We start from the raw sequence: 51,062 nt of genomic DNA, 5'->3' as shown, positions 1-51,062 counted from the left end.
CCCGCCACCGACCGCCGGACTGGCGTCCGAGAACCCGGCCAGGCCATACAACTCCCAGGCCACCCGCCGCGACTGCAGGAAGTTGAGCTTAAGCCGTCCTTCGAGCGGAGCATCGCCCCCATCGACCCGGGTTGTGGCCCCCCGTGCAAACAGTGAGGCAAACAGACGGTCACTGAGCTGGACGCCAGCGCCAGCGGTGTAGGAAAGGTAGTTCTTGCCCTGGTAGTCGCTGGTGCTATCCTGCAGGATGTAAACGCCATCAACAAACAGCTGAAAATCGCCCAGCCACTTGGAGAGCGACAGACCCGGCCCAAACTCGAAGGTGCCGGTGCCCAGTCCGCTATCATCATCGCCGGTGGGCAGCTTCAGGTACAGGTTGGGACGAACTCGCGGCAGCCAGCCTTCCTCGTCCTGCTGCACGGTCCAGCCGGCACTCAGGTTGATATCACCCAGGCCGGCCTCGCTACTGGTGCTGCTGCTGGATGAAAGGCTGACGGTGGCGTTGGTCCGCCGCCCCTGACCGCCTGACCGGGTGACCACCACGTCGCTGGATGAACGGCTGCTAAAATAGACCAGCGGCACCTCCAGGGTCAGGTCAACATTCTGGAGGGGATTTACGACCAGCAGGACCGGCACCGTAACCACGGTTGCATCGGCATTGCTGCCATAATCGCCATAAGTCACCTCGAAGCCGCTACCGATAGCCGTGCTGACCCCCTGCTGCAGGCGGTGCTCGCTATCGTCGCCCCAGACAGCCGATGTCGTCAGCAATACAACCAGCGTGCTCACCAGCCTGAACCACATCACCTCACTCCACCACCCGCGTTGCACCATCTGCATGCCTGTCACCATTCCCTCTACGTTCTTTGCCCGGACCTAACGACCCCGGCGAATACCGGAACCACCTTGCTGGTGCTGCTGTTGCCCTGTGCGAAGGCGCTGGCCACCTGACCACAGCGGTCGGCCCGTGTCGGAACGCACTGTCAACTGACCGCCATCAGGCAGACTGATCCACTGGCTGATCAGGTAGCTCTGGCCATCCTTGCCCTGGGCGCGGGATCCTCGTACCGACACCGTATCTCCCACCTTCCAGCCGAGATCATCATCCTGCAAGTACCAGCGGGGCCCCAGCACCACGATAAAACGATCAGTGACCGTTGTCAGCTCGATGGTCACCGGGTCGCTGTCGGCAGCGGGCAGAGCCGCAACACGGCCGGTTACCGTCACCACCGTGTTGCGGTCGTACCCTTGGCTGAGATTCAATCCCGCGCGCGCCGCCGGGGCATCATCGCCAAACAACCAGCCGGCATGGCCTGAAACCGGTGTCAGGAGCAGCACAGACACCATCAGATGCAGGGATATGCTATGCAGAAAACGCACGTACAGCATCTCTTCCTCTTGCCTGTAAAAAGTTAACGCAACTACTGCTTGGCAGGGCTGCCAAAGCCGGTGCCATCTTGCGGACGCAGGCCGGTACCGGTGCCGTCACCGGGGCCCAGTTGACGCATCTGGCCTTGACCGGCACCCTGGCGGGTTGCAGCACCTGCACCACTACCATCGCGCAACTGCTCACGCTTCTGGACCTGCTCACGCTTCTGCTGCTTGATGCGGTTTTGATCGCCGCTGCCGTCTCTCAGCTGACTGCCCTGGCCGCCGCCGCTCATCCGGGCGCCGCCGCCCATGCCACCACCGCCGCCACCGCGGGCAAAAGACTCGCCACCAAAGGCCACCATTGTCGCCACCACTGCCGCAAGTATCATCATCCGTTGTGCGCTCATCTCCGTACACCTCCTGTGTGAGATCGGGAATCCGTCCCGTTGCCACAACTATCTACAGAATACGTGCCATCACGATAATGCACCAATGTTACTGAATTTTAAGCAAAACATCGCCCTTACAGGTGCAATACCTGCATCGACCGGCTGCAACTATTGCACTAACCACCCAGCAAACCATATTCCTTTAAACGATACTGCAGGGTACGCTTCGAGATACCCAGCTTTTCAGCAGCCAGGCGCCGATTGTTGCCGCAACCTGCCAGGGCATCAAGGATAGCGCTCCGCTCGATGTCCCGCAAACTCCCGTCAAGCGTTTCAATCTCTGCAGCACGTTGCGGAAAACGTAACTGCTCCGGCAGATCTTGGACCGTGATGGTGCCCCGCCCCAAAATAACGGCCCGCTCCAGCACATTCTGCAACTCACGAATATTGCCGGGCCACCGGTAGCGGCTCAACGTTTCCAGCAACTCCGAATCCAGAGTCGGTACGGCACACCCGATCTGGTGGGCGATCCGCTCCACCAGAAACTCGCTCAGCGCTCTCAGAGCATCCCTTCGGTCGCGCAACGCCGGCAAGGCAATTGGAAAGACATTGAGCCGATAATAAAGATCCTCACGAAAGCGTCGTTCCCTGACCTCCTGCAGCAGATCGCGGTTGGTGGCGGCAATAATCCGCAGATCAACCCGAATTTCACGCTGTCCTCCCACCCGCACGAAGCTACGCTCCTGCAGCACCCGCAACAATTTTGCTTGGAGCGTAAGGGGCAGCTCGCCGATCTCATCCAGAAAAAGTGTGCCGCCCGAAGCCAGTTCGAATCTACCCATACGGGTCTGCACCGCACCGGTGAAGGCTCCTTTCTCATGGCCAAACAGCTCGCTTTCCAGCAGATTTTCCGGGATGGCTGCGCAGTTAAGCGCTACAAACGGCCCTTCGCCACGCTGGCTGGCACAATGGATGTAGCGGGCGGCCAACTCCTTGCCGGTGCCCGACTCTCCGCTCAACAACACGGTAGCCTGGGTAGTGGCCACCTCCCGCAACATGCGCTGAACCGTTCCCATGGCCTGGCCGGCAAACAACACCTCATCGGGCGGCAAACCAGCCGTCTCACGTTCCTTCAACGCAGTCAGGCTCCGCACACGACTTTCGTTGTCCAGTGTACGCCGCACCAGTGTCCGCAGTGTTTCTGGGTCCTTGAGCGGCTTGGTGAGAAAATCGGCTACCCCTTCCTTGATGGCCGCCACCGCCTCTTCCACCGTACCGAAGGCGGTCAGCAGGATAAAGGGCGGCGCCAGCCCCTCGGCGGTGGCCGTCCGGTACAGTTCGAGCCCCCCCAGGCCAGGCAGCCGCAGATCGGAAAGCACCAGGTCGAACGAGTGACGCCGCAACGCCATCAGGGCCGCCTTACCATCCTCCTTTGCAACGGTATCGTAGCCCTGGTCCTCCAGAATGGTCATCAACAATGAACGGAAGGTGGCATCGTCCTCCACCACCAGTATCCTGGCCGTTTGTTTCATACCTGCTCCTTGACAGTGGCTTGTGGTAGCCGCACCGTGATCTGCGCCCCGCCGTCCGGCCCATTTTCTGCAACGATCGTTCCGCCACAGCCCTCCGCTATCCGGCGGCAGACCGCCAGCCCCAGCCCTCCTCCGCTGGCCTTGGTGGTAACAAAGGGCTCAAAGACGCGCGGCAACAATTCCTGTGCAAAACCTGCACCGTTGTCCGCCACGGTCATAACAACCTCATTATCCTGCAGTGTTGTGGCAACCCGCAACCGCCCCCCCTGGGGCATGGCCTGCACGGCATTGGTGAACAGATTACGCAACAGCTGGCCCAAACGATCCGCACTACAAGCCACCTTGAGTCCGCGTTCCCCAGTGCGTTCAAAAACGACACCCAGCCTCATGGCCTCAGCGCCGAGCAATCCCCAGGCCTCTTCCACGGCAGTATCGATCGGGACGGTACCGGGTGGCGGTCCATCGGGACGGGCATACAGTAACAGATCATTCACCAATGCCTCCAGACGAACGGTTTCCCGCAGGATGGCATCGGTACATTGGCGGGAGCGCTGGTCGCCCGCCGCCCGTTCCGCCAGCAACTGGGCAAAGCCCTTGATACCGGCCAGTGGAGTCCGCACCTCATGGGCCAGCACCGCACCCAGCTCTCCCAGACGTGCCAACTGTTCGTTGCGAACCAAGGCCTCGCGCCGCTGGGCATCCCGACGCACCAGCCGCAACGACAGCAGCCCCAACGACCAGGCCGCTGTGGTCAAAATCAGCAGCAAGACGAATCCAGTCCGAGCACGACGGATGATCTGATTGGCCTGCCAGCTATGCAGGGCCAGCCGCAGGGCCAACGTTTCGCTAGGCAAGTGCAGCGGAAGATGGAGCTCATAGACCTCCTCGCCGGTCCCCAACCTGACCCGGTGCTCAACCGGCCCGGACTGGTCGAACACGGGACGATACCGCTGATCCTCCACCTGTTCGCCGATCAGGTCGGGGTTACTGTGAAAACGGATAGTTCCTTGCCGGTCCACCAGCGCAAAAAACGCCAGATCTGGCGTTTTGAAAGCAGCCAGGGTTGCGAATGAGGGATCGCGGCTGGCAACGCCTTCGATGGCCTGGCCCAGGGACAAGGCGGTGCCCCGTTGCAGGGTCTGGGCGATCGGCAGTGCGCTGCGGTAACTGGAAACGGCATACCAGACCAACAGGATCGTCACCACCAGACCGGCAACCACCAAGGCTATCTGAAAACGGGACTGCTGCATGGCCGATATACTAACGCCGGCCCTGGCCCGGCAGTCAAGCATGATTTGCATTCAACGGTTTACCTGCTACACTTGGCTGCCAAGGAAGCTCAGCCATGACACTATCGGCCTTGTCATACAACGATCTGCCCCTGGTTCTGGCTCGTCTGCAGACGCTGGGAGAACTGCACGCCCCCCTGCGCGGCAGCGATGGGGCTGTCCGTTTCGGACCGTTGCCGCCGGGAGCCCAGCCCGATCTGACAGCCCAGCGCAGCCTGCTGCCGCCCAAGAAGTACCTGCTGGCCCCCAGCGAAACCATCCTGACCTACCACCCGGCAACCGGCTACCAGGCACCACCACAACCGGAAACGCCACTGATCCTGCTGGGACTGCACCCCTGCGACCTGGCGGCCATCGCCTATCTGGACCGACTGTTCATGGCAGCCGACAGCCCGGACCCGCTCTACACCGCCCGGCGTGAACGGCTGATCCTGATCGGCGCCTCCTGTACCCCCGATCAGTATTGCTCCTGCCACCAGATGCCGTCGCCGCTGCCGGCAGCCTGCGACCTGTTTCTGCACCAGCAGGCCGATGGGCTGCTGCTACACGTTGAGAGTCCGAAGGGCCAACTGCTGCGAGAAGCGCTGCAGGATCTGCTGCAATCGACACCGGCACAGCAACCGCCGGCATCGACCCGCGATCATTTCGGCAGCGCTAGCGTAGCAACGTCACACGAAGAACTGGACCCGAACCTGCCGGACTGGCAGCAGCTGGCCGACCACTGTCTGGGCTGTGGGGCATGCTCCATTTGCTGCCCCACCTGTTCCTGCTTCGAGGTGCTGGAGTTCGGCGGCCTGGACGGCTGTTCGGCCGAACGGCTGCGCCGCTGGGACAACTGCCTATTCAAGAGCCATTCCGAAGTGGCCGGCGGCCACAGCTTCCAGAAGGACCGCGCCCAACGCTTCCGTTACCGCTACCGCCACAAGTACCGCGGCTATGGCCAACTGCGGGGCCTGCCCACCTGTGTCGGCTGCGGTCGCTGCCGGGTGCAGTGCCCCACCGGGCTCGATCTGCGTCCACTGGCAGAACGGCTGGAAAGGAGCACGCCATGAACACCTCCCTGCCACAAGCGGCCCGCATCGGCGCCATCCGCCATCTGACCGATGATACCGCCCTGTTTACCTTGCAGCTTGACGAACGACCGGCAGAGCACCAGAGCTCGCCAGCCCATTTTCAACCAGGCCAGTTCCTGCAGCTCTCCGTCGCGGGCGCCGGCGAGGCGCCGATCTCCTACTGCGGTTTTCCCTCCAGCGACGGCAGCATCGAACTCTGTATCCGCAAGGCTGGACGGGTCACCGCAGCACTGCATGCAGCGGCATTGGGTGATCAGGTGGCGGTGCGGGGACCATTCGGGCACGGCTTTCCGCTGTCCCACTATGCCGGGCAGGATCTGCTGCTGATGGCCGGCGGCCTGGGGATGGCGCCGCTGCGCTCACTGCTGCTGGCCCTGCTGCACCAGCGGGAACGCTACGGCCGACTGACCCTGCTGTATGGCGCCAAGGCCCCTGAGGCGCTACTATTCCGCCATGAGTTGGCCGACCTGGCCAGCCGCAAGGATCTGCAGCTGCGGCTGGCAGTGGACCGAGCCGGCGAGTGTCCGCCCGGCTTACCTGACTGCCGGGTGGCACTGTTGCCAGCGCTGCTGGAAGGGCTGACCGTTGACCCCCAGCGAACGGTCGTTGCACTGTGCGGTCCACCGGCCGCCTACCGTTTTCTGGTGCCGCCGCTGCTGGAACGGGGTATCCCGCCACAGCAGATCCATCTCTCGCTTGAACGCCGCATGCACTGCGGCATGGGTCACTGCGGCCACTGCGCAGTCGGCACCCTGCTCTGTTGCACCGATGGGCCGGTCTTCGCCTACAGCGCCTTGCAGACCATCGAGGGGGCCCTGTGAACCGTCCCCGCTTGGCCATAGTCGGCCTGACCGCCTGTTCGGGCTGCCAGCTCTCGCTCGTAAACTGCGAGGCCGAATTACCGCTGCTGCTGGAACAGGTGCAGTTCGAGCTGTTTCCCATGGCCTGTTCGCCGGTGCAGATGGCAGAGCAGTACGATGTTGCCCTGGTGGAGGGCTGCTGCACCACCGCCCATGAAGTGGAACTGCTGCGTGAGCTGCGTAACCGCAGCCGCCTGCTGGTCGCCCTGGGCACCTGCGCGCTGTGGGGCGGCGTGGCCACCCTGCGCTCCGACACGCCCCGTCAACAGCTGCTGAGCCAGGTCTACGGACCACACCCTCCACTGGATGACGGACTGCCGCGACCGTTATCGGCCTACGTTACGGTGGATACCGCTCTGCCTGGTTGTCCGCCGGAAAAGAAGGAACTGCTGGCATTGTTGAGCGATCTGGTACGGGGCAACCTGCCGCCCGCTGGCGTCAGCCCGGTCTGCACCGACTGCCGGATGCGGGAAAACCTCTGCCTGTTGCAGGAGCGGAATCAGCTCTGCCTCGGCCCCCTGACCCTGGGCGGCTGCGACGCCCGCTGCCCCAGCCTGGGCGTGCCCTGCGAAGGCTGCCGCGGACCAGCCCCGGAGGTCAATCTGACTGAGGCGTTGGCGGTTTATCAGCAAAAGGGGTTTGATCAACAGACGGTGACGGCACGGCTGCAGCGTTTCTGCCCGGAGTGGCGCCATGACTAAGCTGCGGACGATCAACCAACTGGCTCGGGTGGAAGGCCACGGCAGGATCAGGCTGGAGCAGCAGGCCGGGCGGGTGGTGGGCGCACGGCTTGAGCTGTATGAATCGATGCGGCTGTTTGAGGCGCTGGTGCTGGGACGGCGGTATGACGAGATTGCAGAGATCGTCTGTCGCATCTGCTCGATCTGCTCCACGGTGCACAAGGTGGCGGCCCTGCAGGCGGTAGAACACGCACTGGAGCTGCAGGTTAGCACGCAGACCGACCTGCTGCGGCAGCTGGCGGTGCAGGGGGGCCAGATCGAAAGCCACGCCCTGCACCTGTTCTGTCTGGCCCTGCCCGATTACCTGGGCTGCAACGGCTTTCCCGAGCTGGCCCAACGGGCCCCGGCCGAGCTTCAGCGCGGACTGGAGATCAAGGCGCTGGGCAACCGGATACAGGAATTGGTGGGCGGACGGGCGATCCATCCCTTCAACCTGCTGCTGGGCGGGCTCGGCAGCGTTCCTGCTGCCGACAGCCTTAAGCAGCTGATCGACCAGCTGCAGGAGCTGCTACCGGCGGCACTGGCCACCATCGAGCTGGCCGCCGGGCTGAATGAGACCTTACCCGCGCTGCATCCGTTGCCCTGCTGTGCCGCCAGCGGAGGACCATCGTTATTCGGTGAGCAGCTGACTACCAGTGACGGCCAGCAGCTGGCAGCCTGTGAGGCTTACGCCTGGCTGGATGAACGCCTGGTTGGGTACAGCCACGCCAAGCTGAGTAGCTTCAGCGAGCATGGCCCCTACCTGGTCGGTCCGTTGGCGCGCCTCAATCTGGATGTTCCGCTGGAACCATCCGCCCAGGCGGCGTTGCAACGCTACGATTCGCGGTTGCTTGGGGCGCCCCTGACCGCCTCCCATCTGGCCCGGGCCATCGAACTGCTGCAGGCCATCGAGCGGGCAATGGTGCTGTGCAGACAACTACTCCAGAACGGGTTGCTGCCGGAGCGGGCAGCTGCAGTGCAGCCCCGCTCCGGCAGCGGAACAGCCCTGATCGAGGCCCCCCGTGGCCTGCTGCTGCATCAGTACAGCTTTAACGACGCCGGATACTGCACCGCCGCCCAGGTGGTGACCCCCACCGCCATCAACCAGGGTGCCATGGCGCTGATGCTGACGGACTTGCTCCAGTGTCTGCCCGATGCAGATCCCGATTCGTTCAAGCTGCAGGCCGAGCGGCTGATACGCTGCTTTGATCCGTGCATCTCCTGCGCGGTACATTAAGAGGAGCGCCGATGATCGGCATACTACGCTTCATAACCATCACCATGCTTGCGACCGGCAGCCTGCTGTTTTCCGCCCCTGCCCCGGTACAAGCAAAACCGATCACGGCTGTGATCCTGCGCGACCTGCAGCCGTCCTCCTTTGTCGATCGCAAAACAGATCGACCAACCGGCTTTGCCGTTGATCTGACCAATGCCGTCGCGGCTGAGGCAGGCCTGCAGGTGCAGTATCTGGTGGTCAACAACTGGCAGGAAGCGGAAGACGCCCTCAAAACCGGACAGGCCGACATCTGTCCCGTGCTGGTGGTCAATCCCAAGCGACAGACGTTTTTCCTTTTTACCGACTATACCGAGACCTCAGGTGTCCGCATCATCATCCGCACCAAGAGCGGCAGCATCGCTGGCCTGCCCGACCTGTACAACCGCCCGGTGGGCACCCTGCGGGCCAGCCAGGCCTACCAACTGCTTAAAAACGAAAACCGCATCACGCTGACCTTTTACGACTCCTACCAGCAGGCGATCATGGAACTGCTGGCCGGGCGGATTGACGCCTTTGTCGGGCCGGACAACATCGTGCTGCAACTCACTCGAGAAGCGGGCATCGAAGACCAAATTAAAATGTTGGAACCGCCACTGATCGAGATCAAACGGGCCATCGCCGTTGCCAAAAATAACCCTGAGCTGTACCGTCAGTTGCGGGGCCCCACAGCCGCCTTTGTGACCAGCCCTGCCTACAAGGCCCTCTACACCAAATGGTACGGCAGCCCTGCGCCGTTCTGGAACACCACCAAGGTCGTACTGCTGCTGACTATCCTCACCCTGTCCGCACTGATCGCCCTGGCGATCTGGCGCTATTTTCTGCTGATCGGCTACAACAGACGGATCAGCGACAGTGAGCGCCGTTTTCGCGGCATCTTCGACCAGACCCTGCAGATGATCGGCCTGCTTGATGCCAAGGGCCGCCTGATCGAGATCAACCAGACCGCCCTGGACCTGGTCGCCACCACCCTGGATCAAGTGCGCGGGCAGTTGTTCTGGGATACCCCCTGGTGGAACCACGATCCTGCCCAGCAGGTCAGGCTTCAGCAGGCGATGGCAGAGGCGATGGAGGGAGAGCTGGTACGCATGGTGGCGAAACATCGCTCCGCACAGGGGGCGATACATTATGTGGACTTCTCAATCAAACCGGTCTTTGACGACAACGGCAAGGTCTGCCTGCTGATCCCCGAAGGGCGCGACATAACGGAACGGATAAAGACGGAACAGGAGCTGCACGACAAGGCCGTACTGCTGGAGCAGGAGATCGGTGAGCGCCAGAAGGCCCAGGAGGCATTGCAGCTGCTCAACAGCACGCTGGAGCAACGCATCAGTGAGGCGGTAACCCAGCTGCGCCAGAAGGACGACCTGCTGATCCAGCAAAACCGCATGGCCGCTCTGGGTGAACTGCTGACCAACATCGCCCACCAGTGGCGCCAGCCCTTGAACAACATCGCGGTCTATATCCAGACCATGCAGTACCTGCAGCGGGCCGGCGAACTCACCGACGAGGAGATGGACCGGGATATCAAGGCGGTGATGGAGATCCTGCAGTATATGTCCCAGACCATCGACGACTTCCGCAGCTTCTTTGTGCGCGACCGCAGCAGCGCCCTGGAGTTTTCCCTGGCGCCCACCATTGCCAAGGCACTGGCGCTGGTGACCCCAGCCCTGACGGCCAACAATATCAAGGTGGCGCTGCTCAAGGATGAACGCCAGGAGCTGCGGGTAACCGGCTATCCCAACGAGTTTATCCAGGTGGTGATGAACATCCTGTACAACGCCCGCGACATCCTGTTAGAACGGGAGGTCGTTAATGCCAGCATCGAGATTATGGTGACCGAGGAAAACGGCAAGAGCGTGACCACGATTCGGGATAACGGCGGCGGGATTGACCAGCAGGCCCTGCCCCATATCTTCGACCCCTATTTCACCACCAAGGGGCCGGACAAGGGCACCGGCATCGGGCTCTACATGTCCAAGAACATCATTGAAAAAAACATGGGCGGGAAACTGACGGCGCGTAACGTGGAAAACGGTGCTGAATTCAGGATAGAAATCTAAACCATGACAGCATGTGTCACAAATCCAGAGTCATGGCATTTTCGTCGCAATCCGGGAATTTTGGGCACTTGATGCAGTCACCCCACACCTTGTGGGGCAGGGTCGATTTATCCACCAGCACAAAACCCAGCTTGCCGAAAAAGTCCGGCTTGTAGGTCAGACAGAAGATCCGCTTCAGGCCCAGTTCACGGGCCTCATCAATGCAGGCGCTCACTAGGGCGCTGCCCACCCCCTTGCGTCCGGCATCCTCCGCAACCGCCACCGAGCGAACCTCCGCCAGATCATCCCAGACGATATGCAGGGCAGCCGCCCCCAGAATCCGTCCGTCGTCAGCCACTTCAACGTAGAAATCACGCAACGACTCGTACAGCTCGGACAGCGAGCGGGACAGCATATCGCCACGGCTGGCGTAGGTGGTCAACAGTTTCTGGATCTCTTTGACATCGGTGATCTGGGCCTTACGGAGCATGGCGGTTCCTTGTCGCAGGGGATGTTGGGCACAGTGTAGCAAATGTAACCGCACTGCTGCATCAACTTTGTTGCCCCCTGCGTTGCCAATGGTGTGATCAGGGCACGGCGTCAAGGAAACACTAACCAGCCAACGCAGGTATCGCGCAAACGTGACAACGCCTAGTCGATGCGGCCGAGCAGCCTGAGCAGGCCGTCCATGATGGTGGCCGGATGGGGTGGACAGCCGGGGATGAACAGATCCACCGGGATGATGCCCTCCAGCCCGTTGTGCACCGCCGGCAGATCACGGAACGGTCCGCCGCCAATGGCGCAGGCGCCACAGGCGATCACCAGCTTGGGAGCCGGCACCGCCTCCCAGGTCGCCAGCAACGCTTCGCGCATGTTGTCGCTGACCGGGCCGGTCACCAGGAGGCCGTCGGCATGGCGGGGCGAGGCCACGAACTGGATGCCGAAGCGCCCCAGATCCCAGGCCAGGGTGTTGAGGACGTTGGTGTCGGCCTCGCAGGCGTTGCAGCCGCCGGCGCTGACCTGGCGAAGCTTGAGAGACCGCCCGAACAGCCTCCGCAGATCCTTTTCCAGCGGTTCGGCACGTGGTGGCGTCTGAGCGGGTTCCAGCACCAGATCGGTTCGGGCACGGCCTGCCAGACGATAGTCACGGCTGAAGGCGACCGCACCCTGGGGGCAGGCCTCGCTGCAGGAGGGGCAAAACAGACACAGCCCCTGATCGATTACCGGCCCGTCGGCAGTGACGCTGATCGCCCCCACCGGACAGGCCTCCAGACAGGCCCGGCATCCGTCAGCGCAGCGGCCCGGCTCCAACACCGGCCGCCCGCGAAACCGCTCTGCCAACGGCGGCGGTGTACGGGGAAACGGCATGGTGCGGTAGCCCTGACGTATCCGTTCTAGAAGCGAGAGCAGCATGACGGAACCTTTCAGCCAACGTTACCGTTTACACACAAGTTTACAGATCGAAGCCGCAGTACGACAGGTTAAAGCTCTTGTTGCAGAGCGGAAAATCCGAGATCTGCTCACCACGCAGCGCCACGGCCAACCCCTGCCAATTGTGGAAGGAGGGATCGGTGATCTTGTAGCGGCTGATGGCGCCCTGAAGGTCAGTGATAGCAACATGGCAGATTTCACCGCGCCAGCCCTCAACCAATGCCACGGCCAGCCGTTCGCCAGCCTGCGGCAGCGCAGGCGTCTCCCGCACCGTCCCCGACGGCACCTGTTCCAGCATGTCCGCCAACCAGGCGGCCGACTGTTCGCACTCCTGGCTCCGCTGTCGGGCGCGGGCCAGCACGTCGCCCTGCTGGCCGGTGGGTGCGTGCAGTGCATGGAGGCCGTAGCAGCCGAAGGGGTGCCGGTTGCGGGCATCGACCGCCACCCCGCAGGCCCGGGCAGCCGGCCCCACCAGCCCGAGCGCAGCGGCCGTCTCAAGGCTGAGCTGGCCGGTGCCCTCGAATCGATTGATGACCGACGCGCTCTGCCATAACAGGTCGGTGGCCCCCTTAAGATCGCGGTAGGCGGCCAGCAATCGCTTCTGGATACCGGCTGCCTGGGCATGGTCCAGATCAAACCTGACACCGCCCGGCAACAGCAGGCCACGACCGAAACGGCTGCCGCACAACTCGGCCGTCAGGTTCAGGAAATCACCCCGTATCCGGCCACAGAACGAGGCGGTGGGCAGGTAGCCCACATCCCCGGCCAGGGCCCCCAGGTCGCCGGCGTGGTTGGCCAGTCGTTCCAGCTCCAGGGCGATACCCCGTAGCAGACTGGCCCGTTCGGATACAACCGTCCCATCCACCGCCTCCCGCAGCAGGCAGTGGGCCCAGAGGTGGCCGATGGTGCTGTCTCCGGCCACCGCCTCCAGCATGGCAAGGGCGCGTCCCGGTGCGGCTGCGGGTAACGCCTGCTCGACACCGCGGTGCTGGTAGCCGAGCGAGATCTCAAGGTGGAAGACCTCTTCGCCGTGGCACTGGAAGCGGAAATGGCCCGGTTCGATGATGCCAGCGTGGACCGGTCCCACCGCCACCTCATGGACCTGATCCCCCTCAACCTGATAAAAATCCATCAGCCCCACCCCGCCTTGGGGGAAGCGAACCGGCTTCAGCCAGGGGTGTCCTTCAGCTGTGATGCCATACTGCTCGCAGATCTCCCGCTCAAACAGCGAGACCTGCGGGCAGAGCACGGCCAGCGAGGTGAAGCTGCCCTCCAGCTCGCAGCAGCACGCCGCCAGCTGCTGCTGGCTGTCCTGGGCCAGTACGGCATACCGGCGCAGCGGGCCGCCGGGTTGACGATGGCCGAAATAGCTGCAGACACGCCAGCCCTCGGCCATAGAGATATACAGTTCCTGGCTGAAACTGTCCGGCGTCAGCAGCGGCAGCTCGGCCAATGGCACAGAGGCTGGGTTTGTAAATATCAGCTTGGCGCCGCTCATGGACAGCCTCCCCGCAGCAGGGCTGCCCCCTGATGCACCAGATCGGCCAGCGGTGGCGGCAGACAGACCCCCAGCACCACCACCAACAGAAGCAATACCAGGGGCGGCAGCACCGTCAGCAGCCGTTCACGCTGACTGGTGCTGGGTAGACGGGAGGGAGGATCGCCCAACACCATCCCCAACACGATCGGGGCCATGCCCAGAAAGACCACCGCCAACGCCAAAAGTAACAGGACTGCCGCCACCCAGCTACCCTGCCTGAAGGCGGCGGTGATGATGGTGAACTCACTCAGAAACAGCAACGAAGGCGGGAAGGCGGTAACTGCCAGAAAACCGCCCAACAGGATGCTGCCGGACCAGGGCACCCGCCGCAGCGCGCCCTGCACTCCCAGGGTGCTCTTGCTGCCATAGACCCGGTGCAAGGTGCCGGAGGAGAGGAACAAGGCCCCTTTGGCCAGACCATTACCGATCAGGTGCAGCAGCATCCCTGCCAGCGCACCTTTGCCGATCGCCAACGCCAGCACCATGAGCCCCATATGCTCGACACTGGAGTAGGCCAGCATCCGCTTAAAATCGGCCTGACGCACCAGAAACACCGCTGCCACCAGCATCGAAAACAGCCCCAGCACCATCATCGGCACGCGATACAAACGGTCATCGCCACCGGCGGCCAGCATCAGCTGATAGACCCGTATCAGCGCCAACAGGGCACAGTTGGTGAGCCCACCCGCCAGCAGCGCCCCCACCAGGCCCGGCGCTTCGCCGTAGGCGTCCGGTTTCCAGGTGTGCAGCGGCGCCAGCCCCAGCTTAACGCCGAACCCCACCAGCAAAAACACGAACCCCAGCCGCAGCCACCCCTGATCGAGCTTTGGGGCCACCTCCAGCAGGCTCTCCAGCTGCAGCGTAGCATCGACCCCGGCCACCAGGGTGGCGTAGGCCAGAAAATAGACCCCCAGCAAGGCCAGGGCGATCCCCACCGAGCCGATCAACAGGTACTTCCAGGTGGCCTCGATGGAGCGGGCGTTCGTGTTGTAATAAATCTGCGGCGCCATACTGACGGTGGCAACGGCCACCGCCACCCAGAGCAGACCCAGGTGCTGACTGATGCAGACCAGCGTCATGGCTGCCAGACAACTGAGCAGCGAGAGGCACAGGAAACGGTTGGGCCGTTCAGGACGATCGTGGCGCAGATAGCTGACAGCATAGACCGAACAACCAAGAAACAGCAGGCTGATAGTCAGAAGGACGATGCTCCCCAGCGGGTCCAGCTGCACCCAGCCGCCATGGGCCGGCCCGGAAGGGTGCCACAGCTCGGCCAGGGTCAGCCCGGTGTGCAGCAGGGCCACCAACGGCAGCAGCAGTGGCCGACGCTGATCGTCGGACAGCAGACCGGCGATCAAGGCCCCCACGAGCGGTATCAGAATCAGGGCGTGCAGCATCGGGCTAACGCTCCCGCAGCGCCGTCAGGCGCGAGGTATCCAGCGAGGAAAATTCCCGGCTGATATGCTTGATCACAATCCCCATCACAAAGGTGCCCACCAGCAGATCCAGCAATACCCCGGCCTCCACCATCACCGGCATCGCCTCAGTCAGCAGCAGGCCGAAGATGAAGATACCGTTCTCCAGCACCAGATACCCCAGCACCTGGGAGATCGCCTTGCGCCGCGTGGTCAGCAGCAGACAACCGGCCAGCAGGGTGGCGATGGAGGCCGGCAGAAAGAGATGCCCGTGATGGGTCGCCGCCAACGGCAGGCGAGCGGCAAACCAGAACGCCAGGGCCGTGCAGATGGCCCCCAGCACCAGGGTGGCGCCAAATCCCAGGTGCGGCTGCAACTCCTGCTTAGCCTCACTACGCTTGATCGCCTGGGCAATCAGCCAGGGCACCAGCCCACCCTTGACCAGCAGGATACCGACCGTAATCAGCGCCAGATGCCAGGAAAACGGGACCAGGATACCGGGCAACAGCCCCAGCATGACCCCTTGTGCCGCCACCAGCCTGACGCTGAGCTGATGGCGTCCGGTACCCAGCAGCACGAAGTTGAGCAGCATCACCACGATCAACAGCTGATCAGTCAGAAAGATTGCGGTCATGCCTCACCTCACCGTCAGCAGCAGGGCAAAGGCGGCCAAGGCAGCGGCCGCAACCAGCAGGCGAGGCACCTGCAACAGGCGCAGGCGCGCCATGACCGATTCAACCAGCCCCACCGCCACCGCCAGCACCAGCATGCCAGCGCTAAAGGAGAGCCAACCAAGCAGCCCCTCGCCGATGCCGAACGGCAACGCCAGATGGAGCACCAGCGCCCCCAACACAAACAGCTTCAGAGCGGCGCTGTAGAGGATCATGCCAAAGGCCGGGCCGCTGTGATCCAGCACCATTGCCTCGTGGATCATGGTCAGTTCCAAGTGGGTGGTGGGATCATCAAAGGGGATGCGGCAGTTCTCCGCCAGCAGCAGGACAAACAGGGCCCCCACCATCAGCAGCAATGCCGCTGCTTCGTAGGGCCACATCTCGCCAGAGGCGTGCGTAAGCAGCCCGTTCAGCGACAGCGAACCGCTCTCCCTGGCGAGGGCCACCAGCACCAGGAACAGCACCGGCTCGGTCAGGCAGCCGAAGGTCACCTCACGGGCGGCCCCCATCCCCTCAAAACTGGAGCCGGTATCCAACGCCGACACAGTGGTAAAAAAGCGGGACAAGCCAAACAGGTAGGCGAACAGCACCAGATCGCCGATAAAGGCCACTGGCGGATTATGTCCGCCAAAGGGGACCAGCAGAGCGGCCAGCAGGGTGGCGGCCAGCGCCACCAGCGGCCCGGCCCTGAACAGCCAGCTGGTGGTGCGGCTGAAGACCGAACCCTTGCGCCAGAGCCGAGCAAGCTCGACATAGGGCTGCAGCAGCGGCGCTCCGCGCCGGCCAGCCATCAGCGCCTTGGTGCGGTTGATCACCCCGATCAACAGCGGCGGCATCAGCAGCGCCAGCAGGATATGGATCAGTGTATCTACCATAGGGCCCAGACCATCAATGCAAACAGTGTGGCGAAGATGTACACAAGGTAGAGGTGCAGCTGTCCGTGCTGCAGTTGCCGCAGGAAGGAGCTGTACTGCTCCAGGTGACGCAAGAACGGCAGGAGCCAGAGATCAAGCACCACCTCCGGCACGTGGCTACTGAAACGTGACCTGGCCGGCGCCAGTTCCTGCCGCGGCAGACCGGGGCGGTGGCCGTAAGGACGCAGCAGTGGCGCCAATAACCCCACCAGTCCATCGGCAAACGATGAAGCGCTGTACTGCATACGCGGTGTGGGTGCCGGGTAACCGCAGCCCCAGGTGTCAGCAGCGGTACAGCGGCTGCTGCGCAGACGGCTGCGGTAGACCAGCGCCAGCAGCAGCACTAAACCCAGCAGCGCCAGCCCCATCAGGGACAGCCAGCTTAACGGCGCCGCGCCAGCCAGACGAAGCGACTCCTGCTGCAGCAGCGGATGCCAGCTGACCGCCGCTTCAAGCAGCGGCGCCAGCGCCACTGGCGCCAGACCGATCAGCAGGCAGAGCAGTGCCAGCAGTCCCATCGGCAGCAGCATCGGCCAGCCCGGCTCGTGGGCGTCGTCCGCCAACGGTTGCCGGGCCGAGCCCAGAAACACCACGCCGAACACCTTCACAAAACAGGCCACCGCCAGTCCCCCCACCACGGCCAGGGCCGGAATGGCCAGTGCAGCCAACACCGCCGCGCTGCCGCTCTCGCCCATCACCTGGCGAAACAGCCCCAGATAGACCATCAGCTCACTGACAAAACCGTTCAGGGGCGGCAGACCGCAGATGGCCGCCGCCCCCACCAGAAAAAACAGGCCGGTGCGGGGCATCACCCGCACAAGCCCACCCATCCGGTTCAGCTCGCGGCTAGCGCTGACGTGGATCACCGCCCCGGCCCCCAGAAAGAGCAGTGCCTTGAAGATGGCGTGGTTGAGTACGTGCAACAGCCCGCCGGCCAGGCCCAACAGGGCGATGCCGGGCCGCCCCAGCGACAGGCCGCACAGCCCCACCCCCAGCCCCATACAGATGATGCCGATGTTCTCGATGCTGTGGTAGGCCAGCAAGCGCTTGAGATCATGCTGCCCGAGGGCGAAGGCCACCCCGGCCAGAGCCGAGACGATACCCAGCGCCAGCAGGGTCAGCCCCCACCAGAGGGGCGGGCTGTCGAACAGGGTCACGGTGCGCACGATACCGTAGATCCCCATCTTGAGGATCACGCCGGACATGATGGCCGAGGCGTGGCTGGGTGCGTTGGCGTGGGCCGACGGCAACCAGACGTGTAGCGGCATCAGGCCGGCCTTGGTTCCGAAGCCGAGCAGCGCCAGCAGGAAGATGGTTGCACTCGCCGGACCCACAGCCGACAGGCTACCGCTGGCAGGCAGTACAAAGCTGCCGGTACGTTGGTAGAGCAGAGCAAACAGGGCGATCAGCACCAGGGTGCCGGTGTGGGTGGCGATCAGATAGAGGGTACCGGCGTCACGCACCTCGCGCTGGCGGTGGTCGGCAATCAACAACAGGTAGCAGGACAGCGCCATCCCCTCCCAGGCGATCAGAAACAGCAGGCTGTCACCGGCCAGCACGATCACAGCCATCGAACCGGCCAACAAGGCGTACATGCTAGACATGATCCGGTCGTAACCACCCCTTGCCGGGCGGTAGCGCAGGGCGTACAGAGCACCGCAGGCGCTGATCAGAAAGATCGGCAGCAGAAACAGGGCTGCCAGCGGGTCCAGCACCAGCTGTGCAGGACCGCTGGGCATAGACCAGGACAGTTCCCAGGCGGTACGGCTGTGAGAAAGGAGGGTCAGGACTGATGCGGGGATGCCGGCCAGGGCGGCCAGCGTGATCATGACAGCCGTCCAGGACTGGCCGGCACGTGCGGAAGGCAGCAGCAGACCCGGCAGACCGGCCAGCAGCAGCACAACCACCGAAACAATAACAATGTTTGAGCTGGCAAAACAAACAGACTCGCAACCGGCCATTCCACACCCCTGACAGATGAAGCCAGCCCACTGTTATCAAGCTTTGCAAAATCAACAAAACTGCTCGTACAGGTCCGTTTGTACGCCAATCCGCTGCAAAACACAACCACAAATGAACATTGTTTTACTGCATAACAGATTTGGGTATTGCCAAACCGTTTTGCAGGGTGTAACACAAAGGCCAGTTGGCACAAAGGAGCACCCACACCATGAAACGGCAGCAAATCTCCCGCTGGATCCCCAAGTCAATCGAGGCATTGAAAACCTATTCCCGCAGCGATTTCACCGCTGACCTGACCGCCGGCCTGACCGTCGGCCTGGTGGCCCTGCCCTTGGCCATGGCCTTCGGCATCTCCTCCGGGGTCACCCCCCAGGCCGGCATCTACACCGCTGTAATCGCCGGCTTCCTGATCTCGGCCTTAGGCGGCTCCCGCACTCAGATCGGCGGCCCCACCGGCGCCTTTGTGGTGGTGATTGCAGCCATCATCGCCGAACACGGCCTCTCCGGCCTGCTGATGGTGACCATGATGGCCGGCATGATCCTGATCTTCCTGGGGCTGACCGGCCTGGGCAACGCGGTCAAGTTCATCCCCCGCCCGGTGGTGATCGGCTTTACCAACGGCATCGCCGTGCTGATCGCCTCCACCCAGATCAAGGACTTCCTGGGTCTGGCCACCAGCGCCCCGGTGCCCAGCGAGTTCATCGAACGGATGCGCTTCATCGGCGAGCATATCGGCAGCCTCAGTCCAGCCACCATCGGCCTGGCCTCCAGTTCACTGCTCTTGATCCTGATCATGCCCCGCATTACCCGCAAGGTGCCCGGCTCCATCGTGGCACTGTTGCTGGCCACCGCTGCTGTGGCCCTGTTTAACGTCCCGGTGGAGACCATCGGCAGCCGATTCGGCGGTATTCCCACCGGCCTGCCGCCGCTGCAGGTACCGCAGCTGCGGGCCGACCTGATCATACCGCTCTTGCCCGCAGCCATGACCGTCGCCCTGCTGGCCGCCCTGGAAAGTCTGCTGTCAGCCGTTGTTGCCGACTCGATGAGCGGCGACCGCCACAACTCCAATGTGGAGCTGGTGGCACAGGGCGTTGCCAACCTGACCGTGCCGCTGTTCGGCGGCATCCCGGTCACCGGGGCCATTGCCCGCACCGCCACCAACATCCGCTCCGGCGCCCGTTCCCCCATGGCCGGCATTATCCACGCGCTGACGCTGCTGGCGATCATCCTGTTTGCCGCGCCGCTGGCCAAGTTCATCCCCTTGGGCGTGCTGGCGGCAGTGCTGTTTGTGGTGGCTTACAACATGGGGGAATGGCGCGAGATTCCGATGATACTCAGGCAAGATCGCAAAGATATCGCCGTCTGGCTATTCACCTTCGCCCTGACCGTGGTGGCCGATCTGACCATTGCCGTGGAGGTTGGTATGGTGCTGGCGGCATTGCTCTATATCTATCAAGTCTCACGCACCACGGTGGTGGCCCGGCTGACCGCCGAGAACATCGAGAAGGCACGGGCCCACATCATCCAGGACCACAACATACCCCACTATGTCAGCATGTTCCATATCCAGGGGCCGCTGTTGTTCGGCGCTGCCGAGAAGATGAACCAGCTGACCGACAAGCTTGACGACCTGCAGCCGATCGTGATCCTGCGGCTGCGTTTCATGACCGCCCTGGACGCCACCGGCCTGCATGCCATCGAACAGTTCCACGAACGGCTGCACGCCTCGGGCCGCGCCCTGCTGTTGTGCGGCAGCCGCGGCCAGCCCAAGCGGCTGATCTACACCTCGCTGCCCAAGGTGATCGGCGCCCGCAATATCCTGCCCAACATCCGTTCGGCCTTGAGCCGGGCCGAAGAGATCTACGAGCGGTTTGGCGGTGTGGGTGATGAGGCCGCCCAGGGGCTGGCTGAAGCACCGGTGTAAACGGACAACGGCCGGGACAGATCGTCCCGGCCGTTGTTTCTAGCTCTCCCTGCGCTGCATCATGCAGCTGCCCACCCAATGGTTGGCGAACTGCAGGGCAATCCGACCGCTGTTATCCCCCTTCTGACGACACCAGAGAATGGCCGCCTGCCGCGCCTCCTCGTTCCAGAGCCCCTGCAGGCCATGCCGGGCTGCCATCCGTTCCACCCACTGACGGGTTACCTCCAGAAACTGATCCTGACTAAAGGGATGAAAGCCGACCCACAGCCCAAACCGACCGGAGAGCGAGATCTTCTCCTCCACCGCCTCGCCGTGATGGATCTCGTTGTTGACCAGCATGGCGCCGCGGTTGTCGCTCTCGTACTCCGGCAGCAGGTGCCGGCGATTGGAGGTGACGTAGATCAGCACGTTCTCCGGCGGGGCGTAGACCGAGCCGTCCAGGGCGCTTTTCAGCATCTTGTAGCTGGATTCGCCGGTCTCGAAGGAGACATCGTCAGAAAACAGGATGAAGCGGTACGGCTGACGTTTGATCAGGTCAACCATGGCCGGCAGGTGCACCAGGTCGTCCTTGTCCACCTGGATCACCCGCAACCCCCGGGGAGCATAGCTGTGCAGCAGGGCCCGCACCAGCGACGACTTGCCGGTGCCGCGGGTGCCCCACAACAGCACGTTGTTGGCCGGCGCACCGGCCAGAAACTGGCGAGTATTCTGTTCCACCACCCGCTTCTGCTCGTCGATCCCCAGCAGGTCATCCAGCTGCATCGATTCGATCTCCGGCACCGGGTCCAGGTAACCGCTGGCAGCCCGGCGACGCCAGTTGGCGGCGTGGGTCACGGACCAGTCCACCTCCGGCACCGGCCGGGGCAGGATCTGCTCCACCGCGTTCAACACCCGGCGCAGCTGCTCAACCATCTCCTTATCAAGGGTCATTAACGGCATCGACGGCTCCCCTCCTGTTTCATGCACTAGCAACCCGCACTGGGGTTGGCTGCAAGACGCGCTGCAGTTCTGCCGGGGTGAGCCCCACCAGATAGCCCCGCTTGCCGCCGTTAAGATAGATCAGCGGCAGCGACAAAATGGACTCTTCCACATAGACCGGCATCTGACGCCGGACGCCAAAGGGCGAGGTGCCGCCCACCAGGTAGCCGGTGTGCTTCTGGGCCACCTCAGGTCGGCAAGGCTCCACCGAACGGACGCCGATCTGACGGGCCAGCTCCTTGGTTGAGACCTGACGATCGCCGTGCATCAGCACAATCAGCGGCTGCTTGGCGTCATTCTCCATCACCAGGGTCTTGATCACGCAGTGCTCATCAACCCCCAGCTCCCGCGACGAGACCGCCGTGCCGCCCTTCTCCTCATAGTTGTACAGATGATCGCTGAAGCCCACCCCGGCTGCCCGCAGGGCTCGCACCGCCGCAGTGACCGGTGTCTTTTCCTTGGCCATAGTCGAAACCTCTCAACAGATGCGGGGAAGTTGCTCCCCCGCCAGCATCTCAATCATCCGCATCCCGCCAACACTGGTCCGCATCCGCACCCGGCCCGGCTCACCCTGCTCCACCCGACCGATAATCGCAGCATCGCGCCCCAACGGCAGCCGCTGCAGCGCCTCCAGCGCCGTCTCTGCAACCTCCGGCGCCACAAAGGCCAGCAACTTGCCTTCGTTGGCCACATACAGCGGATCAAGCCCCAGCATGTCGCACAATCCCCGTACCTGGGATTTGACCGGAATGGCGGCCTCTTCGATGGTCAGCAGCACACCCGATTGGATGGCGATCTCCTTGAGGGTGGTGGCAATACCACCCCGGGTCGGGTCGCGCAACACATGCAGCCCGTCCCCGGCCGTTTTCAGCAGCGCCGCCACCAATCCCCACAACGGGGCCGAATCGCTCTGCAATCCCCCGGCATCCAACCCTTCCCGGGCAGCCAGCACCGCCATGCCGTGATCGCCGGCACTGCCGGACAGGATGATGCAATCACCCGGCCTGGCACTGGCGCCGTGGATCTCCAGGCCATGCTCCAGCAGCCCCACCCCGCTGGTGGTGATGAACAGCCGGTCAGCCTTGCCGCGGGGGACCACCTTGGTGTCACCGGTCACCACCTGCACACAGGCCCGGTCAGCTGCCCGCCGCAGGTCAGCCAGCAGGTCAGCCAACTCCCGGCGACTGAACCCTTCCTCGATGATCAGCCCACAGGAGAGCCACAACGGACGGGCGCCGATCATGGCCAGGTCGTTAACCGTGCCATGCACCGCCAGCGAACCGATGCTGCCACCGGGGAAACGTAACGGGTCCACCACGTAGCCGTCGGTGGTGAAGGCCAGCCGGCTGCTACCAGCCTGCAGCAGGGCGGCATCATTCTGCTGATTAGCCGTCAACCCCGAAATGGTCGGCACCACCAGTTCACCCAACAACTGATGACTTAAGGTGCCCCCACTGCCGTGGCCCAACATGATCAGATCGGTATCCATAGCTCTCGCTCCCTGCTGACGCAGACTAGCACGTAGGTAGCGGGGTGTCATCTCCTGATCGCCCACCCCTGTTTTCTGTTCCCAAGCCACCCTGCTTCATGCTACAAAAACGCTTTATTTTCACATCTCAGAAATCTGTTTGCTGGAGGATTCCATGTCTGATTACCGCCCCTTGACCGCCCTGCCGCCCGTACCCGGTTACACCACCGGCGATGTCCTGGTGCTGTTCGGTGAACTGTTCGGACGGGGCTATGCCAACGGCCTGGTGGAAGAGGCCAAACGGCTGGGTATGACCGTCATCGGCACCACCGTAGGCCGCCGTGACAGCGACGGCACCCTGCGCCCGCTGACCGCCGAGGAACTGACCGAGGCAGAAGCGCTGCTGGGAGCCAGCATCATCAACATCCCGCTGGAGGCCGGTTTTGATATGGAGACCCCGGACGGCCAGCCTTCGATCGCCGAACAGCTGAAAAAGGCCAAGCCGGACGAGTGGCAACAGGTCAGCTTTTCCGCCGAGTTCATAGCCAAGGCCCAGGCTGCCGGCCAGGCACGCTTCACCGCCAACGTGGCCCAACTGGCCACTGAACTTGAACGCCGCATACCGGCCGGGGCCAACCTGCTGTTTGCCCACACCATGGCCGGCGGCATCCCCCGGGCCCGCTTCTTTATGCCCCTGTTGAACCGCGTGTTCAAGGGCACCGGCGACAAGTACCTGCCTTCGGAGCCATTCTGGCAGAGTGGCGTTGGCCAGCTATGCGACGCCAGCTTCAACGAAGTGACCGCCGACACCTTCCGCTACCTGTTGGACGGCACAGCCAGCCTGCGTCAGCGTGTAACCGCAGGCGGCGGCAAGGTGGCCTACACCGCCTACGGCTACCACGGCACCGGCATCCTGCTGAACGGCGAATACCGCTGGCAGTCCTACACCCCCTACCTGCAAGGTTTTGCCAAGATGCGGCTGGAAGATATCGCCGCCGAGGCACGCCAACAGGGGGTCAACGCCACCGTCTTCAACTGCCCCGAGATCCAGACCAACTCCAGCGCCCTGTTCCTGGGGGTTGAGCTGTCGCTGTACCCGCTGCTGCACTCGGTACGCAACGCAGTTGGCGCTGCCGCTGCTCCCCTTGAGCAACGCTGTGCTGAGCTGCTGCAGGAAGACACCACCCTGGCTGGCCTGCTGGCCGAGGCTGACGCCTACCTGACCAACCCGCTGATCAACGATTCACTGGAGTTCAGCGGCTGGCCCCAGCACTCAAGCAAAGAACAGATGGAACTGATGCTGGCCACCTCAAACCGCCTGATGGCCCTGCACCGCGACCAGAAGCAACTGGTCTGCGCCGAGCTGTCCCGACTGGTGTTCCGGGCCACCGGACGCCTGATTGTGCAGGGTTCCTGGAGCAGCCAGGAGGCAGCCGTCTGGCTGAACCACGACCTGATTGCACAGTTGGTGGCCGATCAACGTGGCGCCGACCTGTTGGACTAACCAGAAAAAAGGAATTCCCATGAAGCTGCTCCGTCATTGCCTGATCCTGCTTACCATCTGCCTGCCACTGTTCTCCGGCTGTGCCAGCACACCAACCGCTGACCCCAGCGCCCAGGAGCTGTACGCCCGTGGCGAATCATCCTTCACCAAAAGCCGCTATCAGGAAGCCATCGGTTACTGGAAACAGGTCAAGGAGCAGTTTCCCGAGCCTGAGTTGATGGCCAAGGCCGAGATCGGCATCGCCAACGCCTATTTCCTGGATAACGAGTATATCGAGGCCGGCGCTGCCTACGAGGATTTCCGCCGGCTCCATCCGACCCATGATCTGGCCCAATTCGCGCTCTACCGCCAGGCGTTGTCCAGCTACAACCTGATCACCGGCATTGACACCGACCAGGTACCGGTGAAAAATGCCCTGTCCCTGTTCGAGACCTTTGTCAAACAGCACCCGAAATCCGAGTACGTGCCCAAGGTACAGGAAAAGATCGCCGAATGTCGTGGCATGCTGGCCCAGTACGAGATCTACGTCGGCCGTTTTTACTATCGCACCGACGCCTACCAGGCGGCTATCGGCCGGCTGGAAGGCGCCCTGACCCAATTCCCCGATTACACCGGCCATGACGAAACCCTCTACTACCTGGCCAAGGCCAGCCTCGAGGCTAAGCAAAAGGATAAGGCCCAAACCGCCTTGAGCCGTCTGATCCGCGAGTATCCCAAGAGCAGCTACCTGGGGGATGCCCGCAAGCTGCTGGCTGACAAGCTATGACCACCGCGCTCTGGATAGTGGGGGCCTACCTGCTGGGGTCAATCCCCACCGGCCTGTTGCTGGGCAAACTCTACGGCATCGATGTCCGCAGTGAGGGCAGTGGTAACATCGGCGCCACCAACCTCTACCGCACCGTGGGCCGCAAGGTAGGCATCTGGACCCTGCTGGGCGATTGCCTAAAGGGATTTCTGCCGGTCATGCTGGCCTGGCAGCTTGGGCTGGGCGAGCCGCTGCAGGCTGCGATCGGTCTGGCCGCCTTCTGCGGCCATGTCTTCTCCATCTTCTTGCTGTTCAAGGGGGGTAAGGGCGTTGCCACCGCCCTGGGGGTCTACCTGGCCCTTGCTCCGCTGGCGGTGCTGGGGGCCCTGCTTGTCTTTGTCCTGTTGGTGGCTGTCTGGCGTTACATCTCGCTTGGCTCCATCGTGGCCGCTGCGGTCATGCCGCTGATCATCTTCTTGCGGCCCCATTCCAACGAGCTGCTGCTGGCCACGGTCCTGATCTCGACCCTGGTAATCATCAAACACCACGCCAATATCAGCCGCCTGCTGTCCGGCACCGAATCGAAGTTCAAGGCCTAACGGCTCTTCTCTTTTTCTCCTCTCTCTTCCCATCCACTGACCTGACACAAAAAAAGCGGGGAGGCATTTTGCCTCCCCGCATTGCATTCTAGTTCAGACCAACCGTTACGATCTTAGTGGTCGATAGCCTTTGCCATGCCCAGGCCGGTGTTCTGGCGGACATAGATCTCGTCCCACATCTCCTCTGCCCTGCGGCAGGGGAAGGCCAGGGTGGCCAGGATGGCGGCGATGAAGCCCAGCGGGATGGAGACGATGCCGGGGTTCTTCAGGTTAAACAGCGGCTTGGACAGGCCCAGCATGGACTTGCCACCACGGTTTTTAGCCTCTTCTGCCTTTTTGGCCTCGATGGTCTTGAGGGTCTTTTCCATGGCTGCAGGGGCAACCAGACCAGCGGCGATTTCTGCCTCAAGCTTGGTGTAGGCAGCCTTGGCATTGTCGGCTACCCGGTCGGGGTAGGTCATGTTGGGGGAGACCATGACCAGGCCGATGGAGGCGATGGTGCCGACAACCAGGCCGGCAACCACACCGGCGGTGTTGAATTTCTTCCAGAACAGCGACATGACGACGACCGGCAGGTTGCCGGAGGAGGCAACGGCAAAGGCCAGGGCCACCAGGTGGGCAACGTTTTGCTTCTCGGCAGCGATACCGATCAGGATGCCGACGGCGCCGACGCAGAAGGAGGTGATCCGGGCTGCCATAACCTGCTCATGCTGGTCGGCATGGCCGTCTTTGATGACGTTGACGTAGATGTCGTGGGCGATGGCGGCGGAGGCTGCCAGGACCAGACCGGAGACGACGGCCAGGATGGTGGCGAAGGCCACGGCGCAGAGGAAGGCCAACAGCAGGTCGCCGATGAAGGGTGAGAATTCGGAACCCATGGTTTTGGCCAGCATCATGGCAGCCATGTTGCCGCCGGCGTCTACTTGCTTGATGCCTTGCGGGGAGAGGTGGACGGCAGCGCCGAAGCCCAGCAGGGTGGTCAGGATGTAGAAGGAGCCGATGATGAACATGGCAACGATAACTGATTTACGGGCTTCCTGTGCGGTGGGAACGGTGAAGAAGCGCATCAGGATGTGGGGCATACCGGCGGTGCCGAGTACCAGGGCCATGCCGAGGGAGATCTGGTCGAGGGGGTTGGTCAGGAACAGACCCGGCTCGAGGAAGCGTTGACCGGCGTCGGCGGTGGCGGTGCCGGCGTCTACTTCTTTGAGGTAGATCGGCAGGAGCTTGACGTGGTCAATGATGTTCTGGTTGGTGGCGATGTCGGTGAAGAACTGGAACGGGCTGAAGCCGGATTTGATGGCTACCATAACAGAAAGAATAAAGGCGCCGGTCATCAGCAGGCCGGCCTTGATGATCTGGACCCAGGTGGTGGCGGTCATGCCGCCGAAGACGACGTAGCCGACCATCAGGATACCGACGCCGACAATGGCGATGGTGTAGTTGATGCCCAGCAGCAGTTGCATCAGTTTACCGGCGCCGACCATCTGGGCGGTGAGGTAGAAGGTGGAGACGGATACGGTGGAGATGGCGGCGACGGCACGTACCGGCTTGGGCGAGGTGCGGAAGGAGAGGATGTCGCCCAGGGTGTATTTACCGGCGTTGCGGCAGGGCTCGGCTACGATCAGCAGAACGGTGATGTAGGCCACGAGCCAGCCGACGGAGTACATGAAGCCGTCATAGCCGTAGAGGGAGATCATGCCGGAGATGCCCAGGAAGGAGGCAGCCGACATGTAGTCGCCGGCAATGGCCCAGCCGTTCTGGGTGCCGGTGATGCCACCGCCGGCGGTGTAGAAGTCAGCAGCCGATTTGGTTTGCTTGGCAGACCAGACGACGACGGACATGGTGGCGGCGATGATGATCAGGAAGATCGGTATGGTGACCTTGGGGTTGGCCTTGAGGGTGGCCTTGGACTCTGCGGCAGGCGCAGCAACTTTGGCGGCGTCTACGGCAGGGGCCGCAGCAGCGGCAGGGGCCTGGGCGGCTACCGCAGGGGTGGCTTCGGGGGCTTTGGCAGCCTCGGGGGCGGCGTAGGCGGCGATACTCAGGGAGAGTACGCAACCAAGAGCTACTAACAGTCTCTTCATGATATCACCTCCTATTGAAGTTCGTTGACCAGTTCTCTGGTCAGACGGTCAAAGTCTTTGTTGGCAACATGGGCATAGTACATGGCCAGGCCCCAGGATACGAAAAACTGCGACAACGCAAAGATGTAGCCGAAGTTGATGCGACCCAGAATCTGGATCTTGAACAGGCCCGGTGCGTAGGCCGCTCCAATCGGCAACAGGAAGTAGTAGATCGTTGAGAAGATCCACCAGCCAAACAAAAAGGCCGTCTTCTTGTGGTGCAGTTCGATAAACTTGGGATTTTTAGCTATCGATGCCCAGTCATACGTTTTTTCCGCCATGATTTGTTTCATCCTTTCTTGTTTCTTTCACACGTTAAAAACAACTACACGACAACTTGTTTCACCATCCTCCTTTCGATTAAACTTGTTCGGCGCTGCGGTCGTAGACGCTACCACTGGCAAACCATACGAGGGCTGTTCCAAGGGGGATTTTGAGTCCCTTTTTAGCCCTCAACAACATAATGTTTAATACAACAAAACAATATTTAAATATAAATACAGGCTGTTACGACTAACGCCATGTTTACATCATTACAAATCCGCACATTTCTATAACGATATTTTGGAAATATCAATACATTTAATTTCCGAAAGTAGCAACAACCTAACATCATTGAGAAAAACCATGATATCATATTTCAAACGAACAATTTACAAGCGCGCCTAGGCACAGCCAGTTGCGGCAGCCAGAAAGAACAAGCCAAGACACCATGGCAGGAGAAAACAAGTTGCAAGGGAAAGGTACGGTGAACGGAGGGAGACGCTACAGGGGCAGGGTATAGGGCAGCGGTTGTTCTTCGCCGGATGCCAGCACCTGACAGAACTGCGACACCAGTCGATAGGTGATGCCCCACAGCACTGGCCGCTGAGGGTGCAACTGGATGGCCGGCGCCTCGAGGGTCTGGCCACCAAAACGGACCGCCGCAGTCATCTGGCGCTGCGGCTGCCGCAAGGCCTCCAGCTCAAACCAGAAGGCATCGTGAACTTCATGGGACAGCACCGGCTGAACGGGCTGCAGCAGGTGATAGACAAAACAGGCCACCCGCACCGGCAGGTTGGCGCCCACCACATCGGATAATCGCCCCAGACAGGCGGCCGTTGCCAGGTCGATCCCCACCTCCTCCAGCGTCTCACGCTCGGCAGTCTGGCGCAGGTCGGCATCGCGGCTATCCATCCGGCCGCCCGGCAGGCCGATATTGCCGGACCACGGGTCGCGGGGGTGCCGGGCCCGTTCGATAAAGAGCAGTTCAAGACCGCTGCCGCTTTCACGCAGAATCAGAGCCACGGCGGCCGGTTTCTGATCGCCAGGCGTGACAGATGGCGCGGCGGTGGCCTGATTGAGACGCCGGGAAATATCGGCAAGAGGAGATGAAAGGTACATGCTGTGTACTGTACAACGATTCGGAAAGGCGCGGCAAGAAGTCACATCGCTCACTTGCCGATCCACTCAATTCAGGTATACTACGCACACAGACGGCATCCCTGATGAACTGCAGTGGATTACTTATGATGGCTCTACGCACACAGCTGTTCCTGCTGGTCCTGGTCCCCCTGCTCTGTGCCGGCGGTGCGCTCTGGGGCCTGAACGAGCTGCGCCAGACCTCCAACCTGGTGTCGCGCGGGACAGAGAGCAGCGCACGGCTGGCAGGCGAGCTGAACGACTTTATCCTGTTCCTGCAGGAACCCCCGCCAGGCAAGACAGCCCAATACCAGCTGCAGGCCACCCGCAATCGGGTTGATACACTTTCAAAACCAGCGCCGGTTCTTTTCGGTGATCCCGAAGAACGCCAGGCACTTGAAACGCTGACCGCCGCACCTGAGCTACTCGGCAGACAGGTCGAGCAGATCCGCCGCAGCGGCGTCACCTCCCTCAGCAACCGCCAAGCCACCCTACTCACCCAGGAATTACGGCTGTTGCTCAGGGCCAGCGAAGAACTCTCCGCATACTACAACCGCATGCTGCTCAAAGCCCACCAACGCAGCAGCCAGCTGAACCTACTCTTGCTGGCAACAGCCCTTGCGTGGCCAATCTGCTGTTCACTACTGCTGTATCGCACCCTTGCGCGACCGGTGCGCCAGCTACGGGAGGCGCTCAACTCCCTGGCCAAGGGGCACCTCGGCCTGCGTCTCACGGGAGCGCCACCCGGCGAACTGGGCCAGCTGTACAGCGCCTTCAACAGCATGGCCGAGGCGCGACAACGTGCTGAAGAGCAGGCCCGGGAATCGGAGGTGCGCCTTAAGGAACTGCTTGAAAACCTGCAGATGCTGGCGGTCAGCCTTGACCAGAACGGCGCGGTCAGTTACTGCAACGACTACCTGCTGGAGGTGACCGGGCGCAAGCGTCACGAGGTGATCGGCAAAAACTGGTTTGAGCTGTTCATTCCTGAGCCGGAGACAGTGCGGCAACTCTTCAACCAGACCATGCAAAACGGCCAGATCAGCCACCACTACGAAAACGAAATTCTCACCAGAGATGGCTCACGCCGCCTGGTGGCCTGGAACAACACCGCAAACCGGGACGCCAGCGGCGTCATCACCGGCACCACCAGCATCGGCAGCGACATTACCGACCAGTACAACTCCCGGCTGGAACTGGAACAGAGCCAACGCACCCTGCGCACCCTGCTGGATGCCAACCCCGAATCGCTCTGCCTGCTGGACCGCTCCGGAACAGTACTGTCCGCCAACCGCACCTGCGCCCAACGGTTCAACAAGGGCGTTGATCAACTACTGGGAAGCGACATCTTCTCTTTTGCATCAGCCGAAACCGCACAAATGCGACGTGCAAAGGTTGAAGAGGTCTTCCGCACCGGCCTGCCGCTGGTGTTCAATGACACCCGCGACCTCTGGCAGTTTGAAAATCATGTTAACCCGGTCACTGGCCGCGACGGCAGTGTTGAGTGTGTCGCTGTACTCTCGATCGACATCACTGAAAAACTGCGGGCCGAACATGATCTGAAACGGGCCAATGAGGAGCTGCGCCAGACCAACGATGAGCTGGAAAAACGGGTGGCTGCCCGCACCGAGCAATTAACGGAACTCAACAGCAGCCTGCAGGAGGCAAAGGAGCGAGCCGAGGCGGCCAACGCCACCAAGAGTGAATTTCTGGCCAACATGAGCCACGAGATCCGCACGCCGATGAACGCCATCTTGGGGCTGGCTCACCTTGCCCTGCAGACCGATCTAACCACTAAGCAGCACGAGTATCTGCAGATCATCAACGGCTCTGCCCACCACCTGCTGGGCGTGATCAACGATATCCTTGATTTTTCCAAGCTGGAGGCAGGCAAACTGAAGATCGAACAGACCCCCTTCCTGCTGGGAGAGGTACTGGACCGGGTGATGGGGCTGAGCAAGGTGCAGGCCAAGGAAAAGGGCCTGACCCTCACGGCGGTGATCGCCGAAGGGGTGCCGGACAGTCTGCAGGGCGACCCGCTGAGACTGGAACAGATTCTGATCAACCTGCTGTCCAACGCCATCAAGTTTACCGAACAGGGACAGGTCAGCCTACGGATCAGCCGAGCGCCCCAACAGGACAATCAACGCCAGGCGATCGTGCTGTTTTCGGTACAGGACAGCGGTATCGGCATGGACAAGGCAACGCTGGATCAACTGTACCGCCCCTTTACCCAGGCCGACAGTTCCACCACCCGGCTCCACGGCGGCACCGGCCTGGGGCTTTCGATCTGTAAGCGGCTGGTGGAGATGATGGGGGGCGAGATCACCGTGCAGAGCAGCCCCGGCAAAGGCAGCACCTTCACCTTCAGCATCTGCTTTGCGCTGGGTGCCCGCCAGCCGCGTACCGCCAGCCGTTCGGTACGAACACCGCTGGCCCAGCGACAACAGAGTCTTCGTGGCAGCCGCCTGCTGGTGGTGGAGGATCAACAGATCAACCTGCAGATCGCCCGTGAACTCTTGGAATGTGCCGGCGCCAGCGTAGAAACCGCCAGCAATGGCGAAGAGGCGCTGCGGCTGGTGTCTGATCACGGTGATAATCTGGATGCCATCCTGATGGATATCCAGATGCCGGTGATGGATGGCTATGAGGCCACGCGACGGATCCGTGAGCAGTTTTCCAGCGAACAGCTGCCGATCTTTGCCATGACCGCCCACGTCTTTGACGAAGAGCGGACGCGCTGCCTGGATGCAGGCATGAACGATCACCTCCCCAAACCGCTGGATATCAAGGCACTCTTTACGCTGCTGGAACGGCATATCGCCCCGGCTGTTGCCGGCCAGGCCGGTACGACGCTGCTGGGCAGCCTGGCCGACCAGGAAATAACCGAACTGCCCGACAGCCTGCCCGGACTTAATATCGATACGCTGCTGGAGCGGGTCAACCAGAACCGCCAGTTACTGGTCCGCCTGATCAGACTGTTCGCCCATGAACATCATGCCACCGCCGCAGAGATCAAACAGCTGATCGAGGAGGCGGATCTGGCTGCAGCCGCCCGTCTGGCCCACGGGATCAAGGGGGTGGCGGGCAACCTGTCGGCGCATGAGCTGCAGCAACATGCCGCACAGCTTGAAGAGGCACTCAAGCAGGGAGACCGGGATGGGGCAACGCGGTTACTGGTGCCGTTTGAGCAGGCCTTGCTGGTGGTCTGCAGCGCCGCCGAGCATCTGAGCGCCATCGCGCTGCCACCGCACCCGGATGCAAACGGCACGACGCATCCCGACAGCCTGACCGGCCAGGTGCAACTACTGGACCAGCTGCTGCGCTCCAACGATCTGCAGGCCCAGGAAGTACTGACGCAGTTGCGCCAACGCCTGACCGCTCCTGACGACCGCACTGCCGTGGAGCGGTTGGGTGAGGCCATTGACCGCCTTGACTACCACCAGGCGCTGCAGCTGCTGAAACAGCTGGCAGCACGCCACACCATCACGCTTATGGAGGAGACTGAGTGACCACCTGTCATGACGGGCAACTGATGATTCTCTTGGTGGATGATGCGCCCACCAACATTCAGGTGCTGAACGAAACACTGAAAGACGACTACCGCCTATTCTTTGCCACCAGTGGCTCCGAAGCCCTGCGCATGGTCAACCAGGCCCCGCCCGACCTGATCATACTCGACATCATCATGCCCGACATGGACGGCTACGAGGTCTGCCGGGCCCTCAAGGCCAACGCCCAGGCCCAGAACATCCCGATCATCTTCATTACCTCCATGCGCCAGCAGGAGGACGAGGTGGTTGGCCTGGAACTCGGAGCGGTTGACTACATCACCAAACCGTTCAACCCGGCGGTAGTCCGGCTACGGGTCCGCAACCAGATCGAGCTGAAGCGTCAGCGCGACCTGCTGGCCCGCCTGTCCAACCTGGACGGCCTGACCGGCATCCCCAACCGTCGTGCGCTGGATGCCAGCATCGATCGGGAGTGGCGCCGCTGCCAGCGCTCACGAAAGCCGGTGTCACTGCTGATGGCCGATATCGATCACTTCAAAAGCTACAACGACACCTATGGTCACCTGGCTGGCGATGACTGTCTGAAGTCGGTTAGCAGCTCCCTGCTGCAGACGCTGGAACGACCAGGCGATCTGCTGGCCCGTTACGGCGGCGAAGAGTTTATGGCACTGCTGCCCGAAACCGATGCCATCGGCGCCCAACTGGTGGCCAGCAAGATGCTGCAGGCGGTAAACGACCTGGCGATGCCCCACGCCGGGGCACTGGCCGATGAGCATGTCACGGCCAGCATCGGCGTGGCCACCATGCAACCCGGCCGCACCACCAGCAGCGCTAACCTGCTTGAGGCCGCCGACCAGGCCCTGTATCAGGCCAAGCAGCAAGGCCGTAATCGCGTCTGCGTCTGGTCGCCTCCGGCTGACCAGCATGCCTAAGGAGATCCTGCACTGGTGGCTCGCCTCGGCGGCCCAACAGCGTCTGCCGCTCGACAGAGCCACCCGCCAGTTACTGGAAGAACAGCAGGCGGCGTACCTGGTGGGAGCCGTGTTGCCCGACACGCTGCTGCACCTGCAGGGCGACGGGCAGCATGCCCTGGCCCGGCACCTGGCTGACCGCTTCCACGACAGCCAGACCCACTGCTACGCTCCCCTGCTGTCATTTGCGGCTAAAAACCCACCGCTCACGCCAGCTCAACAGGCCTGCCTGCTGGGTATTGCCTGCCATATTGAGACCGACATCGTCTTCCACCCCTTTGTCTACGCCCTGTCCGGCAACGATCTGGGGCGTCACTACCGTGTGGAGACTGACTTGGACCTCTGGCTGCTGCACAGCAACAGGCGTCCGCCGGAGCTTGAACTACGCGAACTAATGACCGAAGAAACGGTCAACGCCGCGGCCACGGTGCTGGCCGGGGTCTTTGATCCCCAGACGCTGCTGCCTGCCGCCATCATTGCTGATGCACTCCGCCGGCACGCTGTCATCCAGGCCCGCTACGGGTCCATCCCCTGGCAGCTGCTGGCCCGTCTGCTGGGGCTGCTGCCCGGCACCCCCTTCCACCGCTGGCAGCACCTGTTCTACCCTGTTTTCAACTGGCGCCAGGGCCGACCTGTCCAGTGGCCAGCACGCTGGAACCATCCCACCAACGGCAACGAACGGGGAGACACGCCACAAGGCCTGCTGATCGAAGCGCTCAGCCGCATTACCGACCTGCTGCGGGCCGTAGACGAACACGGCCTGGCAACGGCACTACGAAAGCAGCCCGGCGAGAATCTGCTCACCGGACTCAGCCCATCCCCCAAACAGCACACGCCCACCTGAGCGCCCCAAACAAAACACAAAAAAGATTTTTTTGATCTTAATCAATTCCTAAATCTGGCCTGCTCTGTTATAAACAGATGAACTGTCTTTTCTGCTGTCAGCTTTTCAGATCAAGCTATTACTACGCGCGCAGCACACACGGCATCCCACCCATGACAACGCACCGCGAACTGATTGAAATAAGCAGTTTTGTTCTGGAACTGACCGCCATCGGCGGCACAGATAACGACCTTGACACACTGCTTGAGCGTCTGTTTGGTGTCCTCAAGAAACTACCCTCCTTCCCGGTTGTCCCCCGGGGAGTCATCAGGATGTACAACCCCCGCGGCAAGCTGGTTACCATTGCACAGCACGGATTTCGACCTGTCTGGATGGACCCGGCAACAGAAGCACTCTTTGCCTCGATCACTGAGACAGACACTGCGGCAAGCCCTGTTGTCTCGCTGGATGACGACGGACAGGTGATCGTGCTCCCGCTCAGCAACGATGGACAAGCACTGGGGCAGGCCATTCTGTGCATTGACGGCGATTGGTCACCGACACCAGCCGAGCAGGAGTTCATGCACGGCCTTGCACGGGCACTCTCCAGCCTGGTGAGTCGCTGCATGATGAATGAAACCCTTAAAGTTCGTGAAATTGAACTGGAAGAGGCGAGAACGCAAGCGATCCGTCGTTTGGGGGCTGCCTCTGAATACCGCGATAACGAAACCGGCATGCATGTCATGCGCATGACCAATATTGCCGTCGTTGTGGCCAAGGCGCTGGGTCTAGCGGAGCAACAGCGGGAGTTGTTGTTTATCACCGCGCCGATGCACGATGTGGGAAAAATTGGCATCAGCGATGCCATCCTGCTCAAGCCGGGCAAGCTGACAGCTGAAGAGTTCGATGTCATGAAGACGCACACCGAGATCGGTGAACGGCTGCTCCACGGTTGCGACTCCTTGATTGAAGCGGCTCGTGCTATCGCCACATCGCACCACGAGAACTGGGATGGCAGCGGTTATCCAAGCGGACTGAAAGGTGAAGAGATCCCGATTCTGGCGCGAGTATGCTCCATTGCCGACGTGTTTGACGCACTGACCTCAGTCCGCCCCTACAAGGCTGCCTGGCCGGTTGAAGAGGCTATCACGTGGATTTTGGGCCAGTCAGGCGCCAAATTTGACCCGGCTGTGGTGCGAGCCTTTGAGGATGCCCTTCCGGAAATACTCCGCATTCGCGAGCTGTACCGTGAAGAGATCATAGACCCGAACCAGACACTCAACCTTCCCGAGCTGGTCTATCAAGGCACCCGCTGGGTCAACTGGGATGAATCGCTGAGCGTTGGCATTGACGTCATTGATGAACATCACCGCTATTTGTTCGATCTGACCAACGACCTGATCAACATTGTGGCGAACAAGCTGGGAGCGCGAGAGGTAAGCCGACTACTGAAGGCACTCGGCCTCTATGTTCAAGTGCATTTCAAGGCCGAAGAACGGATGATGGAACACTACGGTTTTGTACGTCTTGAGCGACAGCAGGAACAGCACCGACAGTTTGAACAAAGACTGAAGGACTTTTGCGAAGAGCTTCACCTCAACCCTCTGATTGCGCAAGTAGAAGTGATGACCTTTCTACGAGAATGGCTGGTAGCCCATATCCGCTTCGAAGATGCACAGCTACGGACATTGACGACAGCATCCCGCCCTCTACACTGATCATTCCTGGCCGTAACTGAGCAGCAGTTCCCGCAACTGGTCCACCGTGATCGGTTTGGCCAGATAGCCGTCCATGCCGGCCTTGAGGAAGCGATCCTTGTCGCCGCTCATGGCATAGGCGGTCAGGGCGATGATCGGAATATGGCCGCCAGTGACCTCTTCCGCCTTACGGATCTCAATGGTCGCCTGGATGCCGTCCATTTCCGGCATCTGGATATCCATCAGGATCAGATCAAACGCCTCTTCGCGCCAGGCTGCCACCGCCTCGCGACCGTTTTCCACAAAGCGTGCCCGGTGGCGTTCCATCCGCAGCAACGCCTCCATCATCTTGCGGTTTACCGCTGCATCTTCAGCCACCAGTATCCGTAACGACGTGAGCATCTGGCCACGCACGACCTGCTTCGGCTTGCTCGGCGCCAGCTCACAGCAGGTGGTGCAGCGTACCGTAGCGGTGAACGAGCTGCCCTTGCCGGGGCGGCTTTCAACCGACAGGGTGCCCCCCATCAGTTCCGTCAGCCGGCGTGAGATGGTCAACCCCAGTCCGGTGCCGCCAAACTTGCGGGTGGTGGAGAGGTCTTCCTGAATGAACGGATTGAAAATCCGCTCGATATTCTCAGGGGAGATGCCCTTGCCTGAATCGCTGACCTTTAACGACAGCTCAACTGATCCACTGTCCAGCGCACGGCCGCTCAGCTCAAGCCTGACCGTCCCCTGATCGGTGAACTTGATGGCATTGCCCAGCAGATTGACGCCGATCTGCTGGATGCGGGCCGGGTCGCCGGCCAACGGGCTGGGCAGCGACGATGAAATCGCCATCTCAAGCGAGACACCCTTTTCCTGCGCCAGCAGCCCAAACATCCGCTCCAGCTGATTCACCACCAGCCGGGGATCAAACGGCACCGACACCAGGGCCAGCTTGCCGGCCTCGATCTTTGACAGGTCCAGCACATCACTGATGATGTCCAGCAGGTTGTTGGCCGCTGCCATGGCATCCTGGGCCAGCTCCTTCAGTTCGCCGGCCTCAACCCGCTCCACCAACAGGGAGTTGATGCCGATCACCGCGTTGAGCGGCGTACGAATCTCGTGGCTCATGTTGGCCAAGAACAGACTCTTGGCCTCGTTGGCCGCCTCGGCCTGCTCGCGCGCCCTTTCCAGCTCGGTCTTGCTTTCGCGCAACTCCTCTTCAACCCGCTTGAGCGCCGAGACATCACTGCCGACGCTCAACATCTCAACGGCTAGTCCCTGCTCATCGTAGATCGGTCGGTTGTTCCAGGAGATCCAGACCAGTTCGCCGTTTTTGCGTCGGTTCTGGTTTACGTTCGTGCGGTACTGTTCCGGGTGCACGAAGATATCACGGATCATTGCCAGCAGGTCGCGACCGTCATCCTGATCGAGCGGCACAATGGTCTCAAACAGGCCGTGACCTACCAGTTCATCGTTTTCAAATCCGAAGAAACGTAGACCGTAATCGTTAAAAAAGGTGATCATCCCATCACGGTTCCAACGCAGGATAATGCTGTCAGACTGCTGCACCAGTTCACGGTACAGCTCTTCGCTGCGACGCAGTTCGCTGGTGCGCCGGTTCACCAGGCGCCGCAGCCCCAGATTGGAAAGCATCAGCAGCATCGCCAGTGCCAAGGCCGCCCCGCCGCCGATCCAGAGATAATTCCAGTTAACCCGACGCCCTATGGCTGAACCGTACCATTGATCATCTATCTGCTGCAGTTCTGTGGCCGTGATTGAAGCAAACCCGCCGTTGACCAGGGTCAACAGTTGCGCGTTGCCCTTCCGGACCGCACGATGAAACTGGCCGCTATGGATCGGCGCGGTGCGCTTGAAGCGATCGACAACGCCGTACTTGTGCAGAAAATAGCTGGCAGCCGGCTGATCCACCGAAAAGACCGAAATCTTGTGTTCCTTGGCCGCCTGGATGATCACCTCGTAACTGGGGTAGGTCACCAGTGAGGTAATACCCTGCTGCTGCAAATAGCCGACAATGGCCCCGCCCTCTTTGACCCCCACCGTAAATCCGGCCAGCGATCTGATATCGGTAATCCCCTGTATCTCGGCATCAAAATAGATCGGTTGGTCGATCTTCTGGTAGGGCGGTGTGAAGTCGTACTTCTGAAGACGCGCCTCGGTCTTGAACACCGTGTCGATCACATCGAACTCACCGGCGTCCATACGACGTTGGGCCTCAGCCCAGTCCATGGCATGCAGGCTGGCCTTGACGCCGGTCTTCTGTTCCCACAGTCGCCACTGGTCCACCAAAATGCCCTGCAGTTCGCCGCCGGCATTCCTGAAGGCAAAGGGCGGATAGGTATCGTCCATCACGACCTTGATCTCACGGGGGGCCGCCTGTACTGGTCCGGCTGCGCCGAACAGCAGCAGGGAGGTCAGCAGGCCGACCATCAACGCCCCGACACGCCGCGCCGCTGAACGGCGGTACTGGCGGGCTGGCATCCGCTTCAGGGCCGCCGACAGCGGCGCACGCCGGGGCGGCAGATAGGACGGCCGCTGCTGTTGGTGGCTGCGCACCAGCTCCAGCCCGAACAGGACGATCAACCAGCTGGTATAGATCCAGACCAGGAAGATCGGCAGGGCTGCCAGAGCGCCATAGATAGCATTGTAATTGGCCACCCCCACCTGAAAATGGAAGTAGGCCCATTGGGTGAACTGCCAGATGGTACCGGCCACGACGCCGCCCAGCAGGGCAGAGCGCAACGGCACCTTGGCATTGGGAATATAGCTGTAGAGAAAGGTCATGGCGATCCAGACACTGACGTAGGGTACCAGCCGGAACAGCAGCAGGATGGCATCACCCAGCACGGTATGGTTGATCAGCCACTGCACCAGCCACTGGCTCTGCAGGCTGCTGGTCATGCTCATGGCCACCATCAGCAGCACGGGGCCCACCACCACCACACTCAGGTAATCACTGAAACGGCGCTGCAGCGAGCGGGTTTCCGACACGCCACAGATGGCGTTAAAGGCCTCTTCGATGGAGGTAAGCAGGTTGATCACCGTTACCAACAGCGTCAACAGGCCGATCAGGCCCAGTGACTTGACGTTGGTATTGTTGACATAGCCGATGATCCGAATGACCACCTCACGGGAGGATTCGCCAACCACCTTCAGCAGCACCGGTTCCAGCGCGTTCTGCACCCCGAAGCCTTTCAGCACGGCAAAGGCGATGGCCAGAAACGGTACCAGCGAAAGGACCGTGGTATAGGTGAGGGCTGCGGCGCGCAGGGAAAGCTGGTGGTCGCTGATGGAACCACCCAGATCGAGGACAAAACGAACCAGACGCTGCAGCGGCAATGGCAGGCGCTGTACAACAAAGAGACTGGTCTGGTTCGAGGCAGGCATGGCACTACGCTCCGCTGTGGTCGCTGCTGCAGTCACAGGCCAGGTCAGGCAGATTAAGCGGTGTAGGCAGCGCCTCCCACAAAAAGCCCAACAACGTCCGGTTGAAATCACCGGGCTGCTCAAGGTTTACCAGGTGGCCGGCGCCCGGAATGATGCACAAGCGGCAACCGGGTATGGCGTCAGCAATGGCCTGTAGATGCTCAGGGGGGCAGGCCCGGTCCTGTGCAGCGCCGATAGCCAGTGACGGTACCGTAATTGTAGGCAACAGGGCGGTGGCGTCACGGCGCTGGCCCATGGCCAGCAACCCGCCGGCCAGACCTGAGCTGGCGGTGGTCACCATCCAGCCATAGACATCTTCAGCCAACCGGGGACGTTCGGTTTCGGTATCAGGCGCAAACAGCAGCTGCTGAAAACGGTCCGCCACCACCTGGGGGCCAAACTTGACCACCTCATCGGCCATGCGCCGTCTGGCGGCGCGTCCCTCGGCATCATCCGCCACCGCGCGGGTGACGGCAAACACGGCTGCCTGCACCCGTTGCGGATAGCGTTCCAGCAGATTAAACAGCAGGTAGCCGCCCATCGACATCCCCACCACTGCAGCCTGGGAAACACCGAGATGATCCAGCAGCTCCACCAGGTCATCGGCCAGCAGATCCATACTGCAGGGGGCATCCGTTACATCGCTGTCGCCGAATCCGCGCAGGTCCGGGGCGATCACCCGATAGCCGGCGGCCACCAGAATGGCCATTTGCGGCCGCCACATCTGACGATTGAGCGGAAAACCGTGGATCAGCAGCACGACCGGGCCGCTGCCGACGTCATCGTAGGCCAGCATGGTGCCGTTCACCAAGGCGCTGGTACTCACCATCCCTACAGAAGCGCCTTGACTGCCGCCAGCACGGCGGCGTAATCCGGTTCGTGGGTCACTTCCGGCACCTGCTGGATATAGCGGATGGTATCAGTGGCATCTACCACGAAGATACAGCGCGACAGCAGCTTGAGTTCTTTGATCAGCACGCCGTAGGCCAGGCCGAAGGAACGCTCCTGATAATCGGACAGAGTCTGTACACGGTCGATGCCGGCGGCGCCGCACCAGCGTTTCTGGGCAAAGGGCAGGTCGAGACTGATGGTCAGCACCACCACCGAATCGGGCAGGCTGGCGGCCTCCTGGTTGAAACGACGAGTCTCGGTGTCGCAGACCGGTGTATCCAGCGACGGTACCGCACTGATGATCCGCAGCTTGCCGCTGCTGGTGGCCAGACTGACCGGCGACAGGGTCGTATCCACCACGGTAAAGTCAGGAGCCTTGTCGCCCACCTTCAGAGCCGGTCCCAGCAAAGTCATCGGGTTGCCTTTAAAAGTAATGATACCGGTACGCTCCTGCATGCATGCCTCCTTGCAACGTGGTTGGGTTATACACTATGCTAACAGCATACGATAAAGCATCGTCATGTCAAGCCGAGCGGGATTCTGATGCTTCTTGACCGCCATCAAACAACCGGACGCCACCATCATGCTACGGTGGGAACATCACAGCAGCATTAACCGAAGGGAGAACGTCATGTCAAACCAGAACGAAACCTTGATTGGACAAGCCCTGACCATCAACGAGCTGGCCGCCTATCAGTCCGGTTCGGTGGTCAGCCGCACCCTGATCGATAAAAAGATCGGCACCCTGACCCTGTTTGCCTTTGATCAAGGACAGGGACTTTCAGAACACACCGCCCCCTATGACGCCTTTGTACAGGTGCTGGACGGCAGCGCCGCCATCACCATCGGGGGGAAAGAGCAGCAGGTCGATGCCGGTCAGATGATCATCATGCCGGCCAACGTGCCGCACAGCCTGCGGGCCGAGCAACCGTTCAAGATGCTGCTGGTGATGATCCGGGCGTAAACCGGTTTACTGCCAGACCACCGGCATCACCGGACCACAGCGTCGTTTTTCTGCATCACCTTGATCTCTCCGGTATCCATGTCGTACATCCAGCCATGGATTGAGAGCTTGCCGTCCAGCATGGCCCGGCGCACGAAGGGGTACTCCAGCAGGTGCTCCAGTTGCAGGCGGACGTTTTCCTCCTCCACCAGGCGACGGCGTTGTGCTTCTGAGACCTGCAGCCGCAGAGAACGCAGCTTGTCGTCCACCCGTTCCATGGCCTTGTAGGCATTATTCAGCCAGATCGGGATGTAGCGGTCCTCTGGATTTTCATGCAGCAGCGCGTTGATGCCGCCGCAGTTGTAGTGGCCGCAAATCACCACATCGGGAATGTTGAGGTGGTTGATGGTGAACTCCAGCACCGCCGAAAGATTCCAGTCGTTGGTGGCCACGATGTTGCCGACGTTGCGATGTACAAACACCTCTCCGGGACGGGTCTGGGTAATGGTATTAACCGGCACCCGCGAATCCGAGCAGCCGATCCAGAGCACGGTGGGCCGCTGCATCTTGCAAAGGTCGGCGAAATAGTCCTTCTCCTTTGCAAAGACATCGCTCACAAAACGCTTGTTGCCGTCCAGCAGGGTGGTAATCATAAGACACCTCCCGGTGGTGAGAGAGAGCTATTTTACCAGTTTGGAAAGTTTCTTGAACGACTCGGTGCCGGCCACCCGCAGCCATTGGAACAACACCGACTCAGTGCAGGTGATCACGGCCCCGGCCTGGCGCATCTCTTCCAGGGCCGTGTTCCAGTTGTGCCTGGAGCGGCTCATCACGGCATCCCGTACCACCTGCACCTGATAGCCGGCGTCCAGCAGTTCAAGTACCGTCTGCAGCACACAGACGTGGGTCTCCATACCAGTGATCACAATCTGGCGCCGCCCGCTGCTTCTCAGCTGCTCCACGAACCCTGCGCAACCACAGCTGCTGAAGGCCATCTTTTCGTGGCGGGGCGCGTCTCCCAACTTATCAGACAACACCTCGACCGTTGCCCCCAGCCCTTTCACATACTGCTCGGTGACTGCCACCGGCACCTGCAACTCGTGGGCTGCCTCCAGCAGTACGGCGGTATGAGCAGTCAACTGCCCCAGCACCTGCTGATCCATCGCCTTGCACAGCCGCTCCTGAACGTCAATCACCACCAGCAACGACTCCTCGGCAGAAAGAAAAAAACGTTCCCGAATGGTTGGCATCGCAGCACCTCCTTGACAGTAAAAAGAATGTCCCAGCTTAGTTTCTACCGCGTGCCGGGTCAAGATAACTTTGTTTTATTCTGAATCCGAGGTCTCTTGAATCAGCACAAAGGGGCTCACCACCAACATGGCAAACATGCGCTCCGGTTGTCGGCTCCACTCATCAAGCTGATCAGGGCTGGGCTTGGCGATCATGTGCGAGGCCAGCCAGGCCTGCACACTTGCGGCATCATCCGCAGCAAGCCGCTCCCCTACTTCGGCCAGCTCCAGCATACCATTCACCCAGATCAGGGCGTCCCGCTTTTGATGCGGCAGCAGCCACTCCCAACGGGCCTGATCAATCTGTTGCACCAGTTCCTGTCTGCCTATCTGCATCGGTCTCCCTCCATGCTGCTCTGGTTAAATTTCGCAAACATGACGATATCTCCTTGAATACTGACCTAGTTCTGCTTTAATTATCCGGCAACGTCAAGTCCCCTAACGAGGAGTCTGGCCCATGTCGTTCTCTGGCGACCTTGAATATCTTTCCATCGTTGATGTGATTCAACTGCTGCACAGTACCCGCAAGACCGGCACCCTCAAGATCACCGGCCGCAAGGGAGAAATCTCGCTGGCCTTCAACGACGGCTACATCAACGGCGCCAACCACTACAACACCGGTACCCGCACCGGGACAATCCTGATTGAAGCCGGCGTCATCAGCCAGGAGGATCTTGATCGTGCCCTGGCGATCCAGGCCCAGGCCGGACCTGATCGACGCCCGTTGATTGCTACCCTGCTGGAAAACAATCTGGTTGACAAAGACGAAGCCTACCATGGCCTGGAAACCCTGATTGAACTGACCATCGTCGAGATCCTGACCTGGAAGAAGGGCACCTTCACCCTTGAACCGGACACGCTGCAGGTCTGTGACGAATTCCGCTACTTCCCTGAAAAGCTGAAGGAAGAATTGAACCTGTCCACGGAACATGTCCTGATGGATGCGCTGCGGATCTACGACGAAAAGAAGCGTGATGGCCTGATTGTTGATGAAGAGCTGCACGACGAGGAGCCAGCCCCTGCCACTGCCGCACCGACGACGGGCGACCTGACCATCTCGGCCGACGATCTGGGCCTAGGCGACCTTGACACCATCAAACGGAAAAAGCCGACCTTCCACGAGGCGCTCCGTGACGAACCGGCCGCTTTGGCCGCCGGCCCTGCGCCTGCCGCGGTACTGAAAGAGGCGATGGGGCACCTGAAAAAGGCGTCCACCCTGCCGGAGACTGCCCTGATCCTGCTCAAAACCGTCGGCGCCATCTTTCCCCGCGCCCTGACGCTGGTGGCCTGGGAAAAGGAACTGGTGGCCGAACGGGGTATCGGCATCAACGCCGAGTCTGCAGCCGGCCCGGGGCCGGTGTTGGGCTTCAAACTGCCGCTGCTGCCCGGCTCCCTGTTCAGTTTTGTGCTTGACAAGGGACACCTGTTCTTTGCTAAATCTCACGATCAGTTACTGTGCGAGCAGCTGCACGGTGCGATTACGCCCCCTGCAGACCCCACGGTACTGATCCTGCCGCTCAAGCTTGGCAAACGGGTGGTTTCGGTAACCTATGCCGATTTCGGCACACAGGCGGCCAAGGACGTACCGATTGATCTCTTGGCAAGCTGCGCCGAATACGCAGGGCTCGCCATTGAAAGCGCACTATCACATGCGCAGCAAGCCGCTAAAAAGGACTGAGAGGGGAACGCCACATGGATATGAACCTGCTCAACCAGATACTGGGAATCGCATTTGAAAAACGGGTCTCCGATCTGCACTTCGAGGTGGATAACCCGCCCTTCTTCCGTGCCCACGGCCAACTGGTCCGCTCCAAGCTGCCTTCCCTCACGCCCCAGGATACCGAGTTCATCGCCCAAACGGTACTTGAGCAAAGTAACCGCACCCTGCCCGGCGACCTGAAAGAACTCGACGCCGCCTATGCCTTGCCCAACGGGGGGCGTTTCAGGGTCAGCATCTTCCGTCAGCGCAGCACCATCGGCATTGTGATGCGGGTGATCCCCCCCTACATCGCCGCCTTTACCGAACTGAACCTGCCGCCGGTACTGGGCGAGATCTGCCAATCCCCCAACGGCCTGGTGCTGGTAACCGGCCCCACCGGCAACGGCAAATCCACCACCCTGGCCTCGATGCTGCAGTACATCAACCAGAACGACAGCTTTAATATCATCACCATCGAAGACCCGATCGAGTTCCTGTTCGTATCGGACAAGAGCTGCATCATCCAGCGCGAAGTGGGGATCGACACCGGCAGCTTCAGCGCAGCCCTCAAGGCAGCACTGCGGATGGACCCGGACGTGATCATGGTGGGCGAGATGCGCGATCTGGAGACCATCGACTCCTGCATCAAGGCCGCCGAGACTGGTCACCTGGTCTTTTCAACCCTGCATACCCAGAGCGCCTCCTCCACCATCAACCGTCTGGTGGGCCATTTCCCGCCCGACTCCCAGGAGGTGATCCGCCAGCGGCTGGCCGATATCCTGGTGGCCACCGTATCGCTGCGGCTTATCAGCGACAAAACCGGCGAGAAGGTGCTGCCGGTGGTGGAGATCATGCGTACCACCACCACCATCCAGGCCTGCATTCGCGAAGGACGCTTCGACGAGATCGAAAAGCATATTGAGAATGGCCGCACCCAGTACCAGATGCAGACCCTGGACCAGCACCTGGTGCAACTCTGCCAGCAAGACCTGATCACCTTCGAGCAGGCCAAGCGGATCACCCGCTCCATGGACTTGGAACGCAAACTGACCTTCGGCGAATAGATTGCCCTGCCCATCAGCCTCACCCGGCGCTCCCCACGGAGCGCCTTTTTTATTGCACAGCAACTATTCAAAACAGTCAGTTACCTGAAACCCGACATAAATGGTATCGTATTTGCTCATTATCAGGTACTATGGCCAGCTAAAAGGCAGACACGCCCATTAAACACAAGAAGAAAGGTTTTACCATGGCACAGGCACAAAAAGGCGATCGGGTAATCATCGATTACACCGGCACCCTGGAGGATGGCACCATTTTCGATTCTACCCTGGAAGGGGATTGCTGCGATGACGGTCAGTGCAGTACCGACAGCTGCGAAGATGAAGGCTGCGGCTGCGGCGAGAGCGGCCCGATGGAGCTGACCATCGGCGAAGAAGAGTTCTTCACCCAGATTGAGGAGGCGTTGATCGGCATGGCCCCCGGCGACAAGAAGACCGTGGTGGTGCCGGCAGCAGAGGCCTTCGGCGAGTATGATCAGGAGCGGGTGTTCACCGTAGCCCGTTCCGAACTGCCGGAAGATATGCCGGTTGAGGTGGGTGCAGAGCTGGTGCTGACCGGCGAGGACGATGAAGACGAACTGGCGGTCACTGTGGTGGAAGCCACCGCCGAGCAGGTAACCTTCGACGCCAACCACCCCTTGGCTGGTGAAGACCTGACCTTCGAGATCACCCTCAACGAGATCGTTGGCAAATAACAAAACGGTCGGGGAAACCCGACCGTTTAGCTTTTAAAGCTTACTCCCCCTGAAAAAAATTTACTAGCCTGTACAAAAAGTTTTTCATGGGTATAGTAAAGACAAGGGTGCGCGCCCGGCAACACCAACGACGCAGCAAGAAAGGTGCTCAGTATCGAGGATGTTCAACCACAACCGAAGATGCAGTGCATGCCCGGTGGTAACTGACCCGGGAATCCCGTGAAAAAGGGAAGAGACGAAGACCCAGAGGCCCGCGAATCATTGCGGGCCTTTCACGTTGACAGCATCCCTGTCAGCTGCTACCCCTCAACACCATGACCCAGCCACCACGCCCCCTACCCTGGCCCAATGATACCACCCCCCTGATGCTGGCACCGATGCAAGGCCTGACCAATAAGGCCCTGCGCGGCCTGTTTGCAAGCTGGGTGCAACCGGACACCCTGTTTACCGAATTCATGCGGGTGGCGCCTGGCGCAACCACCAAGCGGCTCTCGGCCGTCGACCTGCGTGAGATGGCTGCGACGGAACAGGGCATCCCGCTGGTGGTGCAGCTGATCGGCCACGGCACCGAGGCACTGGTCTCGGCGGCCCGGATCGCACAGGATGCAGGAGCGGCCCACATCAACCTGAACCTGGGCTGCCCCTTTGGCCGGATGACCACCGGCCTGACCGGCGGGGGCATCCTGCAACGTCCCGAACTGCTGCAGGAGTTGGTGCCGGCCCTGCGCGACGTGATCAGCGGCAGCTTTTCCATCAAATTGCGGGCCGGCTACGACGACCCGCAGCAGATCTTTTCGCTGCTGCCGCTCTTTGAATCGTGCGCGGTCGATTTTCTGGTGCTGCACCCCCGCACCGTGCTGCAGGAATACCACGGGCTGGCTGACCACACCGTAACCGCCCGCGTTGTCAGGGAAACCCGACTGCCGGTGATCGCCAACGGTGACGTACGCACGGCCGAGGCAGGCCGGCGCGTATTGGAACAGACCGGCGCAGCCGGCCTGATGCTGGGACGGGGCGCCATTGCCGACCCGCTGCTCTTCCAGCGGATCAGGGGCCAGGCGCCTGCCGAGCCCGACCAGGCAGAACGGGCGGCCCTGCTACGCCGCTACCTGAGCGAGCTGCTGAACCGCTACACACCCCTGTTCTGTGGTGAGCAGCAGATTCTGGGCAAGGTGAAGACGGTGTTCGCCTGTATGGACGATCCGGACTTCAGCAAGCAGATCAAGGCACTGCGCAAGGCACGCACCATCCATCAGTTCACTGAGCAGATCGCAACACTGGGCTGACAACGCTCAGCGAATGCCCCACCAGTTGCAAAGCACCAACGCCCTGCTATACTCACCATCACCAAAACGACTACCTCTCATGGGAGAGCACAAGGAGGAAGCCTCATGAACAATGACGGAAAACCCTGGAGCCCCTACCTGGCCGGGGCGCTGTCCGGCCTGGTCAGCATCGGCTCGGTCTGGTTCGCCGGCAAATACTTCGGCGCCTCAACCACCTTTGTTCGAACTGCCGGCCTGCTCGAAAAAACAGTCATCCCGGAACGGGTGGCCCAGCTGGATTATTTTCTTAAGAATGTACCCACGGTTGACTGGCAGACCATGTTTGTGATCGGCATCTTTGCCGGTGCCTTGGTAGCCTCCATCGGTGACGCCTCGTTCCGTTACCAGGCGCTGCCGTCGCTCTGGGAACGCAGGTTCGGCCCGAGCGTCATCAAACGCGGCATCATCGCCTTTGTGGGGGGCACCGTGGCCATGTTCGGCGCCCGCTTGGCCGATGGCTGACCGAGCGGTCACGGGCTGAGCGGTTCGCTCCAGCTAGCGGTAAGCGGTTTCATCTCACTGGCCTGTTTCTTCATCGGCGGTATCATCATGGCACGGCTGCTGTACGGCGGAGGTGACCAATGAACGACCTCTTCTACGGCCTGATCACTGGTTTCCTGTTCGGCTTTCTGCTGCAAAAGGGCCGGGTGCTGCGCTACGACAAACAGCTGAGCGCCCTGTTGCTGAAGGACATGACCATCATAAAATTCATGCTGACCAGCGTCATCGTGGCTATGGTGGGCACCTACCTGTTGGTGGACCTTGGACTGGCCAAGCTGTCGATCAAGGCCACCATCCTGGGGGCCAACATCATTGGCGGCATCGTCTTTGGTCTGGGGTGGGGTCTGTTGGGTTACTGCCCAGGCACTTCGGCCGGAGCATTGGGCGAGGGCCGCTGGGACGCCCTGTGGGGCATTGCCGGCATGCTGGCCGGGGCGGCGATCTATGCCGAGGCGTTCCCGGCCATGAAGGCCACCGTACTGACCTGGGGCAACCTGGGCAAGATCACCCTGCCGCAGGTGTTGGGGGTCAACCACTGGCTGGTAATTGTGCCCGTGGTGGCCGGCGCCCTGCTCCTGTTCCGCTGGTTTGAGAAAAAGGGACTGTAAAACTGACACCAGGGCAGCACAGGTGACCCCATGGACGATGAAAACAAAAGCCTGATACAGCTCCTAAAAAAGTTTGAGCGGGTGATTATACTGGTGATCACCTGTGCCATGGCGCTGGTGCTGGTGCTGGTGACACTGGACCTGATCTGGCTGATCGTGCAGGACATCAGGGACAGCGGCCTGTTGCTTCAGATTGACCAGCTGCTGGATATCTTCGGCCTGTTCATGCTGGTGCTGATCGGGGTTGAACTGTTTGAGAGCGTCTTTAAGAGCTACCTGCAGCGGGAGCACACCCTGCGGGTGGAACTGGTGATTGCGGTGGCCATTATTGCGGTCAGCAGAAAGATCATCATCCTCGACTGGAAGGACTACGACAGCGGCACGCTGTTTGCCGCTGCCGCACTGGTTATCAGCCTGTGTGCCGGTTTCTTCCTGCTGCGGGCCCGCCAGCTCCCGAAAGAAAACAACGAGTCAACCTGACAACTGCCCTGCGCGCCGGCTGATTACTGCGGGTGCGCAGGGCAAAACAGTCCTGCATGGTTGGAGGTAAACAGCGGCGGATCACGGCGCACAATCGCTGCAATGGCAGGGTTTCGTACAAATTCCTGAGACAGGAAACGTCGCACCCTGCCCCGTTCCCAGCCAGCCGGATGCTGGAACGAGGTATACAGCTGTAGATCCCCTTCGTAGAACGGTTCCGTGGCGTAGTCGGCCGCCTCGTCGCCAAAGGCCGGCATGTTAAAGATCGCCAGATTGAGGAAGCTAATCCCATCGGCATGGCCGGCGACAAAATCAAGGGTGCGTCGGGCAGCGGCCTCATCCTCAGCCGGGGCACCGAACAGCAGGTAACAGTAGACGCCGATCCCCACCTTTTGAAGGTTTTCCAGCACACGGCTGGCAACCCCCAGCTCAATCCCCTTGCTGAGGCGATCCAGCACCCCTTGGTCGCCGGACTCCAGCCCCAGTTTCAGCATCACGCAACCTGACGCCCGCAGAGCCCTACAGAACTCCAGATCAACCAACTGTTCATCAAAACGCGCAAAGCCGTACCAGGGGGCACCGGGTGGCGTCGCAGCCATCAACCGCAGCAAGGCCGGGCTGAGGGCGTTGTCCAGCAGGTGCAGCAGACGCGGCCGGTACCGGGCTACCAGTATCTGTAGCTCGCTTAAGGCCAGTTGCGCCGGCAGCGGCTGGTAGCGGTTCCCCTCGGCCCGCTCCGGGCAGAAAGAACAGCGGTTCCACCAGCAGCCGGAGGCCGTACTGTAGGGCAGGATCAGGCCAGGGCTGAGGTAGTCCTGCAGCGGTAGCAGGTCATAGGCCGGCAGGGCATTGCCAATCGGCTGCGTTGCCCCCAGCAGCTCCAACAACGGCGCCTCACCGGGACCGCTGACCAGGTAATCCACCAGGCCAGCGAAGGGGTTGCGCCAATCGGGCCGGGCCAACCACGAGCCCACCAGACCACCACCCAGCACGATTTTGAGCTGCGGATACTGCTGCCGCAGCAGGCCGATCAGGCTAAACGTAGTCAGGGCCTGACTGAGATAGTTCAGCGAGATGCCGACGGTGGTGATGCCAGCCAGCAGCTGCGGCAGGCGCTCTTGGAACAAGGGGAAGAAGGGGTTCTGTTGGGGGTGCTCGGCCGCCCAGAGCAGGTCGCTGCTGCGCAGTGGTGAGCGTTCAGCGTGGCGGTAGTCGGCCAGGCCGGGAACCGTATCAGTTGCTGTGCCGGCCATGGCCAGCAGCCGGTTCAGATCATTGACCGCCGTGGCATAGCGGTCGGGGTTGGTATAGGTGGCAGCTTCCCGCAGGCTCTGCAGATGTTTGTGTCTGCTGCGCCAGGCCCGCCGGGTCCAGGTGTCGTCAACGGTCGGCCGCTGCTCCAGCAGCCAGAGCTGCCCCTCCAGGTTGGCATCCCACAGCCGGCAGTGGATATTGTTGGCCTGCAGCGCTCCGGCCAGCCGGGCGATGCCGGCCGGCGGCTCGCAGGCCTTGGCGATTGGTGGGAAGATCAGTAGCATGATGCAGGTATCAGGCTACGACGTGAAAACATCGATACGGCTCCGGAAGTAGTGTTGGGTACATCTGGCATTGACAAAAAAAGACGCAGGCTACTTTTTCTCGTTCACCACATCAGCCTACACCTTTAGTTCGTGTTCACGGTTGACGGATCTTTTCCAAATCAGGCAGTTCTCCGAACAGGTTGTGCTTCGTATCAAACTCAAGATTACGGGTGTAGTCAGGGTTGAGATAATAAGTAAATTCAACACTTGGGAGCCTGTAAAATAGATTGTGTAAGTGGCAAAAATCGGTTGAAATCTGACCTCACAGGAGGAACCGATGGCCACTACCGACGAACTGCTCGATGCCTTGATGAAAGACTACAAGAAGCCCGAAG

General features: G+C 61.2%; 46 protein-coding genes. 21 read left to right on the top strand and 25 right to left on the bottom strand.

Annotated features, from left to right (window positions below; translation table 11 throughout):
* The 5 genes from RBQ93_RS10820 to RBQ93_RS10800 all read right to left on the bottom strand — a co-directional run.
* On the bottom strand, positions 1 to 840 hold an 840-nt coding region (locus RBQ93_RS10820; RefSeq protein WP_320372134.1), incomplete at its 3' end, for a hypothetical protein.
* A 36-nt stretch (positions 841 to 876) separates the two neighbouring features.
* On the bottom strand, positions 877 to 1,380 hold the full coding sequence (locus tag RBQ93_RS10815) for a hypothetical protein (RefSeq protein ID WP_320372133.1): 504 nt from the start codon (positions 1,378 to 1,380) through the stop codon (positions 877 to 879).
* Positions 1,381 to 1,421: 41 nt separating this feature from the next.
* Positions 1,422 to 1,778, bottom strand: a complete 357-nt coding sequence (locus RBQ93_RS10810; RefSeq protein WP_320372132.1) for a hypothetical protein — start codon at positions 1,776 to 1,778, stop codon at positions 1,422 to 1,424.
* Positions 1,779 to 1,936: 158 nt separating this feature from the next.
* Positions 1,937 to 3,292 carry a sigma-54 dependent transcriptional regulator gene (locus RBQ93_RS10805; protein ID WP_320372131.1) on the bottom strand — a complete coding sequence of 452 codons (1,356 nt, stop codon included), beginning with the start codon at positions 3,290 to 3,292 and terminating at the stop codon, positions 1,937 to 1,939.
* Positions 3,289 to 4,593 (bottom strand): sensor histidine kinase, encoded by a 1,305-nt coding sequence (locus RBQ93_RS10800; RefSeq protein ID WP_320372130.1) that lies wholly within the window; start codon positions 4,591 to 4,593, stop codon positions 3,289 to 3,291. The genes RBQ93_RS10805 and RBQ93_RS10800 overlap by 4 nt, the downstream gene beginning before the upstream one ends.
* Positions 4,594 to 4,637: 44 nt before the next feature.
* Between RBQ93_RS10800 and RBQ93_RS10795 the strand changes: the two genes are divergently transcribed.
* The 5 genes from RBQ93_RS10795 to RBQ93_RS10775 are packed head-to-tail and all read left to right on the top strand — an operon-like array spanning position 4,638 to position 10,569.
* Positions 4,638 to 5,633 carry a 4Fe-4S dicluster domain-containing protein gene (locus RBQ93_RS10795; protein ID WP_320372129.1) on the top strand — a complete coding sequence of 332 codons (996 nt, stop codon included), beginning with the start codon at positions 4,638 to 4,640 and terminating at the stop codon, positions 5,631 to 5,633.
* The gene (locus tag RBQ93_RS10790; protein ID WP_320372128.1) at positions 5,630 to 6,475 is read left to right on the top strand and encodes an FAD/NAD(P)-binding protein; all 846 of its coding nucleotides are present in this window, start codon (positions 5,630 to 5,632) and stop codon (positions 6,473 to 6,475) included. The genes RBQ93_RS10795 and RBQ93_RS10790 overlap by 4 nt, the downstream gene beginning before the upstream one ends.
* Positions 6,472 to 7,215 carry an NADH:ubiquinone oxidoreductase gene (locus RBQ93_RS10785; protein WP_320372127.1) on the top strand — a complete coding sequence of 248 codons (744 nt, stop codon included), beginning with the start codon at positions 6,472 to 6,474 and terminating at the stop codon, positions 7,213 to 7,215. The genes RBQ93_RS10790 and RBQ93_RS10785 overlap by 4 nt, the downstream gene beginning before the upstream one ends.
* The gene (locus tag RBQ93_RS10780) at positions 7,208 to 8,470 is read left to right on the top strand and encodes a Ni/Fe hydrogenase subunit alpha (RefSeq protein WP_320372126.1); all 1,263 of its coding nucleotides are present in this window, start codon (positions 7,208 to 7,210) and stop codon (positions 8,468 to 8,470) included. The genes RBQ93_RS10785 and RBQ93_RS10780 overlap by 8 nt, the downstream gene beginning before the upstream one ends.
* 11 nt (positions 8,471 to 8,481) lie before the next feature.
* Positions 8,482 to 10,569 carry a transporter substrate-binding domain-containing protein gene (locus RBQ93_RS10775; RefSeq protein WP_320372125.1) on the top strand — a complete coding sequence of 696 codons (2,088 nt, stop codon included), beginning with the start codon at positions 8,482 to 8,484 and terminating at the stop codon, positions 10,567 to 10,569.
* A gap of 16 nt (positions 10,570 to 10,585) precedes the next feature.
* Here RBQ93_RS10775 and RBQ93_RS10770 read toward each other — a convergent pair whose 3' ends face one another.
* The 7 genes from RBQ93_RS10770 to RBQ93_RS10740 form a co-directional block, all read right to left on the bottom strand.
* Complete coding sequence (locus RBQ93_RS10770) at positions 10,586 to 11,038, bottom strand: N-acetyltransferase (protein WP_320372124.1); 453 nt, start codon at positions 11,036 to 11,038, stop codon at positions 10,586 to 10,588.
* 161 nt (positions 11,039 to 11,199) lie between these two features.
* Entirely contained in the window at positions 11,200 to 11,961 is a 762-nt protein-coding gene (locus RBQ93_RS10765; RefSeq protein ID WP_320372123.1) for a 4Fe-4S dicluster domain-containing protein, read from the bottom strand.
* Positions 11,962 to 12,001: 40 nt separating this feature from the next.
* Positions 12,002 to 13,477, bottom strand: coding sequence for an NADH-quinone oxidoreductase subunit C (locus tag RBQ93_RS10760; protein WP_320372122.1), 1,476 nt, complete (start codon positions 13,475 to 13,477; stop codon positions 12,002 to 12,004).
* A complete protein-coding gene (locus RBQ93_RS10755; protein WP_320372121.1) occupies positions 13,474 to 14,916 on the bottom strand; it encodes a proton-conducting transporter membrane subunit in 1,443 nt (480 codons plus the stop codon). The genes RBQ93_RS10760 and RBQ93_RS10755 overlap by 4 nt, the downstream gene beginning before the upstream one ends.
* Positions 14,917 to 14,920: 4 nt before the next feature.
* Complete coding sequence (locus RBQ93_RS10750) at positions 14,921 to 15,568, bottom strand: hydrogenase (protein WP_320372120.1); 648 nt, start codon at positions 15,566 to 15,568, stop codon at positions 14,921 to 14,923.
* A 3-nt stretch (positions 15,569 to 15,571) separates the two neighbouring features.
* Positions 15,572 to 16,480 (bottom strand): respiratory chain complex I subunit 1 family protein, encoded by a 909-nt coding sequence (locus RBQ93_RS10745; RefSeq protein WP_320372119.1) that lies wholly within the window; start codon positions 16,478 to 16,480, stop codon positions 15,572 to 15,574.
* Positions 16,474 to 18,480 carry a proton-conducting transporter membrane subunit gene (locus tag RBQ93_RS10740; protein WP_320372118.1) on the bottom strand — a complete coding sequence of 669 codons (2,007 nt, stop codon included), beginning with the start codon at positions 18,478 to 18,480 and terminating at the stop codon, positions 16,474 to 16,476. The genes RBQ93_RS10745 and RBQ93_RS10740 overlap by 7 nt, the downstream gene beginning before the upstream one ends.
* A 209-nt stretch (positions 18,481 to 18,689) precedes the next feature.
* Here RBQ93_RS10740 and RBQ93_RS10735 point away from each other — a divergent pair, with 209 nt between their 5' ends.
* On the top strand, positions 18,690 to 20,405 hold the full coding sequence (locus RBQ93_RS10735; RefSeq protein ID WP_320372117.1) for a SulP family inorganic anion transporter: 1,716 nt from the start codon (positions 18,690 to 18,692) through the stop codon (positions 20,403 to 20,405).
* A 39-nt stretch (positions 20,406 to 20,444) separates the two neighbouring features.
* Here the strand turns inward: RBQ93_RS10735 and RBQ93_RS10730 are convergent, their stop codons facing one another.
* The 3 genes from RBQ93_RS10730 to hypE are packed head-to-tail and all read right to left on the bottom strand — an operon-like array spanning position 20,445 to position 22,872.
* Positions 20,445 to 21,335 (bottom strand): ATP-binding protein, encoded by an 891-nt coding sequence (locus RBQ93_RS10730; protein WP_320372135.1) that lies wholly within the window; start codon positions 21,333 to 21,335, stop codon positions 20,445 to 20,447.
* Between the two features lie 28 nt (positions 21,336 to 21,363).
* A complete protein-coding gene (ybaK, locus tag RBQ93_RS10725; protein ID WP_320372116.1) occupies positions 21,364 to 21,849 on the bottom strand; it encodes a Cys-tRNA(Pro) deacylase in 486 nt (161 codons plus the stop codon).
* Positions 21,850 to 21,861: 12 nt separating this feature from the next.
* The gene (hypE, locus tag RBQ93_RS10720; protein WP_320372115.1) at positions 21,862 to 22,872 is read right to left on the bottom strand and encodes a hydrogenase expression/formation protein HypE; all 1,011 of its coding nucleotides are present in this window, start codon (positions 22,870 to 22,872) and stop codon (positions 21,862 to 21,864) included.
* Positions 22,873 to 23,026: 154 nt separating this feature from the next.
* Between hypE and RBQ93_RS10715 the strand changes: the two genes are divergently transcribed.
* The 3 genes from RBQ93_RS10715 to plsY are packed head-to-tail and all read left to right on the top strand — an operon-like array spanning position 23,027 to position 25,699.
* Complete coding sequence (locus RBQ93_RS10715) at positions 23,027 to 24,355, top strand: enoyl-acyl carrier protein reductase FabMG (RefSeq protein ID WP_320372114.1); 1,329 nt, start codon at positions 23,027 to 23,029, stop codon at positions 24,353 to 24,355.
* 19 nt (positions 24,356 to 24,374) lie between these two features.
* Complete coding sequence (locus RBQ93_RS10710) at positions 24,375 to 25,121, top strand: outer membrane protein assembly factor BamD (protein WP_320372113.1); 747 nt, start codon at positions 24,375 to 24,377, stop codon at positions 25,119 to 25,121.
* Complete coding sequence (gene plsY / locus RBQ93_RS10705) at positions 25,118 to 25,699, top strand: glycerol-3-phosphate 1-O-acyltransferase PlsY (RefSeq protein ID WP_320372112.1); 582 nt, start codon at positions 25,118 to 25,120, stop codon at positions 25,697 to 25,699. Before RBQ93_RS10710 ends, plsY begins: the two co-directional genes overlap by 4 nt.
* 113 nt (positions 25,700 to 25,812) lie before the next feature.
* Here plsY and RBQ93_RS10700 read toward each other — a convergent pair whose 3' ends face one another.
* The 3 genes from RBQ93_RS10700 to RBQ93_RS10690 all read right to left on the bottom strand — a co-directional run bounded on the left by RBQ93_RS10700 (position 25,813) and on the right by RBQ93_RS10690 (position 29,208).
* The gene (locus RBQ93_RS10700) at positions 25,813 to 27,786 is read right to left on the bottom strand and encodes a cation acetate symporter (RefSeq protein WP_320370850.1); all 1,974 of its coding nucleotides are present in this window, start codon (positions 27,784 to 27,786) and stop codon (positions 25,813 to 25,815) included.
* Between the two features lie 11 nt (positions 27,787 to 27,797).
* Entirely contained in the window at positions 27,798 to 28,106 is a 309-nt protein-coding gene (locus RBQ93_RS10695; protein WP_320370849.1) for a DUF485 domain-containing protein, read from the bottom strand.
* Positions 28,107 to 28,590: 484 nt separating this feature from the next.
* Positions 28,591 to 29,208: a CoA pyrophosphatase gene (locus RBQ93_RS10690; protein WP_320372111.1), complete on the bottom strand. Its 618-nt coding sequence runs from the start codon at positions 29,206 to 29,208 to the stop codon at positions 28,591 to 28,593.
* 128 nt (positions 29,209 to 29,336) lie between these two features.
* Here RBQ93_RS10690 and RBQ93_RS10685 point away from each other — a divergent pair, with 128 nt between their 5' ends.
* The 4 genes from RBQ93_RS10685 (at position 29,337) to RBQ93_RS10670 (ending at position 36,247) form a co-directional block, all read left to right on the top strand.
* The gene (locus RBQ93_RS10685) at positions 29,337 to 32,735 is read left to right on the top strand and encodes an ATP-binding protein (RefSeq protein ID WP_320372110.1); all 3,399 of its coding nucleotides are present in this window, start codon (positions 29,337 to 29,339) and stop codon (positions 32,733 to 32,735) included.
* A complete protein-coding gene (locus tag RBQ93_RS10680; RefSeq protein ID WP_320372109.1) occupies positions 32,732 to 33,667 on the top strand; it encodes a PleD family two-component system response regulator in 936 nt (311 codons plus the stop codon). The genes RBQ93_RS10685 and RBQ93_RS10680 overlap by 4 nt, the downstream gene beginning before the upstream one ends.
* Complete coding sequence (locus RBQ93_RS10675; protein WP_320372108.1) at positions 33,660 to 34,550, top strand: zinc dependent phospholipase C family protein; 891 nt, start codon at positions 33,660 to 33,662, stop codon at positions 34,548 to 34,550. Before RBQ93_RS10680 ends, RBQ93_RS10675 begins: the two co-directional genes overlap by 8 nt.
* A gap of 152 nt (positions 34,551 to 34,702) precedes the next feature.
* Complete coding sequence (locus RBQ93_RS10670; protein ID WP_320372107.1) at positions 34,703 to 36,247, top strand: bacteriohemerythrin; 1,545 nt, start codon at positions 34,703 to 34,705, stop codon at positions 36,245 to 36,247.
* Here the strand turns inward: RBQ93_RS10670 and RBQ93_RS10665 are convergent, their stop codons facing one another.
* Genes RBQ93_RS10665 through tpx form a run of 3 tightly spaced genes read right to left on the bottom strand, consistent with a single transcriptional unit; the run spans position 36,248 to position 41,002 of the window.
* The gene (locus RBQ93_RS10665; RefSeq protein WP_320372106.1) at positions 36,248 to 39,616 is read right to left on the bottom strand and encodes a YhjD/YihY/BrkB family envelope integrity protein; all 3,369 of its coding nucleotides are present in this window, start codon (positions 39,614 to 39,616) and stop codon (positions 36,248 to 36,250) included.
* A 4-nt stretch (positions 39,617 to 39,620) separates the two neighbouring features.
* Positions 39,621 to 40,484: an alpha/beta fold hydrolase gene (locus RBQ93_RS10660; protein WP_320372105.1), complete on the bottom strand. Its 864-nt coding sequence runs from the start codon at positions 40,482 to 40,484 to the stop codon at positions 39,621 to 39,623.
* 2 nt (positions 40,485 to 40,486) lie between these two features.
* Positions 40,487 to 41,002, bottom strand: coding sequence for a thiol peroxidase (gene tpx / locus RBQ93_RS10655; protein WP_320372104.1), 516 nt, complete (start codon positions 41,000 to 41,002; stop codon positions 40,487 to 40,489).
* Positions 41,003 to 41,177: 175 nt separating this feature from the next.
* Between tpx and RBQ93_RS10650 the strand changes: the two genes are divergently transcribed.
* Complete coding sequence (locus RBQ93_RS10650; protein ID WP_320372103.1) at positions 41,178 to 41,510, top strand: cupin domain-containing protein; 333 nt, start codon at positions 41,178 to 41,180, stop codon at positions 41,508 to 41,510.
* 26 nt (positions 41,511 to 41,536) lie between these two features.
* Here the strand turns inward: RBQ93_RS10650 and RBQ93_RS10645 are convergent, their stop codons facing one another.
* From RBQ93_RS10645 to RBQ93_RS10635, 3 genes are all read right to left on the bottom strand, one after another.
* Entirely contained in the window at positions 41,537 to 42,142 is a 606-nt protein-coding gene (locus tag RBQ93_RS10645) for a carbonic anhydrase (protein WP_320372102.1), read from the bottom strand.
* A gap of 27 nt (positions 42,143 to 42,169) precedes the next feature.
* On the bottom strand, positions 42,170 to 42,739 hold the full coding sequence (locus tag RBQ93_RS10640; RefSeq protein ID WP_320372101.1) for a hydrolase: 570 nt from the start codon (positions 42,737 to 42,739) through the stop codon (positions 42,170 to 42,172).
* A gap of 75 nt (positions 42,740 to 42,814) precedes the next feature.
* Complete coding sequence (locus RBQ93_RS10635; protein ID WP_320372100.1) at positions 42,815 to 43,114, bottom strand: DUF2288 domain-containing protein; 300 nt, start codon at positions 43,112 to 43,114, stop codon at positions 42,815 to 42,817.
* 121 nt (positions 43,115 to 43,235) lie between these two features.
* On the opposite strand from RBQ93_RS10635, the gene RBQ93_RS10630 reads away from it, so the two are divergent.
* The 7 genes from RBQ93_RS10630 to RBQ93_RS10600 all read left to right on the top strand — a co-directional run bounded on the left by RBQ93_RS10630 (position 43,236) and on the right by RBQ93_RS10600 (position 49,147).
* The gene (locus tag RBQ93_RS10630) at positions 43,236 to 44,456 is read left to right on the top strand and encodes a DUF4388 domain-containing protein (protein WP_320372099.1); all 1,221 of its coding nucleotides are present in this window, start codon (positions 43,236 to 43,238) and stop codon (positions 44,454 to 44,456) included.
* Positions 44,457 to 44,470: 14 nt separating this feature from the next.
* On the top strand, positions 44,471 to 45,541 hold the full coding sequence (locus tag RBQ93_RS10625) for a PilT/PilU family type 4a pilus ATPase (protein WP_320372098.1): 1,071 nt from the start codon (positions 44,471 to 44,473) through the stop codon (positions 45,539 to 45,541).
* Positions 45,542 to 45,726: 185 nt separating this feature from the next.
* A complete protein-coding gene (locus RBQ93_RS10620; protein ID WP_320372097.1) occupies positions 45,727 to 46,233 on the top strand; it encodes a peptidylprolyl isomerase in 507 nt (168 codons plus the stop codon).
* Between the two features lie 365 nt (positions 46,234 to 46,598).
* Complete coding sequence (locus RBQ93_RS10615) at positions 46,599 to 47,519, top strand: tRNA-dihydrouridine synthase family protein (protein ID WP_320372096.1); 921 nt, start codon at positions 46,599 to 46,601, stop codon at positions 47,517 to 47,519.
* A gap of 105 nt (positions 47,520 to 47,624) precedes the next feature.
* On the top strand, positions 47,625 to 48,143 hold the full coding sequence (locus tag RBQ93_RS10610) for a YeeE/YedE thiosulfate transporter family protein (RefSeq protein ID WP_320372095.1): 519 nt from the start codon (positions 47,625 to 47,627) through the stop codon (positions 48,141 to 48,143).
* Positions 48,140 to 48,667, top strand: coding sequence for a DUF6691 family protein (locus RBQ93_RS10605; protein WP_320372094.1), 528 nt, complete (start codon positions 48,140 to 48,142; stop codon positions 48,665 to 48,667). The genes RBQ93_RS10610 and RBQ93_RS10605 overlap by 4 nt, the downstream gene beginning before the upstream one ends.
* A 30-nt stretch (positions 48,668 to 48,697) precedes the next feature.
* Positions 48,698 to 49,147 (top strand): phosphate-starvation-inducible PsiE family protein, encoded by a 450-nt coding sequence (locus tag RBQ93_RS10600; protein WP_320372093.1) that lies wholly within the window; start codon positions 48,698 to 48,700, stop codon positions 49,145 to 49,147.
* A gap of 23 nt (positions 49,148 to 49,170) precedes the next feature.
* On the opposite strand, the gene RBQ93_RS10595 is transcribed toward RBQ93_RS10600, so the two are convergent.
* Positions 49,171 to 50,685, bottom strand: a complete 1,515-nt coding sequence (locus RBQ93_RS10595) for a radical SAM protein (protein ID WP_320372092.1) — start codon at positions 50,683 to 50,685, stop codon at positions 49,171 to 49,173.
* Positions 50,686 to 51,062 lie beyond the last annotated feature (377 nt).

This window comes from Trichlorobacter sp. (genome assembly GCF_034008105.1).
Lineage (GTDB): Bacteria > Desulfobacterota > Desulfuromonadia > Geobacterales > Pseudopelobacteraceae > Trichlorobacter.
The sequence above is the reverse complement of the archived record's forward strand: the minus strand, read 5'-3'. Positions and strand labels throughout refer to the sequence as shown.

What these genes read in the sequence shown, in the direction of transcription:
- RBQ93_RS10810 (WP_320372132.1), bottom strand. Translation starts at nt 1,778, where the DNA reads ATGAGCGCACAACGGATGATGATACTTGCGGCAGTGGTGGCGACAATG.
- RBQ93_RS10805 (WP_320372131.1), bottom strand. Translation starts at nt 3,292, where the DNA reads ATGAAACAAACGGCCAGGATACTGGTGGTGGAGGACGATGCCACCTTC.
- RBQ93_RS10800 (WP_320372130.1), bottom strand. Translation starts at nt 4,593, where the DNA reads ATGCAAATCATGCTTGACTGCCGGGCCAGGGCCGGCGTTAGTATATCG.
- RBQ93_RS10795 (WP_320372129.1), top strand. Translation starts at nt 4,638, where the DNA reads ATGACACTATCGGCCTTGTCATACAACGATCTGCCCCTGGTTCTGGCT.
- RBQ93_RS10790 (WP_320372128.1), top strand. Translation starts at nt 5,630, where the DNA reads ATGAACACCTCCCTGCCACAAGCGGCCCGCATCGGCGCCATCCGCCAT.
- RBQ93_RS10780 (WP_320372126.1), top strand. Translation starts at nt 7,208, where the DNA reads ATGACTAAGCTGCGGACGATCAACCAACTGGCTCGGGTGGAAGGCCAC.
- RBQ93_RS10775 (WP_320372125.1), top strand. Translation starts at nt 8,482, where the DNA reads ATGATCGGCATACTACGCTTCATAACCATCACCATGCTTGCGACCGGC.
- RBQ93_RS10770 (WP_320372124.1), bottom strand. Translation starts at nt 11,038, where the DNA reads ATGCTCCGTAAGGCCCAGATCACCGATGTCAAAGAGATCCAGAAACTG.
- RBQ93_RS10765 (WP_320372123.1), bottom strand. Translation starts at nt 11,961, where the DNA reads ATGCTGCTCTCGCTTCTAGAACGGATACGTCAGGGCTACCGCACCATG.
- RBQ93_RS10760 (WP_320372122.1), bottom strand. Translation starts at nt 13,477, where the DNA reads ATGAGCGGCGCCAAGCTGATATTTACAAACCCAGCCTCTGTGCCATTG.
- RBQ93_RS10755 (WP_320372121.1), bottom strand. Translation starts at nt 14,916, where the DNA reads ATGCTGCACGCCCTGATTCTGATACCGCTCGTGGGGGCCTTGATCGCC.
- RBQ93_RS10750 (WP_320372120.1), bottom strand. Translation starts at nt 15,568, where the DNA reads ATGACCGCAATCTTTCTGACTGATCAGCTGTTGATCGTGGTGATGCTG.
- RBQ93_RS10745 (WP_320372119.1), bottom strand. Translation starts at nt 16,480, where the DNA reads ATGGTAGATACACTGATCCATATCCTGCTGGCGCTGCTGATGCCGCCG.
- RBQ93_RS10740 (WP_320372118.1), bottom strand. Translation starts at nt 18,480, where the DNA reads ATGGCCGGTTGCGAGTCTGTTTGTTTTGCCAGCTCAAACATTGTTATT.
- RBQ93_RS10735 (WP_320372117.1), top strand. Translation starts at nt 18,690, where the DNA reads ATGAAACGGCAGCAAATCTCCCGCTGGATCCCCAAGTCAATCGAGGCA.
- RBQ93_RS10730 (WP_320372135.1), bottom strand. Translation starts at nt 21,335, where the DNA reads ATGACCCTTGATAAGGAGATGGTTGAGCAGCTGCGCCGGGTGTTGAAC.
- ybaK (WP_320372116.1), bottom strand. Translation starts at nt 21,849, where the DNA reads ATGGCCAAGGAAAAGACACCGGTCACTGCGGCGGTGCGAGCCCTGCGG.
- hypE (WP_320372115.1), bottom strand. Translation starts at nt 22,872, where the DNA reads ATGGATACCGATCTGATCATGTTGGGCCACGGCAGTGGGGGCACCTTA.
- RBQ93_RS10715 (WP_320372114.1), top strand. Translation starts at nt 23,027, where the DNA reads ATGTCTGATTACCGCCCCTTGACCGCCCTGCCGCCCGTACCCGGTTAC.
- RBQ93_RS10710 (WP_320372113.1), top strand. Translation starts at nt 24,375, where the DNA reads ATGAAGCTGCTCCGTCATTGCCTGATCCTGCTTACCATCTGCCTGCCA.
- plsY (WP_320372112.1), top strand. Translation starts at nt 25,118, where the DNA reads ATGACCACCGCGCTCTGGATAGTGGGGGCCTACCTGCTGGGGTCAATC.
- RBQ93_RS10700 (WP_320370850.1), bottom strand. Translation starts at nt 27,786, where the DNA reads ATGAAGAGACTGTTAGTAGCTCTTGGTTGCGTACTCTCCCTGAGTATC.
- RBQ93_RS10695 (WP_320370849.1), bottom strand. Translation starts at nt 28,106, where the DNA reads ATGGCGGAAAAAACGTATGACTGGGCATCGATAGCTAAAAATCCCAAG.
- RBQ93_RS10690 (WP_320372111.1), bottom strand. Translation starts at nt 29,208, where the DNA reads ATGTACCTTTCATCTCCTCTTGCCGATATTTCCCGGCGTCTCAATCAG.
- RBQ93_RS10685 (WP_320372110.1), top strand. Translation starts at nt 29,337, where the DNA reads ATGGCTCTACGCACACAGCTGTTCCTGCTGGTCCTGGTCCCCCTGCTC.
- RBQ93_RS10675 (WP_320372108.1), top strand. Translation starts at nt 33,660, where the DNA reads ATGCCTAAGGAGATCCTGCACTGGTGGCTCGCCTCGGCGGCCCAACAG.
- RBQ93_RS10670 (WP_320372107.1), top strand. Translation starts at nt 34,703, where the DNA reads ATGACAACGCACCGCGAACTGATTGAAATAAGCAGTTTTGTTCTGGAA.
- RBQ93_RS10665 (WP_320372106.1), bottom strand. Translation starts at nt 39,616, where the DNA reads ATGCCTGCCTCGAACCAGACCAGTCTCTTTGTTGTACAGCGCCTGCCA.
- RBQ93_RS10660 (WP_320372105.1), bottom strand. Translation starts at nt 40,484, where the DNA reads ATGGTGAGTACCAGCGCCTTGGTGAACGGCACCATGCTGGCCTACGAT.
- tpx (WP_320372104.1), bottom strand. Translation starts at nt 41,002, where the DNA reads ATGCAGGAGCGTACCGGTATCATTACTTTTAAAGGCAACCCGATGACT.
- RBQ93_RS10650 (WP_320372103.1), top strand. Translation starts at nt 41,178, where the DNA reads ATGTCAAACCAGAACGAAACCTTGATTGGACAAGCCCTGACCATCAAC.
- RBQ93_RS10645 (WP_320372102.1), bottom strand. Translation starts at nt 42,142, where the DNA reads ATGATTACCACCCTGCTGGACGGCAACAAGCGTTTTGTGAGCGATGTC.
- RBQ93_RS10640 (WP_320372101.1), bottom strand. Translation starts at nt 42,739, where the DNA reads ATGCCAACCATTCGGGAACGTTTTTTTCTTTCTGCCGAGGAGTCGTTG.
- RBQ93_RS10635 (WP_320372100.1), bottom strand. Translation starts at nt 43,114, where the DNA reads ATGCAGATAGGCAGACAGGAACTGGTGCAACAGATTGATCAGGCCCGT.
- RBQ93_RS10630 (WP_320372099.1), top strand. Translation starts at nt 43,236, where the DNA reads ATGTCGTTCTCTGGCGACCTTGAATATCTTTCCATCGTTGATGTGATT.
- RBQ93_RS10625 (WP_320372098.1), top strand. Translation starts at nt 44,471, where the DNA reads ATGGATATGAACCTGCTCAACCAGATACTGGGAATCGCATTTGAAAAA.
- RBQ93_RS10620 (WP_320372097.1), top strand. Translation starts at nt 45,727, where the DNA reads ATGGCACAGGCACAAAAAGGCGATCGGGTAATCATCGATTACACCGGC.
- RBQ93_RS10615 (WP_320372096.1), top strand. Translation starts at nt 46,599, where the DNA reads ATGCTGGCACCGATGCAAGGCCTGACCAATAAGGCCCTGCGCGGCCTG.
- RBQ93_RS10605 (WP_320372094.1), top strand. Translation starts at nt 48,140, where the DNA reads ATGAACGACCTCTTCTACGGCCTGATCACTGGTTTCCTGTTCGGCTTT.
- RBQ93_RS10600 (WP_320372093.1), top strand. Translation starts at nt 48,698, where the DNA reads ATGGACGATGAAAACAAAAGCCTGATACAGCTCCTAAAAAAGTTTGAG.
- RBQ93_RS10595 (WP_320372092.1), bottom strand. Translation starts at nt 50,685, where the DNA reads ATGCTACTGATCTTCCCACCAATCGCCAAGGCCTGCGAGCCGCCGGCC.